Genomic DNA, 56,755 nt, shown 5'->3' with positions numbered 1-56,755 from the left:
ACGTACGGAGGCAGCGAAGTCGGATACACCGACTACCCACCCACCCTCACTTCACTAGACCGGGATGGCTGGGTAGTCGGTGTATCCGACTTCGCTGCCTCCGTACAGAGTGGCGTAGTCGACTTCGTTGAACGGGGCACCGGTTCGAATACGTTCCACGACATCAGGGTTGGCGAGGGCAAACCGCCCGAGAGGCGCTACGTCGGCCAATCCGGACTCAATGTAGTCGGCGATTTGTTCACGCGAACGGCCGAACTTGAGGACCAGCAAGGCAGTGGGCCAAATCTCCCTCAGCGACCGAAGGAGGTTGTCGTCGCCAACATGATGAACATGAAGGTAGGCCAGCTGCAGAGCTGCAAGTTCAGTCACCAGGTGTATGTACTGCTGGTGTACATCGTCGACCCCACCCTCGTCGATACCACCCAGAGGCATGGACGGGGAAATTCGGATGCCGACTCGATCCGCGCCGATTTCTTCGGCGACAGCAGCAGCGACCTCGACCGCGAACCGTGAACGATTCTCCATCGAACCGCCATATTCATCGGAGCGCTCGTTTGCGTTGGGTGAAAGAAATTGATGGAGCAGGTAACCGTTGGCGGCGTGTAGCTCCACGCCATCTGCGCCCGCAGCAATTGCGGAGGCGGCTGCATGGCGGAAGTCTGCAATTGTGGTTGCAATATCGGCGATGCTGAGTTCTCGGGGAGTCTCGGTCTTTTGTGTGCCGGCCGGTGTGATCATGTCTTGGTTAGCGCTGATCGGCGAGGGGGCAACCGGTCTGCGGTGATGCGGTGTGTTGTCCGGATGGGACATTCGGCCGACGTGCATCAATTGAATGAACAACGATCCCCCGGCATCGTGCACGACTTGCGTGACTTCTCGCCACCCCTCGATGTGGGCAGGGGTGTAGATACCCGGCGTGTTCATATAGCCCTGGCCGTCATCCGAGGGTTGGGTGCCCTCCGTGATGATCAGTCCTAGCGAGGCGCGCTGACTGTAGTAGGTCGCTGCCAGGGCTCCAGGCGAGCCGTCGAGGTTGGCCCGGTTGCGGGTGAGTGGCGCCATGGCGAGTCGGTGATTGAGTTTGATGCGTCCGAGAGCGAAGGGTTGCCAAAGTGGCGAGGTGTTCATAGGTGACAGCTCCTGTAGTAAGTGTGTCGGTGCGCGTTTCACCCAGGCGTACGGGACAAGATGCGAGGTAGAATTGCGATAGTTAGTTGACCGTAGTCGTTTCTGAGTATAGTCAGATTTACACCTGGAGGTCCATGCCATGTCCCGCCAACCTCAGTTGCGTGGACTTCGTGAACGAAACAAGCAGGATAAGTTCGACAAGATCACTGCGGCTGCTGGCCAATTGTTCGCCGAGCACGGCGTCGACGAGGTGACGACTCAGCAGATCGCGCTCAAGGCCGACGTCGGGGCGGGAACTGTCTTTCTGTACGCGAAGTCCAAGGGTGAGCTTCTGTTACTCGTGCAGAACAGGCACTATCTGGAGGCTCTCGCTGAGGGACGTGCTGCATCGGATCTTGCTTCCAGTGCCGGGGACGCAGTCATGGCGGTGCTTCGGCCTATCGTCGAATGCAACAGGCGACATGTCGGCAACGGGCGGGTGTACCTCCGCGAGCTGGTCTTCGGCGATCCCGGTGAACCTCAGCACGCGGAAGCGCACGCTATCGTGGCGGAAACGGAGGGTGTCATTGCCGAAATTCTGAAACGAAGCGACAGCGTCCAGGAATCTGCTGCGACTGTGTTCGCGCACACAGTCCTGGCGGTCATGTTGGTCGAACTTGCAGCGAGCAGCAACCAAGTTTGCGAAGATGCCGCCGTCATCGAGCGAATCCGGCAACAACTCAAAGCCATATTGCCAGTGTGACATCAGACTTCGGCCTTGTCCCGGTCGTCTGCAGCCCATCACAGGGTATGGCGTAAGCCCGACTGCCCGTCTCAGGTGTCATGGCGATGACACGCGGCTATCGAGGTCTGATGCGGGCGGATCGAACTCGTCGCCAGCACGGTTCAGAACGCGTGCATCTGAGCTCGCCGATGCGAACAGGTCATTGGTTTTTCGGGGAATCTCGTGACCCATTTTCGTTTCAACGATACGATCGCCTTCTGGTCGGTCGCCATCACCACTGCTGCCGTAGTCTGTGTTGGGAGCCATGTCGCCGATCTCCCCTCTATCAACAACTGTGGGGGTTTCTTCTCTCACGCTCACTGGCATCTTTGCGGTCTACGTGGTGGCGTTGCTAACGCGTGCGATCCAGTTCTAGCGACGTTGAACCCAGCGCAGCGGAAGAAACTCATCGCCCATCTCACCCCTACCGGATACCAATTCGACGCAGCACTTCAGAACAGGAAACCGGACAGCGACGACACCGCGTTCTTCGAACTATGACGGGCAGCTGCCGAAGGGTCCGATTGCCCTTACAACCACCCGTTGCCCGGCGAGCGCCTTGTAATCAGCACAACAACAGAGAACCCGCTCGCGAATCCGCTCAAGTGGTTAACCCTGGGATCTCAGCTGCCCCCGACGCGCCGATCGGCTGCCGTCTAACTGGGGGATCGATCTTCGGCCATGCCGGATGACGTCCAGTCCTGGAGCCTGCATGAGGACTGCTTCTGCGGGTATCTTGCACCCGGCTTGACCGTACGCACTGTTGCGTGCGGTGTAATCGGTTACCGACGACCTGCCGAAGCCCCTGGTCTGCGCACCGCGGCCAGATCGGTTTTCGTGCGCGATTGGCGCGGGATCAGGACCCATTCGTGACAGGCCGATTGGTTCGCACCATCCGACCAGGTCAAGTCGGCCCGATGACCCGTAGGCGGAAGAGACGCTGCACCGACCTGTGGATGGCGTTTGTTGCGGCTCATCAAGCCGCGGCGATGCCTGAGTTTTTACTGACCGCGGATCACCCTTGACCATCTCGGGGCAGAAGATTGCGCAAAAACCGCCTCCGGCGGCGTGCCCGAAAGCGTGCTAGTCACATCGGCGGTGTGTACGTAGCGGCCTCTCACTGCGAAACTTACGGCGGCGCTGCCGTTCATCCTGTTCGTCCATTTCACGGCGTAACCGCACCGGGAAGTTTGGCGTTTCGAGAACGGTCACGTCGAGACTACGACCCGAGCCGAGTTTTCCGTAGAGCCACCGTGGAAGATGCCCGTTGCCTCGTACCCAGTTGCAAATCTGACAGGCACACCTCCCTCGCAATCGCCTGCGATGTGACATCGCGATCCGACTTGATCGGATACAGGAACACTCCACCCTTTATCTCCACTCCGGCAAGCAGGAGGGCAGATGCGCGCCCAGGCTCAGGGGATGTCGAGTGTCAAGGTTGCCAAACCGCCGGAGCCCGCGACACGCGATACGCAAGAGCACAGTTTGCGGCAGGTGCTTTTCTGGTTTTCACTGAAGAAGACGTCGCGATGGTCGACGACACCTTGAACGTCGAGTATGTCGACCTGACACAATCCACATTCGCCTTTCTTGCAGTCGAACATCATGTCGGCTCCGGCACGTTCGAGCGCTTCGAGCAATGAATCACCCTCGTGGACTGTGGTTTCGATGCCAAGACGTGGGATCGTCACCGTGAACTGCTGTGCTTCGAACCAGCCGCTGTTGCCGAAAGTCTCGTACCGCAGGTTGGGTAGCGGTAGGTCTCGGTCGAGCCACGTTCGCCGTACCGCATCCATCAGCCGGATGGGTCCGCACATATACAACTCGACCGTGCGATCGATGTCGGCGGTGAGAGCAGCGACATCGAGCCCGGTTCCTTCGTCATCGACATGCAGAACGAATCGGTCTCCATGTGCTGCAGCAAGTTCCGAGAGAAACGCCATGGCGGCACGGCTGCGACCGACGTAGTGGAATCGATACTCCGCGCCGACCCGGCGAAGGGCCGCGGCCATAGCAGCCATAGCGGTTATGCCGATTCCGCCGGCGAGCAGAATGTACCGCGGTGCGCCGATACGGAGAGGAAAATTTTGCAGCGGTGCGGTCAAGGCCAATGTGTCACCAGGCATGAGGGTGTGCATGAACCGAGACCCCCCGCGCGAGGTCGGCGACAGGTGCACTCCCAACGTGATGCTCTTGCCGTCGCTTGCGCTCGAGACAATCGAGTAGGAGCGGACCTCTCCGGTATCGATCTTGACATCGACGTGGGATCCGGGTGTGACCCGATGAGCCCGTTCGGTCCCTATGATGATCTTCGCAATGCGCTCGGCAGCACGCTCGACGGACAGAATTGTGCCGCGCTGCCAGCTGATCTTGTTGTCGGTCATATCATTTCACCGAGCGCGTAGCGAACGCGTCCAGATTGGCGGTGTGTGCGCGTTCGGTTTCGATCATCCGTTGGATGATGCGGCGAACCCACATGCCTCCGGCGTCGATGTTCAAGTTGTAGAACTCGTGATCGGGGTTGGCGTCGATGGCGCTCTGCTGGGCAGTGAGCATTGCCTCGTCTTCCCCGAAGACCCCATGAACACCGTCTCGTAGCTGAGTGGTGATCGTCTGGCTCTCGAGACGGTAATTGCGCATGAACGCCCAAAAATACAGAGCCGTCTTTTCGCTGACTGGTGTGATTGTGTTCATCACGAAACCGTTCACCCCCTGGCTTCGATCTCCCTCGGGTGCCCCGGTGCCAGCCTTTGCGACACCAACGTCGATGCGGATTGTCCCAGGAGCTTGGAACTCGATGATTTGCCAGCGGTCGACCTTGCCGACAAAATCGGGGAACTTGTCGCGCATGTTTTTGAGCCAGAACGGTGGAGCGTCGATGTTGTGCATCCAGCGTGTGACGGTGACCGTTCGTTTGTCGTGGGTGACTTCGAAGTCCGATTCGCTGAGTTCGTCTTGGCCGATCGTGGACGAGTGGACGAATTCCTCGTGGGTGAGGTCCATGAGATTGTCCAGTACCAGTTGCCAGTTGGCGTTCACGTCGATGGTGCGGCCATCGCCGGCCCAGTCGACCGAATCCATCTGGAACATGTCAGGTATCAGACCCGGATCGGCGAGGGTGGGGTCGCCTGGCCACACCCAAATGTAGCGGTAGCGCTGTTCGACCGGAAATGACGAGACCATCGCGGAGGGATTGATGGTGTCCTGAGCGGGCATGCTCGTGCAGCGGCCGGCGGAGTTGTATCGCAGTCCGTGATAGGGGCACTGGACTTCATCTGTGCCGACGCGAGTTCCCTTCGAGAGTGGGGCGAGCCGATGCCAGCACGCGTCGGCCAACGCCACGGGTCTCCCCTGTGCGGTGCGATAGAGAGCCATCGGTTTGCCTGCGATCGTGCGTGAGATCAACCCGGTGGGCGTCAGTTCGTAGTCCCAGGCAGCGACATACCAGGCGTTCAGGGGGTATGCCATGTTCTTGGCGGTCGCCCCGCCCGGTCCGAGATCGGTCATCACAAGTCCTCGTCGTGTGTCGCGGTCCCCAATGCCTACTGAGATAGGTATTGAGTGATGTGACGCACACACTATCTATGGATATAGTGCTTTGCAAGATGCCACCGACTGGTCGAGGAGACATGAGCCTTCGCTACGCACTACTGGCCCTGCTCACTGCAGGGCCGGCGACCGGTTACGACGCGGCGAAGAGATTCGGCGGCTCCGTCGGTCACGTCTGGCACGCGCCGGATTCGCAAATCTATCCCGAACTACGACGCATGCAGACCGACGGACTGATCGAGGGAGAGCAAGTCCGCTGGGGACCGCGCAGCACCAAGACGCAGTATCACATCACCGCGTCCGGGGTAGAAGACTTCCGGCGCTGGATGTCCACGCCGCTCGATCACGCCCCAGAACGCGATGCGCACCATATGCAGGCTGCATACCTGGAATGGGCGGACCCAGAGGAGGCACGATCGATCCTGCGTACACACATCGCGTACTACACCGAGCAGGTCGCCCTTCTCACCGCAGTCAGAGATGGGATCCAGTCCCGGACAGATCCTGCGATTCTGCGTCGACTCGACGCGCGTCCGGAATCGGAGCACGAAAAGATCATTGCGTACAAGGCATACAGTTATTCTGGGATGATCGCACGTGGTCGATCCGAGATCGACTGGGCGATAGCTGGACTCGATTTGGTTGATCGGCTCAATCCCGTTGCCGTTTCTGGCTACGCGGGTCTGACTCCCGTGCACACCGCACCCACGGTGTAAAACTCCCTTGGGCGGGTGGGCGCTCACCCGGTTGGCGTTAGGCGCAGACGGCCGCGCGTTCCTCAGGATTGTGTTTGACGTTTGACGGATGGGCAGCGTGGCGATCTGCTCGACGAGCTGTGATGCACGTGTGCTTTCCCTCAGAGCGGCCTGACATCCACCTTCGCGCGGTGACTCGAATTGGATGTACGTCTTGCAGGCTGGTGCTGGGCCGAGGCGGCGTCGAGATCGCTGCTCTTGCCCGTGGCGCCTGTGGTGCGACGATCGGGAACTGAGTGCTGTCTCGTCTGCATCGGACGGGAGCTGCTCGCGCACAACGATCTTTGCCGAACTGGTGCCCCTTCATGACACTCAGCCCGCCGTTCATGTCGACTCCGAAGGCGATGTGCTCGACGCCCGCGAGAGTTGGTCTCAGGTCAGCCCCGGCTATGGGCTGTATAGGTCATCAGCCTGGATTGCAGGGGAACTGGCAATCCGAACCTACGTTATAAGCCGTCCTGCAACAGCGGTTTGTCAGTGCAAGGGTTTCGTGGTGAACCTTCGGCCTCGACGTATCTATCCGTCGGACCGTGAAAAAACGATCCTCGGTGTTTACGATCAAGGTGTGCCCGCCGTCGGCGCGACGTCGTGCCTCGTTCGCGGCGTGAATGCGGCTTGCAGGGCAGGCTGCCCCCGTGGTGTTTGGACCTGAGTTCGCTTCACTCGCGGGCGGCGTGCACGCCACGGCGACCTTCATGCTGCTTGAGCTGGCTCACGGCGTCGGTGTAATGATCGTGGATTTGCTACTGGATTCGGCCGTTATTGATGCCGAAGAGTTGGAGTACGAGCGCATCCAGATCGCCCGCGAACCGAGCAATCCGGTCCTCGTCGAAGTCGGCGAACATGTGCGTGTGTAGATCCGCAAGAGCTGCCCTGGAGCCGGCTACGACGCCCGCACCCGCGTCCGTCAGAACATGCTTGACTCCCCGCCCACGGCCGGGCTGTTTCACCAGCAGCCCGGCCTCTTCGAGGGCACCGGTGATGCCCGTCAGCGATTGGGGTTTTTGAAAGGTCAGGACTGCGAGGTGAGACCCGATGATTCCGGGATTCTCGCTCACGGTAGCGAGCACAACATATTTGGCGACCGTCGTCCCGCGGCCGACCAAAGCCTCATCTGCAGCGCGGACGTAGGAATTTTGAAGAAGCCTCAAGCGCAGGGGAATGTGGAGAAAACCACTGGGATCGGAGCGGTCGAGCATCGAGAGGTGAGTGTCATCCATGTCGAATCTGGCAGGTCACCACGTACGTCGGCCAGAGACGCTCTCACGCCGGCGTTCGCGTTGAACTCGCAGCCTCCTTACCTGTCGCAAAGAACACGAGTATGCAGATGAGCAAAGATGCCACCGCAGAGATGAAGAATACCGTCACGAACGCTGATTCCGCCGGTACCTGTTCCGCGCCGTATCCTGCGGTAATCGTCAGGCTCGCAAGTACCGCGGCTGTGATCGCGCTAGAACTCGACGTACCGAGTGACCGTGCAAGGTTGTTCAGGCCATTTGCTTGACCTGTCTCTGCATGGGATACGTTGCGCATGATCAGTGTTGGGGCAGCTCCGAAGCAGAAGCTCACTCCGACACTGATGAAAATGCCGGCGACGATCATCTGCCAGATCTCGGAATGGGCAAAAATCAGGGCGACATATCCGATTGCCATACTGAGTGCCCCGACAGTCATCGTGACCTTCGGACCGCCGTGTGTCGTCACACGAGCCGCAAGAGATGGCACCAGCAGTGACGCAACCGCGCCGGGCGCAACGACCAGGCCCGCAACGATCACCGGTTGCCCGAGTCCGAAACCGGTCTGCGTGGGAAGCTGAATCAACTGAGGCAGAGCCAAGATGACTCCGTACATCCCGAAGCCCACCATGATCGTGGCGAGGTTGGTGAAAAGCACCGGTCGGCGACCCGCCGTGCGGAGGTCGATCAGAGGATCGCGATGGTGAAGCTGATGCGCCCCCCACAGCACGAGCACCACGATCGCTGCTGCGAACAGGCCCAATGTCATCGGCGACGACCAGCCCCACGTGCTGCCTTCGCTGATCGCGACCAGAAGGGCGACCAGACCGAAGGTCAAGCCGAGGACTCCCAACACATCGGGCCGCGCAGACGCCGAGGCAGGGAGCGAGGGCACGAACAGAACGACACCGAGAAGAGCGACTACCGCAAGTACGGCACTCGCCGCGAACAAACTCGCCAAGGGAAAGACCTGCGCCGCTGCCGCAGCAACCGCGAATCCCAGTGACCCACCGATACCGACCATGGCGGAGACCAAGGCAATGCCTTTGACGAGGCGATCGCCCACCAGAAGGTCACCCAACGCGCTGACTCCGAGCGGGATCACAGCCATGGTCACCCCCTGGAGCACCCGCGCGAGGATGAGCAGACCGATGTTGGTGGTGACACTTCCGAGAACCGATCCGACGACCAGGAACGACAGGCACACTATTATCATCCGGCGCGTGCCGTACATGTCGCCCAGGCGCCCGAAGACGACATTGGACACTGCGCCTGAGAGCAGCATTCCCGTCACCAGCCACGAAGTCGCCGTCGGGCTGGCATCGAGTAGCTCCGGAAGCTCGCCGAGGATGGGTACGATCAGCGACTGCATCAGCGTTCCCATGAGTCCAGCGAACGCGATCACCCCGACGATGAACCGGGCTCGACCCTCGTTCAAGGTGGGTGCATTCAGTGTCGATTCCGTCATTCGAACACAACCACTCCCTTGATCGTGGAACCGCTCAAACTGTCGTCCGCAGCCTGCTGGATCTGGTCGAACGGATACAGCTTGATCAGTGCGTCGAACGGGAATTTCCCCTGCCGGTGCAGCGAGATCAGCTCGGGGATGAACACCTGCGGGATGGCATCACCTTCCACGACCCCGATCGCGCTGCGGCCGCTCACCAACACACTGTGGTCGAATGTCGCTTGCGCGCCCGGCCGACCCAACCCAACGAGGGCAGCGACGCCTCCCGCGGCCAGCACTGCAACGGAGTTGCTAACGGCCTGCATGTTCCCGCTGCTCTCTACGGAGTAGTCGCTGCCGCCTTCGGTGAGTTCGATGATCGTCTGGACGACGTCCGGATCGCGAGCATCGACAACATCGGTGGCACCGAGTTCCTTTGCGAGTTCGAGCCTTCCGATATTGATGTCGCACACTACGATCTGGCTGGCGCCGGCGACCACGGCGCCGAGCAGAGCACTGAGGCCCACAGCGCCGGCGCCGAAGATGACGATGCTGCTACCAGCCGTGATGTCGAGGCTGTTGATCACGGCCCCTGCCCCGGTCTGTACGGCGCAGCCCAGGGGTCCGAGGATGCGAAGGAGGTCAACGGGGGTGTCATCGGGCACCTTCACCAGATTCCGTGGCGAGGTGAGCGCGTACTCGGCGAAAGAGGACTGTCCGAAGAAGTTCCCGCGGATTGAGCGGTTGTCGTGACCATGAAGCGAGACCGTGCCGTCCGGGCGTACGCCCGCCATGTTGAGATCAAAGAACTGTACGCACTGGGCGGGCGAGCCACGCAGGCAGCTGCGGCAGATGCCGCAACTGGCGAACGACATGACGACCTTGTCGCCGACGGCGAAGCCGGTGACATCGTCACCGACCTTGATCACCGTTCCGCTGCCCTCATGTCCGAGTACTGACGGACCGGCTACGGCGTTCTGCATGATGAGGTCGGTATGGCAGACACCAGTGGCAAGCACTTTGACGAGAACTTCGCCTGATCGAGGTTCGTCGAGTTCGACGTCCTCGAGCGCGAAGGCGTCACCGGGCCCGTTCACTACTGCTGCTTTGGTTGAGATCATCTTCACTATCCTTCGGTGAATTGCGTTAGGAGGTGGCGGCGTATCGCTCAGGCGAACTGATAGATGGCTTCTGTATGGGTGAAGGCGTCGACGGCTTCCGGACCGTTCTCGCGGCCGGTGCCACTCCCCTTGACGCCGCCCCATGGAGCAGCGATGTCGGGAACATAGCCGTTGATGCCCACGCTGCCGCTCTCGAACCGTCGGGCTAGCGTGAGAGCCCGCGCGGTATCAGTGGTCCAAATCGAGCCGGCCAGACCGAATTCGGAATCGTTCGCCAAGGCGAGGGCATGCTCTTCGTCACGGGCTCGAATGATGCAGATGACCGGACCGAATATTTCTCGCTGCGCGATCTCGGAGGTGTTGTCGACATCAGCGAAAACAGTGGGAGCGACGTAGTACCCGGGTAAGTCGACCGGGCTCGCCGTTCCACCGGCCACAAGGCGAGCTCCTGACTGGATCCCCTTCTCGATGAAGGCTAGAACGCTCTCGCGTTGGCGCGCCGATGCAACCGGGCCCATGGTTGTCGTAGGTTCGTTCGGGTCGCCCACGACCTGTTCCTCAGCAAACCGCGTAAACCCCGCCACGATGGCGTCGTAAACCCCCGGCGTTGCGATGATGCGGGTCTGAGCGAAGCAGGTCTGACCCGTGTTCATAAAGGACAGCGGGGGCAGGTTTGTCAATGTATGGGCGAGATCCGCGTCGTCGAGCACAATCGCGGCGGATTTGCCGCCGAGCTCAAGGTTCGCGACCCCGAGACGACCTCCGACAGTCGCGCCGATGTCTTTCCCGACGGCTGTCGATCCGGTGAAGGCGATTTTGTCGACACCGGGGTGCGCAACAAGTGCGCTCGCAAACTCGCGACCACCGGGGATTATGTTCACAACTCCGGCGGGGGTGCCCGCGGCCTCGAAAGCCTGAGCGATCCGGTGCGCACTGAGCGCGTTCTCGCGCGCAGGCTTGGCGATAACGACACAGCCAGCCGCAAGTGCAGGGGCGATCTTGCTGATCAGGAGCATGTTGGGATAGTTCCAGGGCGCAATCGCACCGACCACGCCAACCGGGTTCTTGCGCACGACGATCGACCCGTCGAATGCCCCACCAGGACGGACCGTCTCCTGCTCCCAGCCTCGGGCGACATTGGCGTAGTAGCGTAGAAACATCACCGGTCCAGCCACATTGTTGAAGTGCGACCACCCGGCAGGCATGCCGATTTCTCTGCTCACTATCGACGCGATCTCGTCACCCGCGCGCTCCCACTCGTCGGCTATCCGATCAAGTAGATCGGCGCGCTCTTCGCGGGTCGACGCCCGCCAGGGCGGCAGAGCGGCCCGGGCAGCTGTGACCGCACCGGGCACATCTGCTGACGAACCGATTGCGACGGTGGCGAAAACTTCCCCTTTGGCTGGATCGACCAGCTCTGCGGAGGTCGCGCCGTGTGGTTCCTCCCACGATCCTCCGATCCACAGTGTGGATACATCCATCAACTTCATCTACCCCTTTACGAACGTGTTCATATCAGGTTCCTGATATACGTATTCGGATAGTACGCCCATCGGAGTCCACGTCCGGTCTCTGGCTCCCGGCCTGGCCGGTCCTGCCACGGAAATCAGGCTCGGATGGTTGCAGGAGATCGCACCGGTCCCCATTTGTGTCAGCTGGTCAACCCATCGATGCGGGCGTTGATGTCGGCGTACAGCCGGACGATGATCGATCGGAATGTGCGCCAAGATCTGTCCAGTCCGATGGTTGCCTTCCGGGTATGCGTGTATGAGCGAGCGCTGAGACGCGGAAAATGTACGAACGGTCGGATCTGCGAAAGTATGTTCTCGGTTCGGTCGACTGATGCAGTAGGCAGAAGCGCGCCACCGTAGGAGAAACTCAATTGCCCTATCGATGTCGAAGGCAGTGTTATCGCAATCCGTATGATTGACGGCAGAAGGCAGTGATCAACATGCCGCTCGCAGCGCCATCCGGTCCGAAAGGGGTTCTCTCATAGCAACACCGCAGATCGCAGGCTCCTCGACGGAGGTTACAACACCGACCAGATCGGAGATCGTGTGAACCTCGACATGCAGCACGCCATCATCCGCACGGGTGCGATGTACAACGACACCACACCGGAATTGGTAAAAGCGCGGGAACGCGCACTAGTGGCGTCCGATTCGTACAATGCGAGTTTCGGCCGGCCTATTGCCGAGCGGGAGGCTCTGCTGGCCGAGTTTCTCGGCTCGATCGGCACCAGGGTACTTTTCGAGCCGACGTTTCGGTGCGAGTTTGGGTACAACGTTCACATCGGCGATAATTTTTACGCAAACTTCGACTGCATTCTGCTCGACGGTGCAGACATTCTCATCGGTGACAATGTTTTGTTCGGCCCGAGGGTGTCTATCTATACCGCCAACCACGCAGTAGATCCGGTCGAACGGGCGGCGGGTGCCTGCTACGCAAAACCGGTGACCATCGGGTCTGACGTGTGGGTCGGTGGAGGTGTGACAATAAATCAAGGTGTCAGTGTAGGCGATAACGTAATTATCGGTTCCGGTAGCGTTGTAACTCACGACATTCCAGCCAACGTCATTGCCATGGGTGTGCCGGCTGCGGTCCGACGACAGATCACAGAATCCGATCGGACCGGCTACATGGACCGATAGTACAACGAGTACTCATGATCCTCAGCCCGCGGCGGTTCGTCTGACATCGGAAACGCCAATGCCAGGGGGGCGATCGAAGAGAACGCCCCGGAGCTGAGGCGCATCCACGCTCGGCAACAGTCGAGGGCTGAATCAATTCGATTGTGCCCCTTTCACCCATGACTTCGGGAGGTCAAACCGCGGGCGGAACCTCGGATGCTACGTCCCCGAATTGATGCTTCCGCACATGCTCCAGATGCTCTGTCATCAACCTTTCCGTGCGCTCGGAGTCGCCCTTCACCATAGCTTCGAGGATTGCGCGATGTTCCTTTGCAGAGGCAGCGAGCAAACCCTTCTCTGCGATATCGAGTAGTCCGAACAGTCGCGTCTGATCGCGAAGATTGCCGACTATCGAGGTCAATTGTGTGTTTCCTAGCAATGACAGTAGACCCAGGTGAAAATCACGGTCCGCTTCCAGGAAGCCGACATAGTCGCCGTTGGACTCCAAAGCGATCATGTCATCGACCAGGCGCTTGAATTCTGCCTTCTTGGGCTTCGCCAATTTAGCGGCAGCAATCTGCCCCATCGCTGACACTTCAAGTATCAGACGCAGTTGATGGATGTTGTTGCGATCTGTGTTCGACAGGGGCACCACCCGAAATCCCCTGTTACGAACTGGTTCCATCATTCCTTGTTCGACCAAGGTGAGCATTGCCTCACGGACCGGGCTGTTGGAGACGCCGAGAGTGCTCGCAATGGCGGAGGCGGAGTAGATTTCGCCTGGGGCGATTTCTCCGGTCACCATCCGCTGTCTGATCACGGCAAGTGCCTGATCACGCAGACTTCGACTTTGAAGTTGCTCCACTCTCACCGTCATAAGGCCACCCCGTACTCGTCCGTCGCATATTACCGATAGCCTTCCATCATATGCGCACTCCTGATCGAGGGCGATTCGACACGCAAAGGTCCGTCACCACGGATAACCGGCCGGACGATGTCGACTCGGTCGAGATGCTCTCCGGGCAGTGGTGCGGACCTGAACGGACCGGTGTCATGGGCCGCTCGTACGGAACCTCCCGTCAACTGCAGATCCGCTGAAACATGCGCAGATCAGGCACACCGTCGACGGTGAGATGAGAGATAGGGGACGGCCGCTGTTACCAGCGAGCACTGGACGAACCGGACGGTTACCCGATACTCAGGCCTATGGAAAGTCCTCCCTCTTGCGTGTTCTAGTACGCAAGAGGGAGGACTGAGCGTGTGAACGTCGAACGGGGTACGGCCGTGCTTGACGTACACACGAGAATGGAGCGGACAGCGCCGAGTAGGGTTACACCACGGCGGTCATGGCAAGCTCGACGTCCTTGATTACCTGAGCGCGATCGTCGTCACTGAGCGGATTACGCGGCGGACGAGTGGGCCCGCCGTAGTGACCGGCAACCTCCTGCGAGAGCTTGATCGCCTGCACGAAAGTGTGCTTTGTGTCCCAGAAGAAAGCAGCCTGCAGCAGTTCGTAGAGCTTGCGGCCCTCCTCGATCTGTCCGGTCGTTCCAAGTTCGTAGATCTTTGCGCAAGCCTTCGGCAGCGAGTTCGAGAAGCCGCCGATCCAGCCCACGGCACCGAGCAACGTCGCTTCGAAGACATTGTCATCAGCACCGGACAACACGTCCAGTCCCGGCGCGATCCGTTGGATTGCCGAGATTCTGCGGATGTCACCGGAGAATTCCTTCACAGCGACGACATTGTCGACCTCCGCGATGCGGCTCAACAGCTCCGCAGTCAGGTCCACGCGAGTGTCGAACGGGTTGTTGTAGGCGACGATCGGCAGACCCACGGTAGAGATTGCGCGGTAGTGTTCGACGACCTCGTCGTCGTTGGCGCGGTAAGAATTCGGAGGCAATGCAAGTACGGCGTGTGCGCCGGCTTCCTGCGCCTGTTCGGTCCAGCGTCGCGACTCGGCCGAACCGTACGCTCCTACGCCGGGAACCACATTGAATCCCTCGGGTGCGGCCTCGACGGCCAATTCAACAACGCGTGCGCGCTCTTCGGCGGTAAGAACTTGATACTCGCCGAGCGAGCCGTTCGGAGTCACGCCGTGAGCGCCGTTCTCGGCGAGGAACCGGATGTGGTCCTGAAAGCGGTCGTAGTCGACTGACAGATCGTCCTTGAACGGCAACGTAGCCGCTACGACGATTCCGTGCCATGGCTTGGCGGTCATGAGAACCTCTCCTCCGTTGAATGTAGGATGAGAGTATCACCGGTTACCGGTAATATTCTACCTAATCGAAAAAATACCTTGGAGTGCCGACCGCGATGCAGATCTGACGAGAGAGGTCTAGGTTGATCGGTACCGATAGCATCTGCTGATCGGAACAATCCATGGACTGCGTGCAGCAGTCGCGATCATTTCCAGAACGGTAGCCTGATGACATCCTGCGCCTCCTCCGTTGTGACGGAAGCCGATTTACATTCTTACGCAGCACAATCGACTGATCGATTTCTTTCGATGGTGTTGGTGTGGTGGGGTGCGAGGAGTCGAACATCCTCGGATTCGACCGACCAACCGGGCACGAAAATAGCTCACTGGCTCAATAGTTCTGCGTAAACGGTGAACTCCGTCGCAGGCTTCGGTGGTCGAGTCGCCAGGGCGCTGGTGGGGAAGACAGCACTGCACGCGCACCGGCCCGCGGCCGAACACGCGTAGGGCCCCTCCCTGTCGATGAAGCGGCGAGAAGGAGGGGCCCTACGGTAGGCGCATAGAACGAACGGGCCTGGCGGATCACGATCGTGACACGTCCTCTGCGGCTGTCCGTAGGTGGATCAGTGGAGCGTGATCCAAATGGTTTTGAGCTCGGTGTACTGATCGAACGCTTCGAGTCCTTTGTCGTGACCTCCGAAGCCGGAAAGGCCGAATCCGCCGAAGGGCGTAGAGATGTCGCCTTCGCTGAAACCGTTCACTGCGACTGTGCCCGCTCGGACAGCGCGAGCGACCCTCAATGCGACATTGATGTCGCGTGTCCATACGTTGGCTGCCAAACCGTATACTGTGTCGTTGGCCAGAGCGATAGCCTGTTCTTCGGTGTCGAATCCGAGGACTGCCACGACGGGACCGAAGATCTCCTCCTGGACTACCGCATCATCGGCACCGACGTGGTCGATCACGGCGGGCGAGACGAAGAATCCGCCGGTCTCGTCGAGGATGCGTCCACCGCCGTAAACGGTTGAGCCTGCAGCTTTCGCATTGTCGATATAGCCGAGTACTCGGTCGCGGGCGGACGCTTCGATCAGTGGGCCGATTTCGGTTGCGCGATCGAGCGGGTTGCCGACCTTGCGACCGGAGGCCAACTCGGCCATCAGCTTGACGAAGTCGCCCTTGATCGAATTGTGAACCAAGATACGTGAACCCGCTGAGCAGTTCTGCCCGCCGTTCCAGAATGCTGCGTCGGCGAGATCGCTTGCTACCTTCTCGAGTTCGTCTCGCATGTCGCCGAAGACGATCTGTGGACTCTTGCCGCCCATCTCGAGTGCGACCTGCTTGAGATTGCTGTCGGCAGCGTACTTGAGGAACATGCGGCCGACTTCGGTCGATCCGGTGAATGTGACTACGTCCACGTCATGGTGAAGGCCGAGGGCTTTGCCTGCGATGTGGCCCAGACCCGGTACGACGTTGAATACCCCGCTCGGGATGCCCGCTTCGGTAGCGAGTTCGGCATAACGCAGCGCGCTCAGAGGGGATAGTTCTGCCGGCTTGACGACAATGGAGTTTCCTGCGGCCAGAGCCGGGCCGATCTTCCACGACAAAGTGTTGGAGGGGAAGTTCCACGGAACCACCACTGCCACGACCCCTGCTGGCTCGCGTACGACAAGGCCGATATTGTCTGGACCGGTCGGGGAAACCTTTCCGAAGACCTTGTCGATGGCCTCTGCGTACCACCGCACGGTGAGAACCACATCAGGAATGTCGAGTTGCTCGCAATCGGTGATGGGCTTGCCGGCGTCGATGGAATCGATGAGGGCCAACTCGTCGGCGTTCTTCTCGATGAGATCCGCGAACTTGAGCAGTACGGCCTTGCGTTCAGCTGGAGCTATTCGACTCCATGTACCGTCGTCGAATGACTTTCTGGCAGCGGCGACGGCGCGGTCGACGTCCGACTCCGAGGCCGCAGCAACGGTATTGATTACGCGTCCGGTAGCGGGCGAGATGTTGTCGAATGTCGCTGCTCCCTCAGCGTCGACGAACTGTTCTGCAATGTAGAGCTGTGTGCGGACCGTGGACGGCAGCGCGGTGGTCATCGAGTTGTTCTCCTCTCGGCACCATGGGTGCCTCGGTGATGCGTGTCGGTATCGGAAAGGGTCGGGTCTAGCCGAAGAGCTCACGGAGGTGGGGGTTCAGGAACACTCCGTCGGGGTCGAGTTCCCGTCGTATGGACTGGAAGTCCTCGTAGCGTGGGTACAGTGCTTCGACCCTGTCGCGGGTGAGATAGTGAAGCTTTCCCCAGTGCGGACGAGCATCGAATACCTGTAGTTCTCGATCGAGTTCGCGAAGGAAAGGCTCGTACACGGTTCCGACCTGGCCGGACACCGAGATCGACATGGTGTCCCGCTCGTAGTGCGCGGACAGGAACGCCTCGTCGGCCTTCTGCCAACGAACCTGCACAGGTGATATCTGGTCGGGGTACCTCTGCTGCATCACATGGCGGACGACGTCGAGTGCTTCGATGCCGCGTTCGGCAGGGACCATGTACTCGAGTTCGTGGAAACGTGCTTCGGTGGTTGCATCCGGGTAGATCAGATGGGCGCGCCCGGTTCGCTGGCCCGGATCCGCTTCGACGTCCGGTGCGTCGGCGGGCAGTTGCTCGAGCAGCTTGACCACGCAGTGATCCTGTGGGATCGACCCCAGGTCGTACATGGCCGAGGAAGCCGGGGTTGGCATCCACCAAAAGGAGAAGTGCCGGTAGTCGGCCAGGTACTGGTCCCAATCGCGGCTGACCTCGTCGAAGGGAAGAACAGCATTGTTCTCGCGCAGCTTGTATGCCGGCAGTGTCTCTATCTCGAGGTCGAGGACGACACCGAGCAAGCCGAGCGAAACCTGCGCTGCGTGCAGTCGATCGGGGTCGGTTTCGGCGATGTGAGTGATGCCGCCTCTCCCGTTCACCAGGCGCATCGACCGCACCATGGAGGACAAGCTGCCGTACGAGGGGCCGGAGCCTTTGGTTCCGGTCGCTACCGCACCGGCGAGAGACTGTGCGTCGATGTCCCCTTGATTGGCCAACGAGAGGCCCGACTCCCACAGCGGTGCACCAATATCACTCAACCGAGTGCCCGAGCGGACCGTGGCGCGCAGCCGATCTGGATCGGTAGCGATGACACCGGACAACGACTCCAAGCTCAGCAAAGTGTGGTCGGTCTCGACGATCGGGGTGAAGGAATGCCCACTTCCCGCGACCCGGATCCCCTGTCCCCGGTCAGCCGAGTCCCTGACTGCGCTCACTACGGCTGATTCGTCGGTGGGTTCTGCGAATTTCTCGAACCGAAACGACTGGTTGCCGCCCCAGTTCGACCACTCGCCTGTGTCGATCTCATTTCCGTCAACATAATCGTGGTGAGGCTCGTGGTCCGTCACGACAACCTTGGGGGCTTGTTCAGACATCGTCTTCCTTTCGGGCGCTGTTCACTCCCGGGCGATAGCCCTGGCGTCGGCCACGGCATGACTTGTAGTGACTAGGGACGGTAGTGCAGTCCATCGGGTAACATGTTACATGTAACACACGATCATGGCGAGGGGGCGGCATCGACACCGCGACGCGTCACTACGTCGAGGTGGAATGCTGGCCGCGCCTCACCCGATCGTTCAGAAAGCCACCCCTGAAGCAATCGGCAACCGATCACTTACGCGATCCGGACGGATTGCGGTACATCCTCGAAGGAGAGCGACCTTGAAGATCGTGGGAATCGACGTTTTCGGATACGAACTGGGCTACGCGCACGGCGAGTACGTCATGTCGGGCAACCGCGCGGCGGTGACCGAAGATGGAACTCTCGTTCGAATTCGGACCGACGCCGACATCGATGGTTGGGGCGAGATCACCACACTCGGTGCCACTTATCTCCCCACGTTTCCGGGCGGGATACGGGCGGCGTTGGCCGAACTCGGGTCGGCGCTGATAGGCCTCGATCCGACCAACATCCGTGGCATCCACCGAACGATGAACTCGACGCTGATGGGCCAGAGTTTCGCCAAGAGTGCGATCGATATCGCCTGCTGGGACGTGCTCGGGAAGGCCACCCATCAGCCTATATCGGCGCTGCTGGGTGGGGTTCTCAACCCTGATTTTCCGCTCTACGAAGCGGTTCCGCTGGGCAGTCCGGAGTCGATGGCGCAGTTCATCCGCGCTCGCCGCGCAGCGGGCGTCAACCGCTTCCAACTCAAGGTCGGTAACAATCCACACGAAGATGTCGAACGCAGTCGTGCATGTGTGGAGGCAGGCGACCGCGATACCGTCATCGTGGCGGATGCCAACGGCGGATGGAACATGGCAGATGCCAAGATCGCATTGCGCGGCGTGGACGAACTTCCGATCTTCGTCGAGCAACCTTGCCGCACGACAGCTGATTGCATTCTGGCGCATCGCTTGTCGGATGTTCCACTCGTACTGGACGAGTCGATCACCGACTCGACTGAAGTGTTTAGAGCGAAGAACGAGGCCAATGCAGTGTCGATTAACATCAAGTTCGGCAAGCTGGGCGGGTTGACGAACGTCGCACGCATGCGCGACCTCATCACGGAGCTGGGGATGCTGGTTTCCATCGAGGACATGTGGGGCGGTGATGTCATCACTGCTGCTACCAGTCATCTGGCGGCCACCACCGACCCGGAGTCACTGTTGATGACCCCGTTCTTCAACGACTGGACCGACGGTCACGTTGCGGGACGCCAGCCCCGTTCGAACAACGGTCGAGGATCGGCCCCCACAGGCCCAGGTCTGGGGATCACGATCGATACCGAAGCCCTCGGTGCGCCGCTACTGATGATCGGGCGCTGACGGCGGACGGCATCGCGCGTCGTTCGGCGTCGTGACCTCCAGCCCCTGCATTACAGGTTCGCCTCAAGCGCTTTTCTCGTGCTGTGCTGTGCGTGCGATCGGGCGTGGGCACCCGGCGCACGATTGCAAACCATGGAAACACGCTTTCGCCCCTCGCCGATGTCGGCGAGGGGCGAAGGGTTCTGTCGGCGTCGATGGATCAGGGGTTACGCGCGCCATGGGACGTATCGGCCGGGCCCGGCTCGCACTCGGTATCGGAAGCAGTCAACATTACCTGCATGCGCTCGTATTTGATCGGCGAACGGGCCCGAACGTACAGCGCATAAAAAAGGCCGAGCAGTGCACTGGCCGGGACCAAGCCGACCAATACTGCGGTGAGTACTCCATCGGTTCCGAGCAGTAGTTCAACGCTGTTGATGACTACGACGAATATTCCCAGCATCCCCACGATCGCTAACGCCGGAGCGATCATGGTGTTCCACCGCCGCCGGTCGAGTTCCCGGCGCCGGCGGAAGAAGACGAAAATTGCGACGCCAGCGGTCAACTGAGCACCGATGATGCCAATTGTTCCGATACCGGCGAGCCAGGCGAACAACGTAGTGTACGGATCGAGTCCGAACGCAGCGAAAGCAAGGACGACGACGACGGCACTGACGGTTTGTGTGATCGCTGCAACGTACGGTGTCTTGGCGATGCGACTGGTCACTCCGAGCCTGGACCAGACCAAGCCTTGACGCCCGATGGCGTACATGTATCGCGACAGATTGTTGTGAAAAGTGACGACGGCGGCGAATATCGCTGTCACGATCAGGACCTGAAACACGTGGGTAGCCCAGGGGCCGAGTGCGTTCTCACTGACGAAGAAGATCAGGTTTCCCGATTCACGCTGCGCCACTTCCTTGGCCTGTCCCACGCCGACTGCATTGACAACCAGCAGAGATGTAAGGGCGTACACGACGGCCATGAATACTACTGCGAAGTACGTTGCGCGCGGGATGGTCTTGCGTGGATTCTTTGCTTCCTCGCTGTAGATGGCGCTGCCCTCGAATCCGATGAAAGTAGTCAGAGCGAACATCACCGAGATTCCGACGCCGGAGGCCAGCAGCGCGGATGGAGTCAATGGTTCCAGACTGATGCCTTCGGCGGCCGCTGTGTCCGGGCTTGTGAGGATTCCGATTCCGAGCAGCACCAACATCGCACATTCGAGGGTTATCAACACACCGAGAATGATTCCGCCGGTGTGGGCGCCGCGAAGGCCGAGTACGAGGCACGCAAGCATTGCCACGCATGCACATAGCCACCAAGGCACGTTGACCCCGGTGACATCGGCGACCAGGCTGCTTGCGTAATACCCGAAACCGCCGTAGAGCGAGAATTGGATGCAGCTGTAGGAAAAAACGGTCAAAGATGCTGACGCCAAGCCGATTACACGCCCAAGTCCGCAGGTGACGTAGGAGTAAAGTGCGCCGGCATTTCGTACGTGTCGACCCATCGCCAGATAACCGACAGCGAACAGCAACAGGATCGAAGCCCCCAGCAGAAAAGCCGCGGGGGTGCCGGCGCCGTTGCCGGTACCCATCATGATCGGCACGATCGCGACTACACCGGTCAGCGGTGAGGCCGCGGCGATGATGTAGAACACGATGGCCGACACGCCGAGTGAGTTCTTCTTCAGTCCGTGGTCGGCCGGTGCGGTACCACTCGGTGATGCATGCGCGACGGTTAGAACGTCGCGACGAAAGATCGACATATCAAGTCTCGATTCGTAGTGAGCTGTGATCGGTAACATATTACCGATTGCTGGTGCTGTCAACGGCGAAATCGTAGAATTAGGGATTTTTACTGGCCCGTAACGGGCGTTAGCATGCCCGTTACTTCCCATTGCGTTCACGCCGGATGCGGCCGCCGGGCAGGGTAGAGGAGGTGCCAATGCTTATGTACAGCAATGCGATTGGGCAATCTCGGTTGCCGGGCCAGGTGGGGTGGTGTGCGCGGGCCGTGGAACATGCCGGGGCGGCGTCTATCGGACCGGCGTAGGCGCGCGCAGAGCCTCGGCGCTTGCGAGTGCCTCGGACCGGGCTCTGGGGCTCTTCGTGCGCGGAATGGCTCACCTGGCGGCGGTCACGTCTCCGGACCGAAGCCGCATCGAAGGCCGAAATCGATCGTCACGTTGGATGCTGGGGCTTTGGTAGCCGGGAGAATCGATAGTTTCGCGTCAGATAGGAGTGCCGACCAGGCTGGCCGATTCGGCCCAGTCTCCGGTGATGTGGTCGAAGTGTCGATGCATCAATTCACGTACCAGTGCGCCGTTCTGAGCAATCAACGCGTCGAGGATCGACAAGTGTTCTTCGGCCGACCCGAGCAGGTCACCGCTTTCGTACAGTCGCTTGAGCCCGAACAGTCTCGTACTGTCTCGGAGTTGGTCGACGATCGCCAGTAGGCGCGTGTTTCCACCTACTTCGAGCAAACCCAGATGGAATCTCCGGTCGGCGTCCAGATACCCGATGAGATCCCCGGCGCGTGCAGCCTCGATTATCTCCGTCGCAATGACCCGAAAGCGTGGATAGTGGAAGGGCAAGTCCGGGTGAGCGGCAAGTTCGACGGTGGCGGGTACTTCGATCATGCTTCGCAGCTGCGAAATTTCACGCAGGTCCGAATCGGTCAACGGTACGACCCGGAAACCTCGGTTCCGGACGGCTTCCATGAGGCCCTGATTGACGAGTGTCAGCATGGCCTCGCGGACCGGGCTGGCCGAAACGCCGAGTTCCGCTGCCAATGCCGTCGCGGAGTAAATGTTCCCAGGGGCAAGTGCGCCGGAGACCAAGCCCTCACGGATGACGGCGAGGGCTTGGTCGCGCAGGCTCGCACGCTGCAGGCCGACTGCAGACGACATACGACTCCTTCGTCAGTATTGCGGCCGCCCCTGTCTAGCCTGCCGTTGATATGTTGCCGGTTAAATATAACATTTATGGGTGGCCGGGACGACCCGTTCACCAACGCTCGTGCCGGCCCTCCCACCTCCCGAACGCGGTGGCTTTTATGTGCCGGGCGTGAGCATCGTGCGCGGGTTCGTCACCAGGATACGGTCGATCTGGCCGTCGGTGACGCCCGATTCACGCAGGTAGTCGGTGAAGGCATCGAGTACGTGCGCGTATCCCCATCCTCCGTATCGACGTAGGTAGTGCTTGTGTCCGATGTCCTGGGCGAGGAGTATCTGCCCGCCGTGTCCTGCATGGATCAGCGTGTCGATGGCCGAGACGCGTTCCCGATCCGAGGGCAGCCACCAGGAGTGAGTATCGGTTTTGAAGTAGCCCGAGTTTCCGCAGAGGTCGTATTCGATGTAGGCGCCGCGATCGGCCAGGGAACGGTGGTGTTGGATCGCGCGGGGCAGGTCGATGTCTGCGTGCGCGAGGGCAGCGTCCGCGTGTCCGAGCACGACCCGGTTGAGCCGTACCCCCTCCCTCTCCAGGATGTCGAGCACATCATGCCCACGGCGTCCGGGTGGATGGACGTGGATGGTGATGGGTAATCCGCTTTCGGTGTGCGCAGCAGCAGCGGCGCGCAGTACCTTTTCTTCTGCGGGATCGATGGGGTGTGAAGTACCGATTTCACCGATGATGCCTGGGAGGATCTCGGTGCCGTCGATGCCATTGTTGATTTCGGCGAGCAGAGCCTCGGTGACCTGGTCCTGAGTCATGGCTTTGAGGGTCTCCGATTGCGCCGACTCGATGTAGTACCCGCAACTGGCGACCACGTTGACGCCGGTGCGTTTCGCTACCTCGGCAAGACCTCGAACGTTGCGGCCGATGTCCGCAGGAGTGACGTCGACAATGGTGCCGCCGCCGAACTGTGCGAACCGAGCCAGTTCCTCCGTCGCCAAGGTCGCGTCGTCGAGAATGCAGTTGTCCTTGTTGCTGTAAGGCGAACGCCGGATGTCGTCGAGATTATGCATGAGCACGGGCTCCTCGAGCGCTCGAGCCTGTGCGTCGTTAGCTGGGGTGACCAAGTAACAACTGAGGTCGATGAACAGGTGTTCGTGGGTCAGAGTCCGTCCCAGATCTGTGGCGGGAATCGGACCCGTCACCGTCATCACGGTCGAATTATCGCTGCATTGAGAAGGATTCATCGATTCTCCTATTCTTGAAACTCGTGCGGCCGCTCGCTCAGATTGCGAGTGATATATCAAACGTGAGATGTTACGTTTGCGTGACGCGGACCACTTTCTTCACCTTAAGTTATATATTACCGGTTACGTACCGATTGTGGATCCACCACACTGCGAGACGACGGAGACGAGCTCTTGGCAGATCAATCCCAACACCCCATGATGGAATCGGCAGACCTCGACCATGTCCTTCTGGGCGTCGAGTCGATGACGAAGAAGTACGGACGAACGACGGTGCTGGACGACGTCGCGATCGAATTCCGGGCGGGCGAAGTCCACGCGCTTCTGGGTGAGAACGGCGCGGGTAAAAGCACGTTGGTCAAAATCGTCGCCGGTGTGATCGACGCGGATTCGGGCACGGTCTTCGGTCCAGCACACGACAACAACGACATCGCGATGGTGTTCCAAGAGCTGTCCGTCATTCCGGAAATGTCGATCCTGGACAATCTTGCGTTGTCGAGCGGGCGGGCGGGCTACCGAGTTCCTTACGCCCGATTGAGGGCGCCTGCGTCGGCTGCGCTGGCCAGTGCAGGGCTCGACGACATCGCTCTCGATATGCCCGCAGCCAGTCTCTCTCTCGCGCAGCGACAACTCTTGGAGATAGCACGAGGTCTGATGGTCGACGCCCAGGTACTCGTCCTCGACGAACCCACCGCCACCCTGTCGGACATCGAAATTGCACGGGTGCACCGCGTCATCCGCAAGCTCGTGGCATCCGGCCACGCGATTGTCTACATCACCCACCGCTTGTCGGAAGTGTTTTCACTCTCCGATCGCATCACGGTCATGCGATCGGGGCGCGTGGTTGCGTCCGGAGCCACGAACACTTTCGGCATGTCTCAGCTGGTCACGCACATGCTCGGTGCCGACCACGTACCCGTGCAGAAGCAGATCCGGCGTTCGGGGGTGACCGGTGATGGCGCTCCTGCCCTCAATGCCTCGGGGTTGGCCTCGGCAGGACACTTCACCGACATCGATTTCTCGGCAGAAGGTGGTCAGATTCTTGCGTTCTTCGGCCAAATCGGTTCGGGAGCTGATGCTCTCGTGAAAGTATTGGCCGGTCTGGGACGAATCGACGCCGGATCGGTTCTGCTCGACAACGAACCACTCGGACTCGGTTCCCGAGTGTCAACGCAACGTAGAGGTGTCGCGTACGTATCTGCCGATCGTGCGAGTGAGGGAGTGTTCCTCGACGCCACAGCGGCGGTGAACATATCGGCGGGAGCGCTGGGCGAGGTCAGTGTCGGTCGTGTAGTGCGCAGGTCGCGTGAACTGGCGTTGGCACGGGCGGTGGCCGAAGACGTCGGGTTCGATTCCAGTCGGGTGGCGGAACCGGTCTCGGCGTTCAGCGGGGGCAATCAACAGAAAGTTGCAATCGCCAAAGCACTCGCAACCCGGCCGCGGGTGCTGCTACTGAACGAACCGACGCGCGGTGTCGACATCGGAGCCAGGTCCGAAATCTACAGAAGCATCCGCGGATTGCTGCCCGACGGACTCATCGTCATCGTCTACTCCAGCGACATCGTCGAGATCCGAGAACTCGCCGACCGAGTGATAACGATGTACCGAGGCCGCTTCGTAGCGGACCACTCGGTCACGGCAATCGACGACGCCGCCTTGACCACCGAAATTCTCAATGGAGCATCCAGTGACTCACACCAGTAGCCAGACCCTCGTCGCTCGAATACGGCGTCCTACCAATGTGACTGGAGCGACGGTCGTCAGCGTAGCCACCGTCGTCGTTGGCGTCGTGGCGTCTGTGGCGATCGAGAACTTCCCGACCGCATCCAATATCCGTGCAATGTTCCTGTCTGTCTCGCTAATCGGAATCATTGCCGTGGGTCTGAGCCTGATCACCATCGTCGGCAAGGTATTCACCCTCTCGATTCCGTCGTTGGTGGCTCTCTCGACCATCATGTTTGCCAGCATGCTGCACCTAGGGCCTTGGATCGCTTTGCTGTCCACGGTGACCGCATCTGCAGCAGTGGGACTGGTGCAGGGCATCGTCGTTGGACGAGTGGGAACAGATCCGATCATCACCACAATCGCAACTGCGGCCATCATGCTGGGAATCGGCCAGTTGTGGACCTCCGGCCGGACGATCGTCGGAGACGGCGACCCCACATTCTTCAACAGCAACATCTTCGGCCTCTTCCCTTTCCAGGCAACGGTATTCGTCTTGTTCGCCTTTACTCTGTTTTGGTGGCAGAAGTACAGCACCGCTGGACGAAAGCTGATGCTAGTTGGCCTCAACGAACGCGCCGCGACCATCATGGGGCTGCGATCATGGCCTCTGATCACGCTGGCCTTCGTGGTGTCCGGGGCGGCGACCGGACTCGCAGGTGCGCTGCTTTCTGCGCAATCCGGTCAAGGAAATCTACTTCTGGGACAAAGCTTCGGGTTCGACGCAATCGTCGCAGTCGTTGTCGGCGGTGTCAGCATCAAGGGCGGCGCGGGAACACCTCTCGGCGCAGCGATCGGAGCGCTGTTCGTGGGGTTGTTGAGCAACGTATTGGCGCTACTGAGTCTGACCTACGAAACCCAGCTCGTTGTCAAGGGCTTGCTTGTTCTAGCCGCGGTCACCGCCACCGGGATCACCGCGCGTAACGAAAGGTCCGGTAAATGAAATCAGTTCGAGCGCATACCTTGTACTGGCACGCCCGCACGCTCATCGCCTGGTCGCTCGCAGCGGTCGCGTTCGCTTACTTCGCAACGACGGATGCAAACTTCCTCAATCAGGGGAATCTCTACGCGTTGATGCAGATATTGTCCACCCTCGTCGTAGTCGCTACCGGACTTGCAGTGGTGATGGTCGTAGCAGAGTTCGACCTGTCCATCGCTGGTACGTTCCCGCTGGCCGGGCTCGTCGCGGTGAAAGTCGGCAGCGAATTCGGTGCCATCGTCGGGATCTGCGCCGCAGTGGTCACAGGGGTGGCGTTGGGCATGCTCAACGGATACCTCACCAGCAGGTTCAGGATCTCTTCGCTGGCCGTCACGGTCGCGACGATGGTGCTCTCGATTGGGATCGGATACTGGATCACAGGTAGTCAGCTGGTGAAGTTGAGCGACTACGATGCTAGCTTGGTTCTGGCTCAGCGGATTTTGGGGATCTTTTCACTTCAGTCCTTGATCCAGATTGCCTTGGCTGTGGCGGCGCTGGCGTATGTGACCTACTCCTGGCGTGGACGCTATCTCTACGCAACCGGCAGCGACGCGGCACGCGCACGCGCATCTGGGCTCCCGGTCAACGCGACCGTCATAGCGGCCTTCTCAATAGCGGGGGCGTGTGCGGCGATTTCTGGGGCGCTGCAGGGCATAACACTCGCGTCGGCCCAAGCAGGTTCCAACGACGCATTTCTGCTCCAGTGCGCCACAGCTGCACTGATCGGAGGCATCGCCCTGACCGGTGGTCGTGGGAGCCTCATCGGTGTCTTCGGCGGCGCCGCGCTGCTCGCCGTGCTCTCGAACGGGCTCGGACTAGCAGGCGTGGACTCGGCGGTGATCCAACTGATCAACGGCACCGTACTTCTCGTCGTTGTGCTGATCGACAAGCCGATCAACAGACTCGTCGAGCGCCGGATGCAATCAGGTCACCGGATCGACCAGCTGCCCCGACAATCATCATTTGACGTATCCAAGGAGACGGTATGACCTCGGCCCGCCTTGCGGTAGTCACTGCAAGTGCAGTGCTACTCAGCACAGTCATCGGATGCAGCACCGGGCAGGAACGACAGCAACGCGAACCGGGTCGAAGCGAAGGTGCCCGCGTAAGCTTTCTCACCATCTCCCAGACCTGCGAACCGTGTGCTCGGACTTCGGAAGCAATTGTCGACAACCTCGAATCGGCTGGAGTCGAAGTCCGCACATCTGCAACCGATTTCGATTCCCCAGCCGACCAGATCCAGAAGTTCAATCAAGCCCTGAGTACAGAACCAGATGCCATCATCGTGTGGCCGACCGACACGACGTCCATCATTCCGGCACTGAAACTTGCCGAACGTAACGGGTCCGATATCCCGGTGATCACCACGACGTACCGCCCGGCGACTCCCGATACCGATCTGTGGACCGCGTGGGTGGGTGGAGACGACGAAAAACTCGGCGACGAGGCCGCGCGATCACTCCTCGCTGGCCTGGCCGCAGCCGGCAAGCCGGCCGTCGGAAACGTCATTCAGATCGAGGGCACACCGGGTGCCGCTACGACCATTGGCCGGCAAACTGGGTTCGAGAAGACGCTGGCCACAGAAGCGCCGGGCTTGACGCTCGTAGGCTCCCAGCCAGGGAATTGGGATCAGACGGAGGCGACCAACGCGGCATCGGCCCTGTTTGCCCAGGACCCCGGCAGAGAGATCGTGGGCGTCTACGCCCATTCAGACATCATGCTCAACGGCGCGATCTTAGCCGGCGAACGCGACGGTCGCGTCGCCGGCACTGACTTCATCGCAGTCGGAATCGACTGCAGTGTCGAAGGCTACCGCAATATCGAAACCGGGAAACAGTTCGCAACCGGAATGTGGGACCCGGCATCGATAGGCCGCGAAACCGCAACCGTCACGTTGGAAATCCTACGCGGAAACCCGGTACCCAAGGACACGTTCTTCGATACACCCCAGATAACCACCTCGAACCTGAGCAACTGCACCGGTGCCGCCGGTCTCTGACCCCACGCGCCCCTTGCGCATGGACCTCCTCTCAAGAGTAGAATATTACCGGTTACCGTCTATGAATGGACGGTAGTACCGTCCGTTCGCAACCGAGAGGATCTGACATGACCACAATCGCTGGGACCAACCCCAGAACGGGGGGTGCGCTCGCCGATGTCGCGAAGGAAACCTCCGATGCCGATGTGGATCGCATAGTCTCGAACGCGGCCTCTGCGGCCCACGCATTCGCCGCACTCCCGCGATCCGAGCGTGCAGATGTCCTCGATGCCATTGCGATGGCTATCGAAGCCCGTACAGCAGACCTCCTCGACATAGCCATGCAGGAGACCGGGCTCACCGAGCAGAAGCTGAGCGGTGAATTGATTCGCACGGCGTATCAGTTCAGATTCTTCGCAGACGTAGCACGCGAAGGCAGTTACCTGGAAGCAACGATCGATCCCCCCGCGCAGACACCCATGGGACCGCGGCCGGATCTACGACGGTGGTTGGTGCCGATCGGACCGATCGCGGTGTTCGGAGCCAGTAACTTTCCTTTCGCGTTTTCCGTACTGGGCGGCGACACGGCATCGGCATTGGCCGCCGGCAACCCCGTCGTAGTCAAAGCACACGGCTCGCATCCAGCGACCTCGCTGTTGTCCTTCCAGATCATGGAAGAAGCATTGACCGCAGCGGGTATAGCCTCTGCAACAATCGGCATCGTGTTCGGAACGTCGGGAGGAGCACGGCTCGTCAGTCGTGACGGGATCAAGGCGGTCGGCTTCACCGGCTCCCTGTCCGGGGGTCGCGCGTTGTTGGACATCATTCACACCCGCGCGGAACCGATTCCGTTCTACGGCGAGTTGAGCAGCCTTAACCCAGTGTTCGTTTCACCGTCGGCAGCAGCGCAAGGTGCCGACGCGATCGGAACCGGTTTGGTCACCTCGTTCACGGTCGGGTCCGGACAACTGTGCACCAAACCCGGATTCGTATTGGTTCCTCGCGGCGCAGATGGTGACCGACTCGTCGAGGCTGCACGCGACGCACTGGCGAGGGCGACCGATCACGTGCTGCTCAACGAGCGCATCTACACGACCTATCAGGACGAAACAAACACGCTCATTTCCAAACCCGATGTCCTGGTGCATTCTGCGCCCGACTCCCCCGGAGCGGGGTTTCACGTGACTCCGCGACTTGTCGAAACCCAGATAGACAAGCTCGACCCCTCGATCGTGCACGAGATCTTCGGCCCAGTCGCAGTGATCGCCCGCTACGACGGACAGCAGATTCTCTCCGTAGCCCGCTCGGTGTTCGATTCCTTCCCTGCCAGCCTGACTGCGACACTGCACGTCACTGAGGATGATGACGTCCATGCCTTGACCGACATCGCATCGGAGCGGGCAGGCAGAGTCTTGTTCGGTGGATTCCCAACAGGGGTGGCCGTGTCCTGGGCGCAAACACACGGAGGACCGTGGCCCTCGACCAACTCGATCCATACCTCGGTCGGGGCTACAGCGATCCGGCGGTTCATCCGCCCGCTTACCTACCAGAACGCACCCCACCACGTACTGCCGATGGAATTGCGCGACGGTTACCGCGACATTCCGCGTCGAATCGACGGAGTGCAACACAGCGCGAACGCGTGATGGATTGCCTCGTCCGGTCATAGCGCAGTTACAAACGACTTTCGTTCCGAAAGTTACCGGTTCACTCCATCTCGGTTTACTTCGTCGCGGTTCACGGAGTAAACCGAGACCAACGGAGAGGACGATTTCAGGCTCAGAACGAGAGCCTGATGTCCACCACGATGAAACACGGATCAAGAAGTCCCCCATCGAGGTGTGACGGCGCATCTTCCGCTCGTCATCCGCCCCCGAAGTGGGCTGCAACTTTCCGATGCCGAGACCCCTGGCCGCGAAGGAGCTCAGCCGACTACGAACTGCACGGACACCCTGCTCCCCAGCAGCAGGACCCGTCTGCCCCGGAGCGGGACGTATGCACTAGTGGCCATCCAATGCTCGAACTCGTACAACAATTGCTGTTCACGTTACCTCGACGACGGCTGCCGACACCCCGTCGATTGATCGATACGCTGCTGTCGGCGGGCGCGACTTCCACAGTGATCGTTCATAATACGAGACAGATGGCTGGAGTGCGTGTGCTTAAGCGTGCGATGAATTTCCGGCCACCGTACTGCGGGGCGGGTAAAAGCCTCCCCCGTCGCGCCCCAGAGCTAGAGCCCGTGATGCGAGCCACGCCAACAAGACCGCTACCGCCACATGTGCCGCGTTGTACATCCCGGTAGAGCCGTCCGGTAGGAAGACGATCATGACCCACACCGACAGTCCGACAATCCACCTACGGCAGACTTCCGACAGGGATAGAGCGGCCGCTATGGCCAACGGCCATGAGTAGTACCAGGGAAGGGCGAAGGGTGACAACACGACTACGGCGACCATAGCGCTTAGCAAGCCGCGAATCGCCGCGTACTCCGATTGTCGCGCGGACCACCAGATTACCGTCAACGCAATGACTAGGATGATCACACCGACCGCTCGTGCGACCAAGAGTGCTGCCGCAGGTTCGATGGAGATCGCCGGTTTCAGAACGACGGTTGTCGCCTGGGCAATCGCTGTAGGCAGGGTCAGCCAGTTCACAACTGCCCCAGTGCTCGTCAGGCCGGTGAGCCATCCCAACCCCACGCCGGCCCAGGACGACACGACCCAGAAAACAGTTGCGGTCACGGCTGCCATCACCACGCCGACGGGAATCAGCTGACGCATCATTGCTCCGGTTCCTATGTCCGGGTGTTCTCGTCGAGCGGGCCCATGGACGATCCACATCCACGCTACGAACGGAAGAGCGAGCCCGGCTGTGAACTTCACCGTGGCGGCGAGAGCGATGAGAGCCACGGCAAGAGTCATGCGTCGATCGAGCGCGCACGCGAGTCCGACTGTGAGCAGTCCGACCATCAACATGTCGTTGTGCACGCCTCCCACGGCGTGAACAAGGACCAGTGGGTTGAGAACGGCCAACCACACCGCGAGTACCGGGTCTGCGCCGAAGTGTCGAGCGATCCGTGGGACCGCCCACATGGTCATGGCCAAACCGGGGAGCATCGCCAGTCGCAGTGCGATGACGCCGAAGACGACGTTGTCGCCGCTGATGCTGGTCACTCTTTCCGCGACGAGTAGTGAGAGTGGCCCGTAGGGAGCTGTCGTGTTCATCCACATTGTGCTGACTTCGTCGAGAAGCGGGCCGGGGTTGATGGCAGGCCCCACCTCGTACGGATCGAACCCGTCGCGCAGAAGGGCTCCCTGCGCAAGGTAAGAGTAGGCGTCTCGGCTGAACATCGGCACGGCGACGATCAACGGCGCAGACCACAATGCAGCGGTTCCCCACATCTGACGTATAGACACGCGATGTGCCACAGCTGTCTGCCCCACGTGCAGCCATGACACTATCAGGACTCCGATGCCAACCCAGAGAACAGCTCGCGCCATCATCTCGCCGTGACCGAACCTCAACCAGGACAGGAAGAGTCTGTCCATCAACGGATCCTGCCGCATCGTGGCAGCAGACCCAAACCCTCCGGCCATGACCATCAGGGAACCGGCAAAACCGAGCATCGTTGTTCGGTAGTGGCGGGCACCGTTGCGCTTTCGAACATCTGCTCTGCTCGGTGGTTCGGTCCGAAACGAAGTTGAAATGGTGGTCTCCGATGATTCGTTCACGCCTACTGAGCCTCTCGGTCGCGGGTGGACGCTGGCCCGGACCATGTCGCATCAGGGTGCGAGTCCTTCTCGGTGCGCAGTGTGGGGTTCGCGCGAGGCGAGGCTCGAGGTGAGCCTGCCTCGGATACGGTGAGCACTACAGTTTGCGTGCAGTTAAATTTTATCGATTATAGGTAAAGGGCAATTGCAGCTCCTGGGTGGTGTGGGCTTGACCAGGTTGCCGCCCGATCGAGCGCAGCGAAATGTTCACGTACGAAGGGTTCAGCAGAGGCAACCTCATCGAGGAAGACACCGTGGAACGCGTAGTCGCCCCGTCATGGTGATCGCGCCATTCACTCTCCTGAACGGCGCTGCCGACGATCGGCTCGCTCGTGCAAGGACTACCTTGGTCAATCCCGGGTGCGTACGCACGAAACCTGACGGACTCTCGCTACAGCCGAGCTGGTAGCTGTTGAGATTTGCCTACAACACGAAAGCCGGGCAGAGACCGAACGGCTTGAGGTCAATTCCGCTCTGCTAAGTCGTTTCTCTCTCGATGATCTGAAACGCGCCTAAATCAGCCCCGGCCGGTCGGCGCGCGCGGCTACCCCGTAAGAGATCTACTATGTGGACCGCAAGCCTCGCCGCAAAGGTCGCGAGGTCCATCGCAATGGTCGAGAGCTGCGGGGAGACCAAGGACGCGACTCGTAGATTGTCGACGCCGATCACTGCTAGCGTCGAGGGAACTCGTACACCGCGTCGACGGCACGCTGCAATCAGAGCAAACGCTGCCAGATCGTTGAAGGCGGCCACGCCCGTAACGTCCGCTTCCACGAATGTCGCGAGTGCCTCATCAGCGCTCGCCGTAGAATCGGCCATCACAGCAACAACCGGCTCGGTGAATCCGTTCTTCAAGCTCGCATCTGCGAATCCACTGAGTCGAGGTCTACCGAACCGTTGTTCGCGAAGGTCTGCAACGGCGGCATAGCCGACGCGGCTATGCCCCTTCTCGACCAGATGTTCCAGTTGCAGTGCTCCAACCCGTCGCTGATCAAGGCCGGTAATCGTGGCTCCATCGTCGCCGAACACTCCCTGCACAAGGGGTATTCCAGCACGGCGCATGCTTGCTGCTGCCTCGGTGTCCACTTCTCCGAACGCAACGACGACGGCGGGATTGACTTGCTGCCACAAGGCGATCCCGGGCGGTGAATGGGTCGCAGTGTGATGCAGAAAAACGCAACTCAGGCCATCATCGGCGAACGCTCGACTCAGTTCGATCTTGAACTCGTCCATCGCTTGGGTCACCGGGAAGTCGGGAATCAAACACAGAATCACCGAACTAGTGCCGGTACGGAGACTGCGAGCGGCGGCGGACGGTACGTATCCAAGGTTGTGTGCTGCTGCCAGCACATGATCGCGCGTCTCGGTCGAGATCCCCTTGTCCTCTCGCCCGTTGAGAACAAAACTGACCGTGGTTTGAGACACGCCCGCCGTGGCGGCCACGTCCTTGCTTGTTATTCGCGGCACGCAGAGCCTCCTTGGATGGCAAGTCGTTCCCGGCCGAGTCTATTGCGTACGCATCTCAGTTATGCCTAACATGTGATCCACCTAATACGATTTAGGTTAGCTAATACGTATTAACACCAGGAGTTCACACGTGACCCGACCACCATCCACCGCGATCGTCTCTCCGCCTCTGTCGCCAACGTCAGCGACGCGGTCGCTCCCCCGGCTGTTGGCCTACCTATTGCCGGCAACGACATCGATGTATGGACTCTTTCAAGGAATTCAACAGATTCTTCTTCCGGCCCAGGTCGACCAGATCGATTCCGCCGCCAAGGTCGGTAACCTCGCGCTCCTCACCACGCTCGCTGCCATTGCCTCGATGGTTGCGCTTCCGATCGGTGGGGCAGTGTCGGATCGAACCCGGTCTCGATTCGGCCGCCGGACCCCATGGATGGTCGTCATGTCTGCGCTATCAGCCCTGCTGCTGATCGCGATGGGGTCGAGCCCGAATCTTTTCGCGCTCGCCATCAGCTACATGCTTCTGTGGTTCGTTGCAAACTTCTATCAGGCAGCCATATCGGCAATCCTTCCCGATCGCGTGCCAGTAGAACGCCGGGGAGTGGCGTCAGCTGTGATCGGCCTGGGCACGCCCCTCGGGATCCTCTTCGCCGTTAACTTGGTCAGCCGTGTCAGCCAATTCTGGGGCTATACAACCATCGCCCTGATCTTCTTGGCTGCCACACTTGCGCTCGTGCTCGGCTCGAAAGAAGATTCTTCGATCGACCTCGCCCTAGAACCGAAAAATACTACAGAGAATGCGCCGCGCTTCATTGCGTCCTTCTTCGCAGCGTTCGCTGCGCGCGACTTCCGGCTCGCCTTCATCAGTCGAGCAGCGCTGTTTCTGTCCTACTTCACGGTGAGCGGGTACTTGTACTACACCGTTCAAGATTACGTCGGACTCGAAAACCTCCCCACGGACAACCTAGCCGTTGCGGTCAGCACATTGTCGACGATTTCTGTAATCACCTGGACGATCGTCGCTACAGCCGCGGGCTGGCTTGCTGATCGACTCGACCGACGAAAGTTGTTCGTGGGCGTCAGCGCAGTGGGAATGGGCCTGTCAATGCTCGCTCCGATCATCAGTCCCACATGGACCGGGATGATCATCTACGCGGTCCTCTCCGGTGCCTTCGTGGGGGTGTACTTCGCCGTCGATCTGGCGGTGATGTCCCTGGTACTGCCGGATAAAGCGAACGAGGGTCGTGACTTCGGAATCTTGGCTGTGGCGACCGGACTGCCACAAATCCTCTCCTCCGTCATCGCCGGTGCATTGATCACCTTCCTCGGCGGGTACATCGCGCTCTACCTGTTCGGTGCACTATCGGCAGTCGTGTCCGGGCTCGTCATCCTTCGCGTGCGATCCGTACGTTGACAGGTCCACAACACAGAAAGCCGTCTACATGCCTTCGAATGCTCACGTCATCACCACCTCCGACGGCGTCGAAATAAACTACGAAACCTTCGGCGACGTCGGCAATCCACCCCTGCTTCTCATTCAAGGTCTCAGCGCCCAGATGATCGGGTGGCACCCCGACCTGTGTGATGCGCTGGCCAACACTGGATTCCTGGTTGTCAGGCACGACAATCGGGATGTCGGACGTTCCCAGAAATTCCCGTCTATTCCCTACACGCTGACGGACATGGCGAACGACACTGCAGGGCTGCTGACGTCGTTGGGTATCGAGTCAGCGCATATCGTCGGGCAGTCGATGGGCGGAATGATCGCCCAGGAACTAGCCGTGGGTCACCCGCACAAGGTCCGCTCTCTGGCACTTGTCTACTCGGCTGCACACATCGAGCATCTCAATTCCGACACCATCGATGAACGCAGCAATCTCCCTGCGCCCCGAACGCGCGAGGAGTACGTCGACCGATATCTCCGCAGTGAGGCTCCCTGCGCATCGGAGTCCTACCCTCACGACGAGAAGTGGCTCAGTGAGCTCGCTCGACAGATGTACGACGTCGATCCGCGGTCAGATGGGGCCCGGCGCCAGTATCTCGCTATCGCGAACACGCGGGATCGACGGCCGCTGCTGCCGAGGCTGAAGCAGCCAACCACGATTCTCCACGGTGACAGTGACGCTCTCATCAACCCTGACGCATCCCGAGAATTGCACAGGTTGATTGCACACTCCACACTGAAGTTCTATCCAGGCATGGGGCATGCGCTACCGCGTGCCCTCTGGGGCGACATCGTGGCGCAGATCGTGGCCAATTGCCGAAACGCAGACTCGTCGCACACAACTGACACGACTGAGCCAGCTCCCGCGCGCACGTAGTGGTGACAGGTGACATATTCCGACTACCGAGTCTTCGCAGGACGGTGAAAGATGCACCTGTCTCGGACGAGCCCCGCTTGTATCCATGGCCTTGACGCACGGTAGAACATTCCGGGCTCCCGCACGGCCCCACGCTGGATGGCACCAGGGCGTCGGTACGTTGCTGTTGTCAAGAGCGTGCGCTCGGCAGTAAGCCGCCGATGACGACGCGGTGAGGGCAAATTCTTGCGAAGAGCCAACGGTATTCTCACGGCAGCCTCAGAGTTCTTCGCATCGCCCGTCCACCTACTACGTCGATACGAAGCACGGCATCATCTCAACGGCCGCCCCCTTCGGGTGCATGCGCGGCAAACAGTGCGATGTCACGAGCTTTGGCCACCAAGGGTCATGATCAGGCGAGCCGGTCGATGATGATCTGTGGTGTTGTCGAGTAGTCAGTGGACGCCGTCACGCAATGACCAACCAGCGCAATGATCGAACCTCCACGGCATCCGGCTTCTGAGCCGATCAACCGTCACAGGGGCGTGCACCGAGCCGGCCGTACCAGCGGGGTACTTGCCGACTTGACCTGTAGTTGGACGTTTGCCGAGTTCGTCTCCACGACGCTCGTGGTCGATGCGGTCTCCCGTCGCCTTCTCGGGCGGCGGGTGATGACGCCGGCAAGCCGCTGGTTCCAGGCACGCTCCAGCGCACCCGGTCGTCTCACCTTACGAGCCGTCTTTTCCTTCACTGCAACAGGTTTGGTGCAACAGCCGGTCGACATGTCGGGACGAACCTCACTCGCCTTCACCGAGGAGTCCGCCACAGCTTGGTTCGGTCGAAGGTGCCCCGGCGCGATCGGCACGGATCCGGTCACGGCAGACAGCGGATACGCACAACTGTTACTTGTTTAGCTCATTTAACAAGTAAAAAAAATATTCAGGTCGCACATGTTGCACAAAAAGATACAAAGGAGTATCTATTAAGAGGTCAGTCATCAACAAGGAGGGTCAATGAACACCAACGCAATCCCGTCGCCCATCGTCGACGTTCTGACAGTGACGCCGCAGATTCGGAAGGTGGTGTTCACCAACCCGCCCGTGAACGCCGTCAGCGCCGAGGTGGTCCGTCGACTGCACAAGGTGATCGACGAGCTACGAGCCGACGAGCAGGTCCGGGTGGTGATCTTCACAAGCGGCACCGATGGATTCTTCTACAACCATGCCGACCTCGACGACATCGAGTTCTTCGTCGAGTCCGACGAAGGCAATCAGATCCCCACATGGCTAGATCTTGTCGAGAAACTCTCTCGTGCACAGTTCGTCAGTATCGCTGCCATCCGAGGTCGCACCCGGGGCGGCGGCAGCGAGTTCACATTGGCATGCGATTTACGTTACGCCAGTTCGGAACTGGCATCGTTCGGGCAGATCGAGGTCGGGACCGGATTAGTGCCCGGCGGCGGGGGCACCGATCGACTGGCCCGACTCCTCGGGCGTGACCGCGCCCTCGAAGTCGTACTCAGCAGCGCCGACTACGACGCTGCGACCGCCGAACGATTCGCTTGGATCACGCGTGCTCTGCCGGATGCAGAACTCGATACCTTCGTCGACACCCTCGCCGCACGCATCGCCTCGTTCGACAAAACAGCCGTCGCCACCGCAAAAGAACAAATCAACCGCGTCACACTCCCCGACCTCGCCTCGTTGAGGACGTCGTACCGCGAACTCAGCACCTTGATCGGTCAACCAGGTTTCGGAGACCGGGCAGCAGGATTCGGACAACTCATCGCCGCGGTCGGTGCCGACGAAGTCGAACTCAACCTAGGCCACTACATCGGTATCGCGAATCAGCAGAACTGACCCACACTGCCGACCCAAAAATCTGATCCAAACGCGCCTGAACAAGTCAGCGCGTCATCCCACCCCAGAACCTCACCACAAAGGACACCCGTCATGACATCACCTAAACCTGTCGCCCTGGTCACCGGAGCTGCAACCGGCATCGGCAAGGCCGCTGCCCTCGCATTGACCGACGCCGGATTCGACGTAGTGGGTACAAGCCGTAAGGCAGCCACACCAGGCACCAGCAGCGCGGTAGACATGATTGCGCTGGATGTGACCGACGACGCCTCGGTCACCGCTGCCGTCGCCGACGTCCTCAGCCGCTACGGGCGCATCGACCTCCTGGTGAACAATGCCGGCGTCGGATCGACCGGCGCCGCCGAGGACAGCACCATCTCCCAGGATCTACGCGCACTCGATGTAAATGTTCTCGGAGCCATCCGCATGATGAAGGCCGTCCTGCCCCACATGCGAGCTCGCCACAGCGGCAGAATCGTCAACATTTCGTCGATCGTCGGTTTCATCCCACTTCCTTACATGGCAATCTACGCCGCATCCAAGCATGCAATCGAGGGATATTCCTGGTCCGTCGACCACGAAGTACGAGAATTCGGAATCCGAGTCCTGCTGGTCGAACCACCCTGGGTCAAAACCGGATTCGACGCCAACGCGATCCAACCCGACGCGCCCCAACACGCTTACGACGAGCGGCGAGCAATCGCGGAGAAGGTCATTGCAGACGGAGTCGACAACGGAGCGGACCCCGCCGACGTAGCAAAAGCCATCGTTGCCGCAGCCACGCAGAACAACCCGAAACTACGCCACCCGGTCGGGCAGGCCGGCATGGTCGCCAAACTGCGACGTTTCGCACCAGAACGTAGCTTCGACAAGCAGATGCGGAAACTGAACAAGCTGGCAGGCTGACCCCCCCACCTCGGTACGGCGCAAATCTGCACCATGTCGTCACATATACAACACCACGAGAGGAATCCAATGCCCCTGACAGTTTTGATGAGCATGCCAATCACACCTGGGTTGAACCCCGAGATCATCGATGAGGTTCTGCGCCATGATCTCCCACATACAGCGTCCTACCCAGGAAACGAAGTAACCGAGGTCATCAGGGCGGAGGAGAACTCAGCTATTCTCGTGCTGCTGAGCAAATGGTCGACCCGCGAGGCGTACGAGGCATATTCAGCGTGGCGCCGAACACCCGAGGGTGCAACACGAATGGCCGAAATAGTCTCCGGACCACCGACGTTCCAGCACTTCAGCTCGTACATGACCTTCACCGGTTGACCGCGCAGGTTCTTCCGAAACCCAAGATGCGAGAGAACATTCGATCCATGCGTCGGAAGTCGAGGTCCGGTGACATGAGCCACCATATTGGGTGGACTCGCGACTTGGGCGCACCACCGAACCGCAGCCCCCAGCATGACCTACGAACTGTAGTCCACCGAAAGGAATACGATGACGATCTTGGATCTGAGCACTACCACCGCGCTCGTCACCGGAGCTAACCGAGGCTTCGGACGACACCTCGCCCAGCAACTGAGCGAACGCGGGGCAACCGTCTACGCCGCGGCCCGCAGGCCGGAGTCCGTCGATCTGTCAGGCGTAACACCCATAGCCCTGGACATCACCGATCCAGACTCGGTCGTGCGAGCGGCACGCCTTGCGTCGAAGGTCACCCTTCTGGTGAACAACGCCGGAATCAGTACCGGCGCGTCACTGTTGACCGGTGACATCGAGGACGTACGAAGCGAATTCGAGACCACACTGTTCGGCACGCTGGCAGTCACCCGTGCTTTCGTACCAAAAATCGAATCCAACGGAGGTGGCGCAATTCTCAACGTGCTCAGCGTGCTGTCATGGCTAGCATTCCCTGAGGCGGGGGCGTACAGCGCGGCGAAGTCCGCGCAGTGGTCGATGACCAACTCCCTCCGCATCGAACTTGCTCCCCGAAATATTCGAGTGACCGGTTTGCACGTCGGGTACATGGACACCGACCTGACTGCCGGCGTGGACGCTCCCAAGCTCGACCCCGCTGTAGTCGCGAAACTTGCACTCGACGAACTGAGCGCCGGTAACCACGAGATCATTGCCGATGACCTGAGTCGGCAGATCAGGTCAGGTCTCGCGGGCGGCGTCGCATCGCTCTATCCCGGTCTCGCATGAGTTGCCGTCACCCGAGTCATGATGGCGCGGTGAGAGGACTATCGCGCCTTGGTGGCGCAGGCGTCGCCTCGCCCATTGGAGGGGGCCGGCTGAATAGTGCTGCCGACAAGCATCAGTAGTCTGACCCGACGCGGTATTCGAGTCAGACCATGGAAGCCGTCAAAGTGTCGATGTGCCGCGTGCATAACAGCACGGGAAGAGAGGTGTGATCATGGTCCGAGCGGATGCCAAACGGAGTGAGCGTGCAATACTCGAAGCGGCCGAACGCGTGTTGTACGAGGACGGTGGCGCGTCGATGGAGCAAATCGCTGAAGCCGCCGGACTGACTCGAATCACGGTTCATCGGCGATTCGCTAGCCGCCAAGCACTGATCGAGGCGCTGTCGATCTCGGCCAAGGAACAGTTGCTCTCGGCCATCGAAGAGGCGCGTCCACAATCAGCACCAGCCTTAGTCGCGTTGTACCGTGTTACGGAGAACGTTCTTCGCGTGAAAACCTCCTGGCGTTTTACTCTCCGACATAGCAGCCCTCACAGTGAGGCTTCCGCAGCGATTTGGGCTGCGATCGATGGACATACAGTCAGCCTGTTAGCGCGCGCGCGAGGTGAAGGGCTGTTGGCGGCAACGGCAAACCTCCAGTGGGCGCGACAGGTCTATTACTCCCTTCTGACCGAAGCGCTCGAGTGGCCAGGTCAAGACGATGCGGTGGCGACCCCGGAACCGGATGTTCTTGCGACACTTGTGATTGACACGCTGCTCTATGGCGCTGGGCCGCGCTGAGGAGAGGATTGGAATCGCGTGGTTGTAACACAAGTTTTGGGCAAGCCTCTGATCTGAGTGTAGAAGCGCTCTGGCCGCCTTCCTATCCAGCTCGACCGGATTTGTTCAGGTCTGGCGGCGACCTCGCGGTACCAGTTGAAGGGCCGACCACGCTGCCGGGAGACGACGTCCGCGCACTTGGTGCATGGGCTGGTGGGAGCTAGGTAGCTGTTTCGTTACCGCTACCTAGCCGTATAGATTCTCTGCGCTTTACGCTGCGAAACAGGACCGTGGCTGTATCGAAAGCCAGACTCGGCGAGTGCTGCTACCGTGATTCTCGGTGTCGGGACCACTGTTGTCGCTAGGTGCCCGCATGGACTCGCCAAAATCTCGACCACGCCTCCCACGATCGTTCGTCGATGTATCGACTCAGCTCGAGCCGGACGTAGTCAGTACTTCGCTCACGCAGAAGTTGATCGGTCTGGGCACTGCGATGGGGGGAATAATCGGCCTGTTGAGTGCGCCCTCGGAGGAGTACCACGGGTGGGGCGCACTGGTCACGGTCGCACTGTCGCTATCCGCACTCGTGGTCGCGTTGCGATGGTTCTTCGGCTCGTGGCCGACCGCGAGACTGCTCATCGGCTACCTGGTGTATGCCGATGTCTCGCTGACCCTCTGCCTGATCTTGAAAGATGATCATCTGTCGGCGATTTCAGGAACGGTTCTGTTCGCCGTCGTGACAGTTCTCGCAGTCGTCGCCGCTCCACTGACGGTGTGCTGCGTCCACATGGGCTATGCCGTTGCTGTCTTGACGGTTGTGTCAATTCGCAGCATGCTGTCGAGTGCTGCGAGCGTGTGGGTCATAGCGGCCCACAGCTTGACGATGCTCTTGATGTTTTCGGCGCCCTTTATCTTGTTGACCTATGTTGTCGACTTGCGAGCGCGAGCATCGGCTGCGTTGACGGATCCGCTCACCGGTCTGAGCAACCGACGCGGACTGTACGCGGCGATTGACACAGTCGACTTCGACGACGGGGCCGAAATATGCGTCGTCGCAGTGGACATCGACGATTTCAAGACCGCGAACGATACATCCGGTCACGATGCAGGTGACGCAGTTCTCGTCGAGCTCGCGGAGAAACTTCGTAAAATGTGTACTGACGCTGTCACTGTAGGACGGGTGGGTGGGGACGAGTATGTATGTGTGTTTGTCGGTGCCGCGGTGACGAGCAGGCAGCGTGGAGCAGAAGTCGCGTTTGCGTTGCGTGAGCTGCCGCTGTCGAGTGGTCTCAGTATCAGTGCAGGATATGCCTCCCGCCCGTTGATAAGCGGAGCAGATCGGCTCGAATCCTTTCAGGTCGCACTAACCGAAGCTGACGGCGAGATGTACCGGACGAAGCGATGCCGGCGCGACCCTCGGCCCCCACAGCCAGAGGAGTGATACCGGCGGGATCTCGACGCCTACTCGCCCCGACGACGATGCGTTGCACTTGAGGCTTGACACGGTCACCACCGCATTGGGTACCAGCGAGTAGTGTCTCAGCTTAGTGCTTGAACAGCACAAGGCCGAAGTCCACCACACCTTGCCGGCGACCACATCTTGCGCGTCACCGCCGACCGGCTGGCTTCGGTCTGCGATGCAGGAACAGTGTTCGGGCGCATCGGCGGCGACGAGTTCGTAGGGGCCGTGTTCGACGATAGCCTGCTGAGCGACACGCAGCGAACCGCACGGATAGTCGCCGCTATGCACGACGCTGTCGCCCCGCCGATCATGATGGCTGGTATCGACATCACCGTCTCGATAAGCATTGGCGTGGCTTGCAATTACGGACACAGCACACTGGAAGACCTGCTCACGCGAGTAGATGTCGCACTCTACGAAACAAAAGCCCCCGTGTATGCAGAATCTGCGACGAAGACCGCAGTAACCTCAGCGCAGGAGACTCTAGACCAAAGTTGGGCAGTGCGGACGACTGAACTACGCCACGCGCTGCGGAATTCTTTGATACCGATCGAGTAGGCATCCGCACCGCGTTGGTCGGTACAGATACCCCCTCCACGAACCGTAAGGGGTATCTGTACCAGCGATCCGATTGATCGCCCCGGACAGGTCAGATTCGAATGCTGCGTGACCGCCATCTAGAGACACTCGGCCCGGTGGCCTGACAACCGAGGTCAACTGGCGGCAGACTCGACTGCGGTGATGTCCATGCCGGTGACAGACTGGCCGCAGGCGTCACATTTCATGTGAGCGTGCAGAACGGTGCCGCAGTCATGCAGTAAGACCGTGTCGGAATGCGGGGAGTCCGGAAGCCACGTGGTTCCCCATTGGTCAAGCAGAAGCAGAACCGGGCGGAGTTCGTTGCCTGACTGTGTGGGGTGGTATTCGAAGCGCGGAGGACGCTCCAGGTACTGCCGCTTTTCAAGAACTCCGACCTCCAGAAGGGTCGAGATGCGCTTCGCCAGGATGTCTTTGGGAGCGCCGGTGTTGCGCTGAATATCGCCGAAACGATGAACGCCGTAATGCACCTCTCTGAGCACCAACAAACTCCAGCGCTCACCTATTACGTCCAGGGCTGAGGCGATCGAGCAAGATCGGGGAACGCTGATTCCTGTGGACATGACTCCACCCTAGTCGAGTCAGTTTGAAAATCAAACGAACGATGCTAACGTGTTGGTTGGAATATCAAACTGACTTTGGGAGCTCCCATGAACGGAACGGTCACCGAAACCACGCGCGAGACGTTCACCATCCACACCTACACCTCGCCAGAGTCCGGGCTCGATGCCAACACCCACATCATCGAGCTGGCGACTCAGATCCTGATCTTGGACACTCAATACGCAGTCCCGTTCGCCCGGGAGGCTGCAGACTTCGCAAACGGCCTCGGCAAGCCCATTACCCGCGTCTATATCTCGCACGCTCACCCCGACCACTTCTTCGGCGCCGGTGTCTTCGGCGCTCCCGTCTATGCCCTCGCCTCGACTCGGGCTGTGATCGAAGCTGCCGGTGAAACAATGCTCGCCGGCAACAGAGCAACAGCCGGAGAGTTCGTGCCCGACTCGGTGACGATGCCAACAGAGTTGGTCGAGCCCGGATTCGAGACCATCGACGGGGTGCGGCTCGAATTCATCGCTGTCACCGAGAGCGAAGCCGACACCATGCTCAACATCGCCATTCCCGGCGAAGGCATCATTCTGGCCCAAGACCTGGTGTACAATAATTTGCACCTGTACCTAGCCGAAGGGCACCTCGACGGCTGGCGTCAGAACGTACTCACACTCCGCACCAAGGACTACACCACCGTCCTCCCCGGCCATGGCGCACCGGGAGGGTTCGAACTTTACCAATTCGTCCTCGACTACCTAGACGTTGCCGAACCCGCCCTTGCCGAAGCGGCGACCGGTGAGCAACTCAAATCAGCACTTCTGAAAGCATTTCCGAATGCAGGTGGCATCGGTCTCCTCGACATCCAAAATCGTTACATGTTTCCAGGTTCCTGAAGGCGGCTTTGGCCTCTAACGTGTCGGGCCCGATCACGCCGGGTGGCTGCACGCTCGGCGGAGGCATTCGTCAAGTCCCCAACGTCCGCGTGTCCGCCTGGGTATCGCTCCAAAGGGCTAGTATCTCGACAGGTCCGTACCGCCCGCTGGGTCGTTCGGCCTCGCCTCGTCAGGCTTGCTCGCGGTCGAGCAGCGAGCGCCCGTCCATACTGAGTCGGCCAATTCCGCAGTTTGGTCGATCCTGCGGGCCTGTCAACACATAGGAACGAACCGGTTCCTCGCAGCTACCTATACCAGCTGCCTACCCAGGCCAGACCATGCCCTTCGGTGACGAAGCGTTCGATTCGTATGGCGCCATGGTCGATCCAGTCCTGTGACTTTCGCTCCCTCATCTTCAACGTAAGTTGCGTGAGCGGAAATTAACCACGGTGCAAGCCACCGCACAACGCAACGACGGCAACGGAATCGACCTCCTTCCTCAGAGAGTGAGGGCACGTTATGACGGCAATGTTGTGATGAAGGGCACACTCACGCGTTCGGCCCAGTCGATCTCAAGCTCGTACGTTGGCGGGTCACTAGAGGTGCGGACCACGCGTAGGATCGAAGCACTTCTTCCCGTCCAGAGTTGCGAGCGGTAGCAGGCGGTAGGGGCCCAACTCGCGAGCTGTCGCCGTAACGAGTGCACGTGCTTCGGCATGGATACGCTTGTCGTTCCACCCTTTTGAGCACGAAACTGACCGTCGTTCGGTGGTGCACCGAATGGAATCGTCACACCCAAGCCAGTAATTCTCGGGGTGCGGAAGCCTCTAAACAAGAATTACCGTCCGATCCGTTGTGCCGCCGTCGCAGCTGTGGCTATGCTGTGATCAATCTAATACGTTTTAGGCGCGAGGAAACGAACATCTAGGAGGTCACATGACTGGACTCCCGCCCCCTGCGGACGCCTCGACGCGGCACTCTCACGCCGCTTCGGTGTGTCCACCGCCAGGACAGCTGGCATCTGCGGTGCCGGCTGGCTGCCACGTAGGAGAACCCTTCGACGGATCCAGGCCATGCTGCCGCCGAGCTCAGGCAGAAACAGTTCGATTTCCCGGACACGATTTGCAACCACGAGTTGCTCACCACGCTTGTCGCCACCTCATTGACGGTCGCACACAACCGGCCGGACACCCGTTCTCAGGCAAAGTTGCCCTCTGTCCAGCCGAACGACTCCGACGAAGAACTCAAAGTGAGTACGGGTTCGCCGAATTCGCGTCTCGCCACAACCTCACGCGGCATCGTGATCTATAACCAAACCTTCGGTGAGTCGGCATCGCCTTTAGCTTCTCATTCAGGTCTGCAGTCTGAATGCTTGGGTAACATCCCGACCTCTACGAACTAGCTGCCATCGAAGTATCTCAAGCAATTCACTACGCCACCGAGATGTCTTGTGGTTCGGATAGAGCTCCATTGGTCTCGTACGCGCGGGTGATACTGCGAAGGACTGCTGGATTCTCTGGAACTACATTCGGCGCGTATCGTCTACCTGCAGCTCAGAGCCAAGGAGTCATTGCATCGGACGGCGCATCGGAGGCGACTCTCACGACTGAGAGATGCCGAAGCAGAGCATCATTCGGAGTGTGACGCTCGATCCAAGCTTGAGGAGAGCGTCAGCCTCGATAGTGGAAGATTCGCTTGACCGCCGCCCGTTCCTATCCGACGTAGAGGCTAGCCGAACATGATTCTCCACGACTATCGCCCTGCGCCGACAGGCCTAAGGTATCTGTGAAAGCGCATTGGTTAGTTTCTCATTCGACGCTAAAATTCTACGAGGGCGTGGTGGATGTTCACCGCACGATCTGGAAAGGCTTGGGAAACAAGCCTTACTCGACGCGAACGCACTCAGTAACGGCCGCCATTGCTCAACTTCTTCTTATCGTTCAACACTCAAATCGAAAGGCACCACGATGTTTAATCATTCGCGCACGCGCGGCTGGAGTTTGTTGGCAACGATCGCATTAGCGGTGACGGCAGGCGCCGGTTGCTCGAGTACCGGCGGTGCACCGGAATCGAGTGGTAGCGGCTTCGGCGCGAACTCCGCCGACACACCACGTGCCACCATTGCCATGGTCACCCATGAGGTCCCCGGCAGTGCATTCTGGGATCTCATCCGTAAAGGCGCTGAGGCGGCAGCCGCAAAGGACAATATCGAGCTCCGATATTCCGGAGATTCCGAGGCGCCCAATCAGGCCAATCTCGTCCAGAGCGCGCTCGATTCGGACGTCGACGGGATCGCTGTGACCCTGGCCAAACCAGATGCCATGGCGCCGGCCGTGAAGACTGCGTTAGCCCAAAATGTTCCCGTGGTCGCGTTCAACGCCGGATACGACACGTGGAACAGCATGGGCGTGCAGCAATACTTCGGACAAGACGAGACCATAGCCGGGGAAGCTGCAGGGCAACGGTTGAGCGATGAGGGCGCGCGCAAGGCGCTGTGCATCGTGCACGAGCAAGGGAACGTATCTCTCGAATCGAGGTGCGCTGGTGTTACGCAGGGTTTTAGCGGCGGTAGCACCGAAATCCTCAACGTGAACAGCAAAGACATGCCATCGGTCGAGGCCACTGTGACCGCCAAGCTGCAGCAGGACCCGAGCATCGATCACATTGTTGCGCTCGATGCCGGTATCGCTCTAACGGTGGTGCAAGCCAAGGCCGCTACCACCAGCGGCGCCACCGTAGTCACTTTCGATACCAATGCCGCGCTCGTTGAAGCGATCAAATCAGGTGATGTCGCGTGGGCCATCGATCAGCAGCCCTATCTCCAGGGTTACCTCGCCGTAGACTCGTTGTGGCTCTACCTCAACAATAAGAACACGATTGGCGGAGGCCAGGCTGTTCTCACGGGCCCGTCTTTCGTGGACGGTACCAATATCGACGCCATCGCTGACCTCGCAGCCGAAGGCACCCGCTAACTGGTAGGTGCGAGTAAAAGGTGGTAGCGAGTCCGAAGGGAACTTGTTGTGTCGTCTTAGACTCACTGGGCAAATGTGTCTTGAGGCATCCTGGACAGTCTGGTGTGAGCCTTTGGACTACTACGGCCCCGGTTCAGAGTCAAGGTGTGGGCGATGAGGTCACCGACCGTGACGGTGACCTCATCGCTTTGCGAATTCAGAGTGGCGGTCGGTTTTGATGGATGTGGGATTCCATGTGATGACGGAGAAAGCCTTGCAGCGAGGGAGCCTCAACGGTGAGTGAGGAGTCGCGCGGTGGAGGTCGAGCTTTCGTTCTGTACTGATGCTCATTCCGAAATCCGTCGGCCCTCGGAGTCACCGTTCGGTGTATACGCCTTCACGACCCGTTCGAGGTAGATTTCGAAATGCAAGCTAGCCTGCAACATATTGGTGCTGCAGCGCTTGCTCTGGTGCCCTTATGGCATGGTTGCTGCACCATCGAGGGACCTGGCCAACTCACATCAGAGGACGAGCCCCACCGTGAGTGCGATCACCGACAGGAACGGCACGATGCCCTGTTTTGTCGCGGCTGAACGGTGGGCGCGGGACGAGATGAACAGTACTAGGGCTGCACACAGCATGATCCCGGTTCCGGCCAGTGTCAGCGTTGCACCAGTGCCCTTGTCGCCGGCGGCAGCGATCGCGATACCGAGGACGACCAATATAGCGAGGAATAAATTGTAGAAGCCCTGGTTGAACGCGACGAACTTTGTGGCGCGTGCATCGTCTACTGTGCCGGTGCGGAACAGGCTCCGGGCACTCTCGCTTTCCCAGGCGATCGATTCGAGGTAAAAGATGAAAACGTGCATTAGTGCTGCCAGCCCGCCGAGCACAAAACCGGTAACAATTACCATGGCTTTGCCACTTCTCTGCGTTGAGGACACCGTGTCCATGAAAGGTGAGTCGGCACACGTGGCACGGGTATCCTCCAGGGTGCTCGTTGTTTGACGGTAGTGTTGCAGGTCGAACTTATCGTACCTAGTTGCCCGACCGAACATGCTCCGCACTAAGAACTACACCACCGTCCTACCCGGCCATGCTCCACCTGGAGGTCTCAAACTCTACCGACTCGTCCTTGACTCACTCGACGTCGCCGAGCCCTCCACTGCGGTCGCGACAACGGGTGAGGAACTTAAATCAGTACTTCTGAATGCAATTCCTAATACAGGTGTCAACGGTTTACTCGCTATCCAAAACCGTCACATGTTTTCCGATTCCTAATCACTTGGGGTTTCTGCTGGTTTCCCACATGAATGAGTGGGCCGACTGGACTGATTTTATACGATCAAGGGGGTAAGCCTGTTGGGACAAGATCGCTACAGGTCGAGGGTCAGGCGTGGGCAGCTTGCGCGCGATACACAAATCATCATTGTGTCATTGGCGGCTTTCTCCTCGTCTGTGAGCAGCGAATCACGATGATCGACGGTACCGGCGAGTACGGCAGTTTCGCACGTTCCACACGTGCCTTCCTCACAGGACGAGAGCACTTGAACGCCAGAGTCAGTGACTACTTGCAGGATGGATTGCTCGGGCGTCACATTGATGGTGATACCTGTGAGTGCCAGTTCCACTTCGAATCCGGCGGCTCGGGTCGGCTCATCGAGCGGACGGGCCGTGAAACGCTCGATGTGCAACGCGCCACGCGGCCAGGTACTGCAGTGACCGATGACAGCATCAAGCAGTGGAGCGGGACCACAGCAGTACACGAGGGTGCCCTCTCGGGAGTCGCCGAGCAGGCCCGCGAGGTCGATGAGGCCGTACTCGTCCTCAGGATGGATCACTACCCGATTGCTGTACTGGTCGACGAGGGTGTCTGCGAAGGCCATCGAAGTTCGACTGCGGCCTCCATAGACAAGAGTCCACTCGGCACCAGCGGCATTGGCGGCGCGTGCCATGGACAGGATCGGTGTGATGCCAATGCCGCCGGCTATGAACACATACCGTGGTGACTGCTCCAACTCGAAGTGATTGCGCGGTCCACGTACGGTGATGCGGTCACCTTGACTCAGCTTGTCGTGAACAAACTGAGACCCGCCGCGGCCTACTGGTTCTCGCAGTACGGCAATGGTCCACTTCTCGGTGTCGGCGGGGTCGCCGCACAGCGAGTACTGGCGTGTTATTTCCGGGGTTAGAACCAGATCGATGTGGGCACCTGGAGCCCATGGGGGCAAGCTGGCGCCTGATGGGTCACGGAGCTCGAGGATGCTGACTCCGTCTGCCGCGGTGAGCTTGGAAGTCAACTCTAGGTCGAGTACGGTTTCGGGCGATTTAGGCATAACGATTTCTCCGGAACGGATGATAGACGGGGTAACGACGATGCTCTCTGTCACGCTCGGCTGGCAAAGCGGATAGGCAGTGAATCGAAGCCTGAGATGCCTACCGCAGCACGCTTGTACGGGCCGTCGAGTTCAATCCAACCGGTGTGGTCGAGGATCGTATTGATTACCGTCGACAGCTCCAGTCGTGCAAGTGGAGCGCCCAAGCACATGTGCACCCCTTGTCCGAATGTTAAGTGGCGGTTCGGTGTTCGTGCGGGGTCGAGTTCGTTGGGTGCGGTGAAGACCTCCGGGTCGCGATTTGCTGCGGCCCAGTTGATCGCGACCAACTCCCCTTCGGGGATTTCTTCACCGCCCAGACAGGTGCTTTTGGTCGAGGTACGGGCGACCCGATGAAGGGGGGGTTCGAACCTGAGCATCTCCTCCACTGCGGAGTCGATCAGATTGCGGTCCGCGCGGAGTCGTTGCTGGACGTCGGGGTGGGTGGAGAGTAGATAGACGGCACTCGTGAGCGCCGAGGTCGTTGTGTCGTGTCCGGCGGCCATCAACTGATAGCCGATGGTCACTGCGTCTTCGGTCGACATTGGTTGCCCGTCGACGCTCTCTTCGAGTATGGCACTGAAGAAGTCTGTCTCTGGGTCGCGCGGAGACCCTTGGCGGTCCGCGACCACGTCTGAGACGACGGCGCGGAAGGCTGCCGCTGCCTCCTGTGCTCGCCGTGGATCTGCTCGGCCTTCGAGCCGTTCTTTGCTCATGGCCTTCAGTGAGCCCCACGTGCTGTCCTCGAGACCGAGAAACTTCAGCAAAACTCGCGCAGGAAGGGGATACGCGACGTCGGAGGCAAAGTCGCCACCGCCAGCTGCCAGTAGCGGCGCAAGTATTTCAGTGACGAGTGCTTGGACTGCTGGGGCCATCTGTTCGAAACGCTGTCGAGACATCAAGGGGTTGAGAATCCGACGATACATCTGATGCTCGGGGGGATTCAGCGTCAACGGGATGAACCGTTCCTTGAGGGCAGAACCCACAAAGGGCACGCCGCTCTCGAACGTGTACGGATCTTTGATCACACTCTTGATATCTTTGTAGCGCAGTACGTTCCAGTATCCACCGCGATCGTTGGTGTGACTGACCGGGCATTGCTGGCGCATCTGCTCGTACCTCGAGAAGACTTCGTCGAAAGGCACCTTGTCCGGAGCCCAGTCGGCATCGGCTGACTGTGTCGTGGTCGAATCGGTATCAGTCATCGAACGGTGTCGCTTTCGCATCGTGTTAGGCATTGCGTCTGTGAGTTCGCCGTCGGGCCGGCAGCCAGGGTAGTCACGCGGTCCTGCCAGCCAGTTCGTCTGCCCCGACCCAGTTACCGTGAAGACCCGACTTGATCCGTATTGGTAGCGACAGGGTGGCAACCGGAGGTTTGTCGAGATTCTGCGCGTCGAGTATGACCAGGTCGCTGCGCATGAGGTCGCGGCGAGCAACGACGACGAAGACGTACCCGTGGCCCGGTTTAGCATCCGCCTGGCCCGGTACGAAGATCGGTTCTCCGACAGTGGCGTTCGGACCTGGGTCGTAGAACTTGGTCGAGCCGGAGGATAGGTTGACGGCACCGATCCAGCGAAATCCCGGGCCGGGCTTGGAGCTGCCGGGTAGATCATTGATCGCCAGTACCCCCCAGTCGTAAGCGAGGGTTTCCTGACGGTCGTCCATTCGGGGGAATTCGCCGGCGGCGGTCATCAGTCGCCGCTCGGTGAAACCGCCGGTGGAATCGGCGAGGTCGATCGTCCAGCGTGACAGATGTGTTTTGCTCCTGTCAGGATCGTAGGCGGCGCCACTGATGTCGGGGAACCAGGGAAAGTAGCTCGTCTCGGCGACCGGTGTGTCGATGTAGATGTGTCGCCCGTCGTCGAAGGCACCCATGATGTGACTGGCGAATCGATTGCTGCCACGGAACCAGCGAAGGTCCTTTCCGCTCCCCTTACGTGGGAGTACTCCCAGATACACATCCTCATCCGGATCCCAGAAGTACTGGTTGTTTCCCTGTGCGATCCACTCCGTACTGCTTCGTAGCGGCACGATAGGGAAGATGACGTAGTTCTGAGTAACTGCAAAGTCATGGATCATGCACGAGTAGGGAGCAGTGAGCCAGGCCTCATGAATGATCTGCCCGGATGCGTCGGCCTCGTAGTACGCGATGTCAGGTGTGGCTTCGCCCTTGGCTCCGTACCCGAAGAACACCATTTCTCCGGTGCGTGGATCGACTTTCGGGTGTGCTGTAGATGTTTCGGAGGTCAGTGCGCCTTGGAAGTCGTATTCGCCGAGTGTCTCGAGGCTCAAGGGGTCCAGAAGTATGGGTGGACTGTCCTCCTTGGAGGCGTACAGACGCCCACCGTGAAAGAAGACATTGGTGTTCGCCAGCCCACGACGGATCCCTGCGACCGATGGGTCGTCGGTCGAGGCATTACGGTAGGCGCCGAACAGTGATTTGCCAGCCTTTTCCTCGGCTACGAACCGTGGCGTGCGCACATACCGGGTTTTGAAGTCCACCCGCCCCTTGCTGAAGGTGAAAGACATTGCCATACCGTCAGAGTTGAAAAGGGCAAGATCGTTGTCGACCATCGAGGGATAGTGTCTGTCGACTACCACGCGGTAGTAGGTGCCGTCGAGGTGTTCGGGCACGGCGCCCTGGGTGCACTCGAGATCGGTGATATCGGCCTCGACACGCATCGGTGCGTCGAACGGATCGTCGGCGACGGGAAAGCGAATCACGTGCGTCTCCTTCGGATGAACCGGTGACCCACGGTCGTCCAGTGACGCGGCGTGAATCATTTCGGTGATTTAAGACACACAAACACCCATATGTGACCCAGGCCAAGGTTCGAAACCTTAGATTCCGCCATGTGGAACGCCGGAGCGGTCAGTTTCGCATGCGAGCAGTAATCGCGTCGGCTGCTGCGATGAGCGCCGGGGTGAGGGCGTCGATCTCGGCACGCGTTTGCAACCACGACACGTATCCGACCACTCCGAGGGATCCGATCGCAGCACCAGAGGAAAGCACGACCGGTACAGCGAGACCGGTTGTACTCGAGTCGAACTCGCCGACGCTCACTGCCCAGCCCCGTTTGTGAACTCGGGCGAGCTCGTCGAGAAGCGTGGGCCAGTCGGTGATCGACCGATCGGTGAAGGGCGCGAGCTGCCTGCCGGGGTAGCGTCGCTCGAGCTCCTCTGGCGATTCTCTGGACAGCAACGCCTTCCCTCCTGCCGTGCAATGCGCCGGAAACAGTCGACCCAAGGTAGGTGCCAGGGTGCGGGATCGACTACCTGGAAGGGCTTGTACGACGCGGACGTCCTTACCCTCGAGGACGTAGAACACGAAGGTCTCGTCGTACCGTTCGTGCAGGTCGGCGAGTACCGGCGCGGCCGCGTCGCGCATATTTCGTGAGCCGCTCACCGTAAGTGCTATCTCGTGCAGTGCAGGACCGATCACGTAGGGCCCACCGTGGCTGTCTTGCCTGACGAACCCGGCCCGCCGGCAGTTCGCGAGCACCCGATGCGCTGTCGAAGGGGCGATTGCGAGTTCTCGGGCGAGTTCGCTGACGGCAAGTTGGCCGCGCTGAGCAATGAGCAAAACGGTGCGTAGCGCGTAGTCCGCAGACGTGGAGGTGTTCTTGTGGTTGCTCGGTTTGCCACCAGTCCCGTTGGGCGGGTTCGAGGAGGTCATGCGAGTCACCCTTCCATATAGCGGAATGAAGTGGGTACATCCTTGAGTCCTGAGTTCAGGGCCGTGTTAGTTAGTGACATCCATCACATGAATATGAAGCCTGTGCGCAAGACCACTCGGTGGCGGTTGCGGCGGCGGAAAAGAGAACCACGATGACCGAAGGAACAACTCTCGCCTCACCCATCGACACGGATACAGTTGTCCGTCTCGCTCGGCGGGTCGATGCACTGGAAGGGGAGCTGGCAGTGCGGCGCCTGCAGCACCAGTACGGCTACTACCTGGACAAGTGCCTCTATTCCGAGGTCGTAGATCTGTTCAGTAAAGAAGCCGAAGTGGTGTTCATCGGGGGTATCTACCGGGGGCGGGCTGGTATCGAACGCCTGTACCTGCAGCGATTCCGGGAGCGATTCACACAGGGCTACAACGGCCCGGTGCGCGGCTTCCTCCTCGACCATCTGCAGCTTCAGGATGTAGTCACCGTGGACCCAGACGGCGCCTCCGCCCATGCTCGATTCCGTTGCGTCATGCAGGCCGGAGTTCACGAGTCTGTGCGGGCGGAGTTCCCCGGCAAGACCGCATTCGAGCAATGGTGGGAAGGCGGGGTTTATGAAAACGAATACGTTCGTGAAGATGGCATCTGGAAGATCAAGCGTCTGGACTATCGCCCGACCTGGCATGCCGACTACGCCAAAGGGTGGTCGGAGACCGCCCCGTTGACCCAGGTCGTACCCACTGCCACCTACCCGGAGGACCCGATAGGTCCAGACGAAATCGCCGCTGGGGTGTTCGAAACTTTTCCCAATACTGAAGTGGTTGGGTTTCACTATGCCCACCCTGTCACCGATAAGGCATGGCGAGCGTGAGCACCTCCATGCGTACGAGCACCCGGCAGTTCGATGTGCCCCAAGCAGCCGTCCCCGAGCAGTGGCGAACGGCGAATCCCTCCATTCCGGCTTTCGATGAGCTCAGCTACGGCGATGTACACAACCCTGCACGCCCCGATGAGCTGGTCGGCCGCTACGCCCGTTGTGGCGTCGGCGAGGTCACTCGCGCTGTCGCTGCGGCGAAGGAGGCTTTCCCAGCGTGGCGCGACCTCGGAGCACGCGGCCGCGCCGCGTTGATGCTCGCTGGAGCGAAAGTCACGGACGAGTTGGTCGACCTCGTTGCCCCGCTGCTGACCCTCGAAATTGGCAAGACTTTGGGTGAGTCGAGAGGCGACGCGGGCGGGGCTGGGCGGCTCTTGCGCGAGTACGCTGCGCACGCCTCGGTTATCGACCATGAGCTGGACATCGCCGGCGAACCTGGTGCGGGCGGTGCTGCCGAGGTAGTGGTCCGCCGGGTCCCTCTGGGTCCCGTTGCGGTGATCTCACCCTGGAACACACCAATTCATCTCGCCTTCACGTCGATCGCACCCGCGCTTGTTGCCGGCAACACTGTGGTGGTCAAGCCGTCGGAAGTTGCCCCACTCGGCCTTACCGCTCTGCTGACTGCACTGGCAGCTGTGCTGCCCGATGGTGTGCTCCAAGTTGTTCCCGGAGACGGCGTCGAAGCGGGCGCGGCGCTGACATCAAACCCGGACATCCGGGGAGTGTTCTTCACGGGCGGGATCGTTACCGGGCGGGAGGTGATCAAGTCCAGCGCGCCAACGGTGAAGAACATTGCGATGGAACTCGGCGGAAATGATCCCGCGCTGATCCTCGAATCCGCCGCGATCGATGAGGAAATGGTTAGGGAGTTGGTTGCCGGAAGCTTCGGATGTGCCGGTCAGATATGCTTCAACGTCAAACGAATTTACGTGCACCGCAAGCACTTCGACAAGTTTGTCTCGGCATTCACCGATCTTGCGGGGAAGATCGTCGTCGGTGACGGTTTCGACCCGCTCGTCGACGTCGGTCCGCTGACAACAGAGGACGGTTACCGCCGCGCGAACCGACTGATAGATCAAGCCCGCGGTGCTGGTGCAACAGTGCAGACAGTGGGCCGGTACGCCGACTCCGCACGTCCCAGCGAGGGCTACTACGTGTTGCCGACGGTGGTCACCGGCATTGCTGCGGACGACGAGCTGGTTGTTACCGAACAATTTTGTCCGGTCATCCCGATCATGCCCTTCGACAGCGACGAAGAAGCTATCAGCGCTGCGAACGAGACGGACTTCGGTCTCGCATCGTCGGTGTGGTCGAAGGACATTGACCACGCGATGCGTGTCGCACGGCGAATCGAATCGGGTAGCACCTTCATCAATGTGCACCGCCTGGGCGCATCCGTGCCGTCGGCGCCGTTCGGGGGAATCAAGCAGTCCGGCATCGGACGAACGCACGGGGCGTACTCCCTGCGTGCTTGCACCGAAGAGCACGCCATTGTCCGATTCGGCAGTCCCACAACGGATCTTCCGGGTATGGCCCGATGGAGTCATCTGCAGACCGCTACTCCGACAGCGACCGGAAGGGATTGATCGATGACCGCTACCGAGCCCGCCGCGTCGCCGGGCTACCGCAGGATCGCGACCGAAGAAGCCTATGCGCCGACGGAACTATTCGACTTGTACCGCAGAATGCTAGATTCCGGGACATGTAAGGACCGGGGATTCGTGTCCCTGATGGGCTTCTACCTCAACAGCGCTTCACCCAAACCCGTCGCCGTCCGTCGTCGCCTGCAGAGTCTTGGCGACGAGCGGCTAGCGGACATGGACGCCACGGGAATCGATCACCAGATTCTCTCGCTCACCTCGCCAGGTACCAACGTCTTCGACGCAGCCACGGCCCGCGAGATTGCGATACTCACCAACGATCGGCTGGCCCAAGCATGCCGGGATTACCCGGATCGGTTCTCTGCGCTCGCGGCCCTTCCGATGCAAGATCCCGCTGCCGCTGTTCGCGAACTCGACCGTGCGGTCAACGATCTCGGCTTACGTGGAATCATCGCGAACTCCCACATCGGTGGTAGCTACCTCGACGACCCCATGTACAGACCGATCTTCGAGGCGGCCGAATCGCTGGGCGTTCCCATCTACCTACATCCGAACACGCCCAACAACGAGATGATCGGCCCGCTCCACGAAGCCGGAATCGATGGCGCTATCTTCGGGTTCGGCGTGGAGACCGGAATGCACTTGCTCCGCATCATCACTTCGGGGCTATTCGATCGGTACCCCAACCTGAAGTTGGTCGTGGGCCATCTCGGAGAGGCTCTTCCCTACTGGCTCGCTCGGATCGATTACATGCACGCCGCGCAGGTGGCAGCGGGACGCTATGACGCGATCCGGCCACTCGAACGCAAACCAAGCGAGTATTTTCGGCACAATATCTGGCTTACTACCAGCGGCATGCCCTGGCAGCCCGCCATTCTCTTCGCCCGCGAAGTCGTCGGAGCAGACCGCGTCATGTACGCCATGGACTACCCATACCAGTTCGTCCCTGACGAAGTGAAGACCCAGGACGCACTACCGATCTCACAATCAGAGAAACGAGCATTCTTCGAATCC

At 60.0% G+C, this 56,755-nt stretch carries 46 protein-coding genes and 1 pseudogene (1 of these 47 running past the window's edge); 24 read left to right on the top strand and 23 right to left on the bottom strand.

The window, feature by feature from the left end:
* Positions 1 to 54: 54 nt before the first annotated feature.
* Positions 55 to 1,128, bottom strand: a complete 1,074-nt coding sequence (locus CH290_RS27935) for an alkene reductase (RefSeq protein ID WP_033188110.1) — start codon at positions 1,126 to 1,128, stop codon at positions 55 to 57.
* A gap of 139 nt (positions 1,129 to 1,267) precedes the next feature.
* Between CH290_RS27935 and CH290_RS27930 the strand changes: the two genes are divergently transcribed.
* Positions 1,268 to 1,870 (top strand): TetR/AcrR family transcriptional regulator, encoded by a 603-nt coding sequence (locus CH290_RS27930; RefSeq protein WP_033188111.1) that lies wholly within the window; start codon positions 1,268 to 1,270, stop codon positions 1,868 to 1,870.
* Positions 1,871 to 1,948: 78 nt separating this feature from the next.
* On the opposite strand, the gene CH290_RS30065 is transcribed toward CH290_RS27930, so the two are convergent.
* From CH290_RS30065 to CH290_RS27920, 3 genes are all read right to left on the bottom strand, one after another.
* Positions 1,949 to 2,212: a hypothetical protein gene (locus tag CH290_RS30065; protein WP_141216167.1), complete on the bottom strand. Its 264-nt coding sequence runs from the start codon at positions 2,210 to 2,212 to the stop codon at positions 1,949 to 1,951.
* Positions 2,213 to 3,306: 1,094 nt separating this feature from the next.
* Complete coding sequence (locus tag CH290_RS27925) at positions 3,307 to 4,275, bottom strand: PDR/VanB family oxidoreductase (RefSeq protein WP_033188112.1); 969 nt, start codon at positions 4,273 to 4,275, stop codon at positions 3,307 to 3,309.
* 1 nt (position 4,276) lies between these two features.
* On the bottom strand, positions 4,277 to 5,398 hold the full coding sequence (locus CH290_RS27920; protein ID WP_033188113.1) for an aromatic ring-hydroxylating dioxygenase subunit alpha: 1,122 nt from the start codon (positions 5,396 to 5,398) through the stop codon (positions 4,277 to 4,279).
* A gap of 122 nt (positions 5,399 to 5,520) precedes the next feature.
* Here CH290_RS27920 and CH290_RS27915 point away from each other — a divergent pair, with 122 nt between their 5' ends.
* Positions 5,521 to 6,156, top strand: a complete 636-nt coding sequence (locus tag CH290_RS27915) for a PadR family transcriptional regulator (RefSeq protein ID WP_052082964.1) — start codon at positions 5,521 to 5,523, stop codon at positions 6,154 to 6,156.
* Between the two features lie 782 nt (positions 6,157 to 6,938).
* Here the strand turns inward: CH290_RS27915 and CH290_RS27910 are convergent.
* The 4 genes from CH290_RS27910 to CH290_RS27895 form a co-directional block, all read right to left on the bottom strand.
* The gene (locus CH290_RS27910; protein WP_141216166.1) at positions 6,939 to 7,253 is read right to left on the bottom strand and encodes a MarR family winged helix-turn-helix transcriptional regulator; all 315 of its coding nucleotides are present in this window, start codon (positions 7,251 to 7,253) and stop codon (positions 6,939 to 6,941) included.
* Positions 7,254 to 7,458: 205 nt separating this feature from the next.
* Positions 7,459 to 8,898 (bottom strand): MFS transporter, encoded by a 1,440-nt coding sequence (locus CH290_RS27905; RefSeq protein ID WP_033188114.1) that lies wholly within the window; start codon positions 8,896 to 8,898, stop codon positions 7,459 to 7,461.
* Entirely contained in the window at positions 8,895 to 9,998 is a 1,104-nt protein-coding gene (locus tag CH290_RS27900; protein ID WP_033188115.1) for an NAD(P)-dependent alcohol dehydrogenase, read from the bottom strand. Before CH290_RS27900 ends, CH290_RS27905 begins: the two co-directional genes overlap by 4 nt.
* Before the next feature lie 47 nt (positions 9,999 to 10,045).
* Entirely contained in the window at positions 10,046 to 11,479 is a 1,434-nt protein-coding gene (locus tag CH290_RS27895) for an aldehyde dehydrogenase (RefSeq protein WP_080748622.1), read from the bottom strand.
* Between the two features lie 576 nt (positions 11,480 to 12,055).
* Between CH290_RS27895 and CH290_RS27885 the strand changes: the two genes are divergently transcribed.
* Positions 12,056 to 12,649 carry a sugar O-acetyltransferase gene (locus tag CH290_RS27885; protein ID WP_080748585.1) on the top strand — a complete coding sequence of 198 codons (594 nt, stop codon included), beginning with the start codon at positions 12,056 to 12,058 and terminating at the stop codon, positions 12,647 to 12,649.
* A 172-nt stretch (positions 12,650 to 12,821) separates the two neighbouring features.
* Here CH290_RS27885 and CH290_RS27880 read toward each other — a convergent pair whose 3' ends face one another.
* The 4 genes from CH290_RS27880 to CH290_RS27865 all read right to left on the bottom strand — a co-directional run bounded on the left by CH290_RS27880 (position 12,822) and on the right by CH290_RS27865 (position 18,278).
* The gene (locus tag CH290_RS27880; protein WP_052082966.1) at positions 12,822 to 13,505 is read right to left on the bottom strand and encodes a GntR family transcriptional regulator; all 684 of its coding nucleotides are present in this window, start codon (positions 13,503 to 13,505) and stop codon (positions 12,822 to 12,824) included.
* A gap of 453 nt (positions 13,506 to 13,958) precedes the next feature.
* A complete protein-coding gene (locus CH290_RS27875) occupies positions 13,959 to 14,846 on the bottom strand; it encodes a dihydrodipicolinate synthase family protein (RefSeq protein ID WP_033188118.1) in 888 nt (295 codons plus the stop codon).
* 602 nt (positions 14,847 to 15,448) lie between these two features.
* On the bottom strand, positions 15,449 to 16,921 hold the full coding sequence (locus CH290_RS27870) for an aldehyde dehydrogenase (RefSeq protein WP_033188119.1): 1,473 nt from the start codon (positions 16,919 to 16,921) through the stop codon (positions 15,449 to 15,451).
* A 67-nt stretch (positions 16,922 to 16,988) separates the two neighbouring features.
* Complete coding sequence (locus CH290_RS27865; RefSeq protein ID WP_080748586.1) at positions 16,989 to 18,278, bottom strand: D-arabinono-1,4-lactone oxidase; 1,290 nt, start codon at positions 18,276 to 18,278, stop codon at positions 16,989 to 16,991.
* A gap of 295 nt (positions 18,279 to 18,573) precedes the next feature.
* Between CH290_RS27865 and CH290_RS27860 the strand changes: the two genes are divergently transcribed.
* Positions 18,574 to 19,671: a mandelate racemase/muconate lactonizing enzyme family protein gene (locus tag CH290_RS27860; RefSeq protein WP_230620870.1), complete on the top strand. Its 1,098-nt coding sequence runs from the start codon at positions 18,574 to 18,576 to the stop codon at positions 19,669 to 19,671.
* A 199-nt stretch (positions 19,672 to 19,870) separates the two neighbouring features.
* Here CH290_RS27860 and CH290_RS27855 read toward each other — a convergent pair whose 3' ends face one another.
* From CH290_RS27855 to CH290_RS27845, 3 genes are all read right to left on the bottom strand, one after another.
* The gene (locus CH290_RS27855; RefSeq protein WP_052082967.1) at positions 19,871 to 21,421 is read right to left on the bottom strand and encodes an APC family permease; all 1,551 of its coding nucleotides are present in this window, start codon (positions 21,419 to 21,421) and stop codon (positions 19,871 to 19,873) included.
* 465 nt (positions 21,422 to 21,886) lie between these two features.
* Positions 21,887 to 22,564 (bottom strand): GntR family transcriptional regulator, encoded by a 678-nt coding sequence (locus CH290_RS27850; RefSeq protein WP_033188121.1) that lies wholly within the window; start codon positions 22,562 to 22,564, stop codon positions 21,887 to 21,889.
* Between the two features lie 144 nt (positions 22,565 to 22,708).
* A complete protein-coding gene (locus CH290_RS27845) occupies positions 22,709 to 23,797 on the bottom strand; it encodes a phosphotriesterase family protein (protein ID WP_033188122.1) in 1,089 nt (362 codons plus the stop codon).
* Between the two features lie 174 nt (positions 23,798 to 23,971).
* Between CH290_RS27845 and CH290_RS27840 the strand changes: the two genes are divergently transcribed.
* From CH290_RS27840 to CH290_RS27820, 5 genes are all read left to right on the top strand, one after another.
* Entirely contained in the window at positions 23,972 to 25,501 is a 1,530-nt protein-coding gene (locus CH290_RS27840) for a sugar ABC transporter ATP-binding protein (protein WP_141216165.1), read from the top strand.
* Positions 25,502 to 25,595: 94 nt separating this feature from the next.
* A complete protein-coding gene (locus CH290_RS27835; RefSeq protein WP_170947508.1) occupies positions 25,596 to 26,462 on the top strand; it encodes an ABC transporter permease in 867 nt (288 codons plus the stop codon).
* Positions 26,459 to 27,487 (top strand): ABC transporter permease, encoded by a 1,029-nt coding sequence (locus CH290_RS27830; protein WP_052082970.1) that lies wholly within the window; start codon positions 26,459 to 26,461, stop codon positions 27,485 to 27,487. The genes CH290_RS27835 and CH290_RS27830 overlap by 4 nt, the downstream gene beginning before the upstream one ends.
* Entirely contained in the window at positions 27,484 to 28,497 is a 1,014-nt protein-coding gene (locus CH290_RS27825) for a sugar ABC transporter substrate-binding protein (protein ID WP_080748589.1), read from the top strand. The genes CH290_RS27830 and CH290_RS27825 overlap by 4 nt, the downstream gene beginning before the upstream one ends.
* 107 nt (positions 28,498 to 28,604) lie before the next feature.
* Positions 28,605 to 30,122, top strand: a complete 1,518-nt coding sequence (locus CH290_RS27820) for an aldehyde dehydrogenase (NADP(+)) (protein ID WP_033188125.1) — start codon at positions 28,605 to 28,607, stop codon at positions 30,120 to 30,122.
* 516 nt (positions 30,123 to 30,638) lie between these two features.
* Here CH290_RS27820 and CH290_RS27815 read toward each other — a convergent pair.
* Together CH290_RS27815 and CH290_RS27810 are read right to left on the bottom strand one after the other, a co-directional pair.
* Positions 30,639 to 32,255 carry an alpha-(1->6)-mannopyranosyltransferase A gene (locus CH290_RS27815; protein WP_080748590.1) on the bottom strand — a complete coding sequence of 539 codons (1,617 nt, stop codon included), beginning with the start codon at positions 32,253 to 32,255 and terminating at the stop codon, positions 30,639 to 30,641.
* Positions 32,256 to 32,726: 471 nt separating this feature from the next.
* Positions 32,727 to 33,716, bottom strand: coding sequence for a LacI family DNA-binding transcriptional regulator (locus CH290_RS27810; RefSeq protein ID WP_033188126.1), 990 nt, complete (start codon positions 33,714 to 33,716; stop codon positions 32,727 to 32,729).
* 130 nt (positions 33,717 to 33,846) lie between these two features.
* On the opposite strand from CH290_RS27810, the gene CH290_RS27805 reads away from it, so the two are divergent.
* From CH290_RS27805 to CH290_RS27760, 9 genes and pseudogenes are all read left to right on the top strand, one after another.
* Positions 33,847 to 35,127: an MFS transporter gene (locus CH290_RS27805; protein ID WP_212555967.1), complete on the top strand. Its 1,281-nt coding sequence runs from the start codon at positions 33,847 to 33,849 to the stop codon at positions 35,125 to 35,127.
* Positions 35,128 to 35,155: 28 nt separating this feature from the next.
* Complete coding sequence (locus CH290_RS27800; RefSeq protein WP_080748592.1) at positions 35,156 to 36,034, top strand: alpha/beta fold hydrolase; 879 nt, start codon at positions 35,156 to 35,158, stop codon at positions 36,032 to 36,034.
* Positions 36,035 to 37,026: 992 nt separating this feature from the next.
* Positions 37,027 to 37,872: an enoyl-CoA hydratase/isomerase family protein gene (locus tag CH290_RS27790; RefSeq protein ID WP_052082972.1), complete on the top strand. Its 846-nt coding sequence runs from the start codon at positions 37,027 to 37,029 to the stop codon at positions 37,870 to 37,872.
* 93 nt (positions 37,873 to 37,965) lie between these two features.
* Positions 37,966 to 38,778 (top strand): oxidoreductase, encoded by an 813-nt coding sequence (locus CH290_RS27785; RefSeq protein WP_033188128.1) that lies wholly within the window; start codon positions 37,966 to 37,968, stop codon positions 38,776 to 38,778.
* A 33-nt stretch (positions 38,779 to 38,811) separates the two neighbouring features.
* Positions 38,812 to 39,153, top strand: a complete 342-nt coding sequence (locus CH290_RS27780; RefSeq protein WP_141216164.1) for a putative quinol monooxygenase — start codon at positions 38,812 to 38,814, stop codon at positions 39,151 to 39,153.
* Between the two features lie 171 nt (positions 39,154 to 39,324).
* On the top strand, positions 39,325 to 40,032 hold the full coding sequence (locus tag CH290_RS27775; protein ID WP_212555966.1) for an SDR family oxidoreductase: 708 nt from the start codon (positions 39,325 to 39,327) through the stop codon (positions 40,030 to 40,032).
* A 211-nt stretch (positions 40,033 to 40,243) separates the two neighbouring features.
* Positions 40,244 to 40,810 carry a TetR/AcrR family transcriptional regulator gene (locus CH290_RS27770; protein ID WP_033188287.1) on the top strand — a complete coding sequence of 189 codons (567 nt, stop codon included), beginning with the start codon at positions 40,244 to 40,246 and terminating at the stop codon, positions 40,808 to 40,810.
* A gap of 565 nt (positions 40,811 to 41,375) precedes the next feature.
* Entirely contained in the window at positions 41,376 to 42,230 is an 855-nt protein-coding gene (locus CH290_RS27765; protein ID WP_170947505.1) for a GGDEF domain-containing protein, read from the top strand.
* 150 nt (positions 42,231 to 42,380) lie between these two features.
* Positions 42,381 to 42,809 (top strand): annotated as a pseudogene (locus tag CH290_RS27760) (diguanylate cyclase domain-containing protein); the annotation flags it as partial.
* 155 nt (positions 42,810 to 42,964) lie between these two features.
* On the opposite strand, the gene CH290_RS27755 reads toward CH290_RS27760, so the two are convergent.
* On the bottom strand, positions 42,965 to 43,411 hold the full coding sequence (locus CH290_RS27755) for a winged helix-turn-helix transcriptional regulator (RefSeq protein ID WP_033188132.1): 447 nt from the start codon (positions 43,409 to 43,411) through the stop codon (positions 42,965 to 42,967).
* A gap of 87 nt (positions 43,412 to 43,498) precedes the next feature.
* Between CH290_RS27755 and CH290_RS27750 the strand changes: the two genes are divergently transcribed.
* The gene (locus CH290_RS27750; RefSeq protein WP_033188133.1) at positions 43,499 to 44,293 is read left to right on the top strand and encodes an MBL fold metallo-hydrolase; all 795 of its coding nucleotides are present in this window, start codon (positions 43,499 to 43,501) and stop codon (positions 44,291 to 44,293) included.
* A 1,946-nt stretch (positions 44,294 to 46,239) separates the two neighbouring features.
* On the top strand, positions 46,240 to 47,244 hold the full coding sequence (locus tag CH290_RS27745; protein WP_052082973.1) for a substrate-binding domain-containing protein: 1,005 nt from the start codon (positions 46,240 to 46,242) through the stop codon (positions 47,242 to 47,244).
* A gap of 500 nt (positions 47,245 to 47,744) precedes the next feature.
* Here CH290_RS27745 and CH290_RS27740 read toward each other — a convergent pair whose 3' ends face one another.
* From CH290_RS27740 to CH290_RS27725, 4 genes are all read right to left on the bottom strand, one after another.
* Positions 47,745 to 48,176, bottom strand: a complete 432-nt coding sequence (locus CH290_RS27740; protein WP_212555965.1) for a DUF1304 domain-containing protein — start codon at positions 48,174 to 48,176, stop codon at positions 47,745 to 47,747.
* A gap of 423 nt (positions 48,177 to 48,599) precedes the next feature.
* The gene (locus CH290_RS27735; protein ID WP_033188290.1) at positions 48,600 to 49,559 is read right to left on the bottom strand and encodes a PDR/VanB family oxidoreductase; all 960 of its coding nucleotides are present in this window, start codon (positions 49,557 to 49,559) and stop codon (positions 48,600 to 48,602) included.
* 50 nt (positions 49,560 to 49,609) lie between these two features.
* Positions 49,610 to 50,743 (bottom strand): cytochrome P450, encoded by a 1,134-nt coding sequence (locus CH290_RS27730; protein WP_170947658.1) that lies wholly within the window; start codon positions 50,741 to 50,743, stop codon positions 49,610 to 49,612.
* Between the two features lie 133 nt (positions 50,744 to 50,876).
* Positions 50,877 to 52,232 (bottom strand): carotenoid oxygenase family protein, encoded by a 1,356-nt coding sequence (locus tag CH290_RS27725; RefSeq protein ID WP_230620871.1) that lies wholly within the window; start codon positions 52,230 to 52,232, stop codon positions 50,877 to 50,879.
* Between CH290_RS27725 and CH290_RS30865 the strand changes: the two genes are divergently transcribed.
* Positions 52,182 to 52,349, top strand: a complete 168-nt coding sequence (locus tag CH290_RS30865; RefSeq protein WP_230620872.1) for a hypothetical protein — start codon at positions 52,182 to 52,184, stop codon at positions 52,347 to 52,349. The genes CH290_RS27725 and CH290_RS30865 overlap by 51 nt on opposite strands.
* A gap of 121 nt (positions 52,350 to 52,470) precedes the next feature.
* Here the strand turns inward: CH290_RS30865 and CH290_RS27720 are convergent, their stop codons facing one another.
* Positions 52,471 to 53,274 carry an IclR family transcriptional regulator gene (locus CH290_RS27720; protein ID WP_052082974.1) on the bottom strand — a complete coding sequence of 268 codons (804 nt, stop codon included), beginning with the start codon at positions 53,272 to 53,274 and terminating at the stop codon, positions 52,471 to 52,473.
* Positions 53,275 to 53,426: 152 nt separating this feature from the next.
* Between CH290_RS27720 and CH290_RS27715 the strand changes: the two genes are divergently transcribed.
* The 3 genes in view from CH290_RS27715 to CH290_RS27705 are tightly spaced (at most 3 nt apart) and all read left to right on the top strand, a layout consistent with a single transcriptional unit that may run on beyond the window.
* Positions 53,427 to 54,137, top strand: coding sequence for a nuclear transport factor 2 family protein (locus CH290_RS27715; RefSeq protein ID WP_033188135.1), 711 nt, complete (start codon positions 53,427 to 53,429; stop codon positions 54,135 to 54,137).
* The gene (locus CH290_RS27710; RefSeq protein ID WP_170947502.1) at positions 54,134 to 55,726 is read left to right on the top strand and encodes an aldehyde dehydrogenase family protein; all 1,593 of its coding nucleotides are present in this window, start codon (positions 54,134 to 54,136) and stop codon (positions 55,724 to 55,726) included. The genes CH290_RS27715 and CH290_RS27710 overlap by 4 nt, the downstream gene beginning before the upstream one ends.
* A gap of 3 nt (positions 55,727 to 55,729) precedes the next feature.
* A protein-coding gene (locus CH290_RS27705) for an amidohydrolase family protein (protein WP_052082978.1) crosses the window boundary here: on the top strand, positions 55,730 to 56,755 show its 5' portion. The gene runs 90 nt beyond the window's last position; the window shows 1,026 of its 1,116 coding nt (coding positions 1–1,026); its start codon is at positions 55,730 to 55,732; its stop codon lies beyond the right edge, outside the window.

This window comes from Rhodococcus sp. 06-156-4, assembly GCF_002259345.1.
Lineage (GTDB): Bacteria > Actinomycetota > Actinomycetes > Mycobacteriales > Mycobacteriaceae > Rhodococcoides > Rhodococcoides fascians_E.
This window is presented reverse-complemented; position numbering and strand designations above follow the sequence as displayed.

Bases quoted from the DNA above. Each gene is read 5' to 3' on its own strand.
- CH290_RS27935 (WP_033188110.1), bottom strand. From the start codon at position 1,128: ATGAACACCTCGCCACTTTGGCAACCCTTCGCTCTCGGACGCATCAAA.
- CH290_RS27930 (WP_033188111.1), top strand. From the start codon at position 1,268: ATGTCCCGCCAACCTCAGTTGCGTGGACTTCGTGAACGAAACAAGCAG.
- CH290_RS27925 (WP_033188112.1), bottom strand. From the start codon at position 4,275: ATGACCGACAACAAGATCAGCTGGCAGCGCGGCACAATTCTGTCCGTC.
- CH290_RS27920 (WP_033188113.1), bottom strand. From the start codon at position 5,398: ATGACCGATCTCGGACCGGGCGGGGCGACCGCCAAGAACATGGCATAC.
- CH290_RS27915 (WP_052082964.1), top strand. From the start codon at position 5,521: ATGAGCCTTCGCTACGCACTACTGGCCCTGCTCACTGCAGGGCCGGCG.
- CH290_RS27905 (WP_033188114.1), bottom strand. From the start codon at position 8,898: ATGACGGAATCGACACTGAATGCACCCACCTTGAACGAGGGTCGAGCC.
- CH290_RS27900 (WP_033188115.1), bottom strand. From the start codon at position 9,998: ATGATCTCAACCAAAGCAGCAGTAGTGAACGGGCCCGGTGACGCCTTC.
- CH290_RS27895 (WP_080748622.1), bottom strand. From the start codon at position 11,479: ATGGATGTATCCACACTGTGGATCGGAGGATCGTGGGAGGAACCACAC.
- CH290_RS27880 (WP_052082966.1), bottom strand. From the start codon at position 13,505: ATGACGGTGAGAGTGGAGCAACTTCAAAGTCGAAGTCTGCGTGATCAG.
- CH290_RS27875 (WP_033188118.1), bottom strand. From the start codon at position 14,846: ATGACCGCCAAGCCATGGCACGGAATCGTCGTAGCGGCTACGTTGCCG.
- CH290_RS27870 (WP_033188119.1), bottom strand. From the start codon at position 16,921: ATGACCACCGCGCTGCCGTCCACGGTCCGCACACAGCTCTACATTGCA.
- CH290_RS27865 (WP_080748586.1), bottom strand. From the start codon at position 18,278: ATGTCTGAACAAGCCCCCAAGGTTGTCGTGACGGACCACGAGCCTCAC.
- CH290_RS27855 (WP_052082967.1), bottom strand. From the start codon at position 21,421: ATGTCGATCTTTCGTCGCGACGTTCTAACCGTCGCGCATGCATCACCG.
- CH290_RS27850 (WP_033188121.1), bottom strand. From the start codon at position 22,564: ATGTCGTCTGCAGTCGGCCTGCAGCGTGCGAGCCTGCGCGACCAAGCC.
- CH290_RS27845 (WP_033188122.1), bottom strand. From the start codon at position 23,797: ATGAATCCTTCTCAATGCAGCGATAATTCGACCGTGATGACGGTGACG.
- CH290_RS27830 (WP_052082970.1), top strand. From the start codon at position 26,459: ATGAAATCAGTTCGAGCGCATACCTTGTACTGGCACGCCCGCACGCTC.
- CH290_RS27825 (WP_080748589.1), top strand. From the start codon at position 27,484: ATGACCTCGGCCCGCCTTGCGGTAGTCACTGCAAGTGCAGTGCTACTC.
- CH290_RS27820 (WP_033188125.1), top strand. From the start codon at position 28,605: ATGACCACAATCGCTGGGACCAACCCCAGAACGGGGGGTGCGCTCGCC.
- CH290_RS27815 (WP_080748590.1), bottom strand. From the start codon at position 32,255: ATGGTCCGGGCCAGCGTCCACCCGCGACCGAGAGGCTCAGTAGGCGTG.
- CH290_RS27800 (WP_080748592.1), top strand. From the start codon at position 35,156: ATGCCTTCGAATGCTCACGTCATCACCACCTCCGACGGCGTCGAAATA.
- CH290_RS27790 (WP_052082972.1), top strand. From the start codon at position 37,027: ATGAACACCAACGCAATCCCGTCGCCCATCGTCGACGTTCTGACAGTG.
- CH290_RS27785 (WP_033188128.1), top strand. From the start codon at position 37,966: ATGACATCACCTAAACCTGTCGCCCTGGTCACCGGAGCTGCAACCGGC.
- CH290_RS27780 (WP_141216164.1), top strand. From the start codon at position 38,812: ATGTCGTCACATATACAACACCACGAGAGGAATCCAATGCCCCTGACA.
- CH290_RS27775 (WP_212555966.1), top strand. From the start codon at position 39,325: ATGACGATCTTGGATCTGAGCACTACCACCGCGCTCGTCACCGGAGCT.
- CH290_RS27770 (WP_033188287.1), top strand. From the start codon at position 40,244: ATGGTCCGAGCGGATGCCAAACGGAGTGAGCGTGCAATACTCGAAGCG.
- CH290_RS27755 (WP_033188132.1), bottom strand. From the start codon at position 43,411: ATGTCCACAGGAATCAGCGTTCCCCGATCTTGCTCGATCGCCTCAGCC.
- CH290_RS27750 (WP_033188133.1), top strand. From the start codon at position 43,499: ATGAACGGAACGGTCACCGAAACCACGCGCGAGACGTTCACCATCCAC.
- CH290_RS27745 (WP_052082973.1), top strand. From the start codon at position 46,240: ATGTTTAATCATTCGCGCACGCGCGGCTGGAGTTTGTTGGCAACGATC.
- CH290_RS27740 (WP_212555965.1), bottom strand. From the start codon at position 48,176: ATGGACACGGTGTCCTCAACGCAGAGAAGTGGCAAAGCCATGGTAATT.
- CH290_RS27735 (WP_033188290.1), bottom strand. From the start codon at position 49,559: ATGCCTAAATCGCCCGAAACCGTACTCGACCTAGAGTTGACTTCCAAG.
- CH290_RS27720 (WP_052082974.1), bottom strand. From the start codon at position 53,274: ATGACCTCCTCGAACCCGCCCAACGGGACTGGTGGCAAACCGAGCAAC.
- CH290_RS27715 (WP_033188135.1), top strand. From the start codon at position 53,427: ATGACCGAAGGAACAACTCTCGCCTCACCCATCGACACGGATACAGTT.